This is a genomic window from Pseudoxanthomonas putridarboris, assembly GCF_038321125.1.
Lineage (GTDB): Bacteria > Pseudomonadota > Gammaproteobacteria > Xanthomonadales > Xanthomonadaceae > Pseudoxanthomonas_A > Pseudoxanthomonas_A putridarboris.
In genome coordinates this window covers 54502-109364 of the sequence record NZ_JBBWWT010000005.1, presented here as the reverse complement: position 1 = coordinate 109364, position 54863 = coordinate 54502, and the positions used below count along the sequence as shown (strand labels likewise).

The window sequence follows — 54863 nt, the reverse complement described above, 5'->3', positions numbered from 1 at the left end:
CTTCGTGCTTCATCGACCAGAACACGCCGCGGACGTTGGCGTTGAATATCGTGTCGTAGACCTCGTTCGACTGTTCGACGAACGGCGTGAACTGGCCTTCGGTGCCCGCATTGTTGAAAGCCACGTCGATCCGGCCATAGGTCGAGATCGTCGTCGCGACCAGGTCGATCACGTCCTGTTCGATGTTGATGTCGGCGACCGCGGCCGTCGCTTCATGGCCCTCGTCGCGGATCGCGGCGGCGAGCGCCTCGATCTCGGGGCGGCGGCGCGCGCTGACGACGACCTTGGCGCCGCGACGGGCGAATTCGAGGGCCGTGGCGCGGCCGATGCCGGAGCTGGCTCCGGTAACCAGCGCGACTTTCCCGGAAAGCGTTTGCGGCGAGGCTTGGATGCTCATTTTGTTCTCCAGATTCAATGGGTTGGGCCAGTCAGAAGAGCGCGCATGTGATGCCTGCTCGTTTCTTGACGGTCATTCTGGAGTGCCCGATTGATATGATAAAGTGGTCAATATTTCGTTCGATGATGAATTAGACTCACTAATGGAGACCGCAGAACTCGCCGAACTGACCGTGTTCGCGTCGGTGGCGAAGCACCTGAGCTTTCGCCAGGCGGCCACCGAGCGGGGTACCTCCGCCTCGGCGGTAAGTCATTCGATACGTAGCCTCGAAACCCGCGTGGGCGTGCGTCTTTTCCACCGCACCACGCGCAGCGTGTCCCTGACCGAGGCCGGGGAAGCGTTGTATGCCAGACTGCAGCCGGCGCTGACCGACATGCGGAACGCCCTGGACGGATTGAATTCGTTCCGTGCCACGCCGTTCGGCACCATCAGGCTCAATGTTCCAAACACGATCGCACCCTACGTCCTGGGCGAGGCGATGGAACTTCTGGCAAGCAATGCCGGGCTGAAACTGGAAATCGTCGCCACCGACTCGCTGGTCGATATCGTGGAGGAGGGTTTCGATGCCGGAATCCGCTTCGGCGAACGCCTGTCGCAGGACATGATCGCGGTACGCATCAAGCCGAAATTCCGATTCACCGTTGTCGGTTCACCGCGCTATTTCGAAAGGAATCGAGCTCCAATGACACCGCGCGATCTGCACGACCATGCATGCATTCGATATGCATTTCCCAGCGGAACGATTTTGAACTGGGAGTTCGTCAAGGACGGCGAAGAAGTAAAGGTCGAGGTTGCTGGCCCCCTGACGGCCGACAGCCAGGAATTGATGGCGGATGCGGCAGCGCGGGGGCTGGGCCTGGCATACATTTGGGAAGACCGCGCCGCGCCGTATCTTCGCGATGGCCGACTCCAGCGCTGCCTGGAAGACTGGTGCACCGTCGACGAAAACGTGTTTCTCTATTTCCCAAGCCGCAAGCATCAATCGGCGGGGCTCAGAGCGTTGATCGAGGCGATGAAAGCCTGAGGTCGCACCATCGTCAAAACATGCGGTGCAACTGCGCCAGCGTGTACTGGCTCTAGTCGACCGCCGCCGTTGGCCGCCCATCAACCGATAGACGGCCTGCCTTCAGATCCTGAATCCGGCTGTGACAGCGAGATTGTGCCCGCTGACCATTGCGGCTCCGTCCGAAAGAAGGAATTCGACCGCTCCAACCAGGTCCGAGGGGCGCGGCAGCTTGCCCATCGGCGATTGCTTGTAAAACGCCTGCCGCAACTCATCCGTCATGTGCGTGAAGATGCCTGCACCCTCCACTGCGCCGGGATCGAGGGAATTGACGGTAATCCCGCGAGGGCCGAGTTCGAGCGACAGAACCTGGACCATCAGGCGTACCGCCGCTTTGGTCGCGGCATAGACGCCCGAACCCGGTGGCGGGTAGCTGGCGATCGTCGAGGCGGTCGCAATGATGCGGCCCCCATCGACAACTGTCCGGGCCGCCTGCTGAAGCGTGAAGAACGTCCCCTTGAAATTGATATCGACGACTCTGTCCAGTTCGTCTTCCGTCATCTCGGAGAACGGCGCTTCGACGTTTTCCACGCCGGCGTTTGCGAGAACGCCGTAGATTGTTCCAAAGCGCTGCGTGGCAGCGGCGAACAGTTCCTCCGTGCTGTCACGGCTTCGGCTGTCACCCTTCAGGATCAGGCAATCACGCCCTTTCGCGGCGATCGCTGCACGCGTCGCTTCCGCTGCTGCTGCGTCCGAGGAATAGCTGATCGCCAGGTTGTATCCGAGACCAGCCAGATGCTCTGCGACGGCGCGTCCAACGCCTCGGGTTCCTCCGGTAATGATCACGGTTCTTGTATCTGTTGCCATGTCCGTACTCCTAGAGTGCAAGATGAAAATCTTCAGGTTTCAGTGGTTCGGCGATGGTCCGGACCTCGATGTCGATTCCGCCCTGCCCATGGCGCCGGTCAGCGCTTTTGGCCCTCGCCGCTCAATGCCCGCCATTGATGATGTCGAATGCTTGTTCGAACCGGCCTTCAGCTTCGGCATCGCGTTGGAAGCCGACCCGCTTCACCTTGATTTCATGCGGCGTGGGTTGGCGCTTGAACTCCGCCATCGTCTCCGCGATGAAATCCTCCAGTGGCATGGCATTCGGATCCTCTGCATGCCCCGGGAACAGGCCGGTCTGTACGGACGGCGGGATCAGTTCGAGAACTTCGACCGTGGTGTCCCTCAACAGTCGACGGAGCGACACCGTGTACAGGTGAATCGCAGCCTTGGTCGCGTTGTAGGTCGGGGTCACCGCGAGTGGGACGAAAGCAAGTCCCGACGAGACGTTGACGATGGCAGACTGGCTTTGACGACGCAGATGCGGAAGAAGCGCGGCGATGAGCCGGATGGGGCCGAGCAGGTTGGTGCTGACTGTCGCCTCGGCAATTGCAAGGTCGATCGGATCGTCGCCCTGCGGCTCGAATTTCATGATGCCCGCGTTGTTCAGCAGGACATTCAGGTCGGAATGCTCGGTGGTCACCTTGGCCGCGAAGTCGGCAATCGATTGCGGATCATCGATATCAAGGACGTACCCCGTGATGCCGGGATTCGCCGCGATGACTTCGTCGATCAGTGATTGGCGACGGCCGGCGATGATCACTTGGTTGCCGATTTTCTGGAACTCCTGAGCCAGACGAAGGCCGATGCCGGAGGCTCCGCCCGTAATCAGGATCTTGTTGCCGTTGGGTTTCATGGTCGTTCTCCTGAAAGCAGGTTGGAGATGATTGGATGTCTCTCAACTGCGGGCGGACAGCCGCCCGCAGTTGGCACGGCGCTTCAAGACGCGGCCCGTGGCTTCAGGAACGCCGATCCTCGGGAGGCGCTGGTGACGATCGCCACAGCGCCAGGGTTGAATGGGATATTCATTTGGAAGTCCCTGAGATCCGCCGGAATCGGTGTGACGGCAAGGTATCCACTCCATCTGATCGGATAATCTGGCAAATTCCGCGAACACTGTTCGAGTATCCGAACAATGGACCGTTACGTCGCACCACGTCATCGCGGCGCGAATCAAGCCAGTCATCCCATCCATCGTTGTCGGCTCATCGGGCTATTTCGCGAAGAATCGAGCACCTGTGACACCGCCCGATCTGCACGACCATGCATGCATTCGGTACGCATTCCCTAGCGGAACGGGCGGGGTTTCGAGCGTTGACCGAGGCGATGAAGACATGAAGCTGCATCATTGACAGACCAGATAGTGCAATTGCCCCGGCGTGTACTGGCTGTAGTCCTCCGCCAGCGCTGGCGGTCCGAAGAAAGTGCGAGTCGGGATCGTCAGGGCGGTGCGAAGAAGCATGCCCTGGCGTGACCCGGTCACCTCCATGGCCTCGCGGGTCGCTACCGCCGAGTCGGCGAAAGATTCGGATTTTCATGCACTAACGCTGGAAGAACAGACAGCCCGATTAGGCCGCATCGCCGAATACTACTCATCGCTGCCGGACCGGGACCGCCACTTGCCCGATCCCCATGGACGATCGATGGCAGCTCCCACCTCCACCCACAAGCCCTGTTCCGGGCTGTACCGCCTGTCGAGACGACCCATGAAGAACGCCCTGATTATCAACGCATTCCAACTCTATGAAGGATTCTCCAAGGGAGAACTCAACAAGACGATGGCCGGTGTGATCCAGGAAGAACTGGAGCGCAGGGGCTACGAAGTCCGAACGACGAATATCGAGCAGGGCTACGTCGTGGAGGAAGAGGTCGAAAAGCATGTGTGGGCAGACGTCATCGTCCTGCAGACCCCGATCCATTGGTTCGGCGCCCCCTGGATCTACAAGAAGTATGCCGACGAAGTATTCACCGCAGGCCTGCTTCGGAAAGTCCTGATTGAGAACGATGGTCGCGTCCTGGGCGACCCCAGCAAGCAGTACGGCACCGGCGGCAGGATGCAGGGCAAGAAGTACATGCTTTCCCTGACCTGGAATGCCCCGCGCGCCGCTTTCGACGATGAAGAACAGTATCTTTTCACCGGGAAATCCGTTGACGATGTAATGATCGCCAACACCGCCAACTACCGGTTCTGCGGCGCCGAGGTCCTCCCGTCCTTCTCGGCCTTCAATGTCATCAAGGAGCCGCACATAGTCGAGGACATCGCGCGGCTTCGCGACCACCTGGCGCAACTCTTCCCGATTCCCGTTGTGAACGGCAGCGAAGATTCTCCGGTGGTGCACGCACAGCCAGTGGCGGCCTGAGCAGGTGACCGCGATGCGCCGGATCGATGCGTCAAGGACTTACCGGATACTCGAGTCCGGCCCGATCGTCATGGTCTCCACGCACGATGGCGTGCGTCCCAATATCATGACCATGGGCTTTCACATGATGGTCCAGCACGCCCCGCCGCTTATCGGCTGCGTCATTGGTCCCTGGGACCATAGCTTCGCCGCGCTCCACAATACCGGTCAATGCGTCCTCGCGGTACCTGGCGCCGATCTGGCGCGCACCGTCGTCGACGTCGGCAACTGCAGCGGCACGGAAGTGGACAAGTTCGAGCGCTTCGGCTTGGCTATGTCCAGGCCAGCCAAGGTCAAGGCTCCGCTATTGGGCGACTGCCTCTACAACATCGAGTGCGTCGTGCACGACGACACGATGGTCGAGAAATACCAGCTCTTCATCCTCAAAGCCGTCGCCGCGTGGTCCAACGATGCGCGCAAGGAACGCCGTTTCCTGCACCACCACGGCGATGGCACCTTCACGGCCGATGGCGAGCGCTTCGATCTGCGGGACCGCATGACCCTGTGGAGGCAATTCCAGGTCGATCTGTGACCGCATCAGCCCTTGGAGTTCCCAACATGGCCCCGACCAGATACGCATTCATCATCAAGGCGCCCGGTTATCGCCGCAAAACGCATGCGGCGAAGATGAAGTCGCCTGCGTTCCATGCCGAATTCGTCGGTGTGGAGGACTTCGACGAGGCGCTGGCCGCTGCCGGAACGCTCGTCGATTCCGGCACCCAGGTCATCGAGCTATGCGGCGGCTTCTCCGCCCAGGAAGCGACCAAGCTCCGCCGTCGTTTCCCTGACTGCGACATCGGGCGAGTGACATATCCGTAACGGCAGACCGCACGACGGGCGGTCATTTCATCAACATCCTTCCGACTGGAGATACAACATGAAGTACAAGACGTTGGGCAACACCGGCTTGCTCGTTTCCCGCCTGTGCCTGGGCACCATGACCTTTGGCGAAGGCAGCGGCATCTACAAGCACATCGGCGCCTCCGGGCAAAAGGAAGCCGATGGCCTCGTCAAGGCCGCGCTGGAGGCTGGCGTCAATTTCTTCGACACCGCCGACGTCTACTCCGACGGCGTCAGCGAAGAAGTGCTCGGCCAGTCTTTCCAGAACCTCGGCATCGCGCGCAAGGATTTCGTGCTTGCGACCAAGGTCTACAGCCGCATGGGCCAGGGGCGCAACGATGTCGGCGCATCGCGCGGCCACATCATGGATGCGGTCGAGGCCAGCCTGAAGCGCCTTCAAACCGACCATATCGATCTGTACCAGATCCACGCCAATGATGCGATCACGCCGGTCGAAGAAACGTTGCGCGCGCTCGACGACCTGATCACCCAGGGCAAGGTGCGCTACATCGGCGTATCCAACTGGCAGGCCTGGAAGATCGCGCGCTCCCTGGGCATCTCCGAGCGCAAGGACCTGGCGCGGTTCGAAACCCTGCAGGCCTACTATTCGATCGCCGGCCGCGATCTCGAACGTGAACTGGGTCCGTTGCTGGAGGCGGAGAAGATGGGGCTGCTGGTCTGGAGTCCGCTGGCCGGCGGCCTGATGTCCGGCAAGTTCAATCGCCACAACCAGAAGCCCGAAGACTCGCGCCGTTCGGAGTTCAATTTCCCCATCGTCGACATGGAACGTGCCTGGGACATCATCGATGTCCTGGTTCCGATCGCCGAAGCGCATGGCTGCAGTCCGGCACGCGTCGCGCTCGCCTGGCTTCTGTCCAAGCCTGTCGTTACTTCGGTGATCATGGGCGCCAAGCGCATCGACCAGTTGGAAGACAACCTGGCCGCAGTGGATCTGCAACTGACCGACGAGGACATCGCCAAGCTCGATCAGGTCAGTGCGCTACCGCCCGAATACCCTGGCTGGATGCTTGCTACTCAGGGTGCGGACCGTCTCGGTCCCGTCGATCTGTGGTCCAAGGCTTCCGGGTCCTGACCCGGTCCGCTCTCGTCGCTGCTCCTCGCCCCCGTCGGCGCCGCTTGCGCAGGGCGATGGAGCAACGGCCGGGCCGGCTTCCAGCTTTCTCTGCGCCATCGCGGCTGGTCGCCAGGTCCGAGTCTCGCTCCACCCATCATCCGCCGCCGATCCGATAGCATCGTCATGCCGGAGCGTGGCTCCCTGCAATCGGGCCGCAATTTCCTCTACCGACATTCGGTACGGACGAACTTCCACCATCCACTCGTCGCACACGGTGATCACGAGCAACTCGCCGATTGGCTTGGAGCGACACATGTGTTCCCGGATCTTCTCGACGAGTCAGGTCCGGGACACGTGCAGCCATTGCGTCCCGTTTCCGCGCCCATGGTCTACGGCGGTTCCAAGAGTGCAGCGTCCGCACTGGTCATCCCGCAAAGGATCCGCATCTTTGCCGAAAAGGAACTTCGCCATCTCCAGATGGCCGCCCCGACAATTGCCCCATCACTGCGTACCACGGGCACCAATCATTTGGTTCGGCGCCGCAAACGCCAAGGCCTGAGATTCAGATTGGCGAATTGTTGACGCAGGCCCCCAATCCGAACTGGCTGGCTAGAAGGCCAATGCTTCAGTTGCCCAGTCGATGAAAGCCCTAAGACGAGGCGACGGCAATCGCGTGCGCGGGTAGACGACGTTTACCGGACTCGGTAGCGGCGGAAATCCCTCAAGCAGGAGCCTCAGTTGCCCGGTAGAGAAGTAGTGATCCAATCGGTAGCGAGGGGCCTGGATGATTCCGAAGCCCGCCATGGCCGCGCCCAGGTAGGAATCCGCGCCACCGACCCGTACACGTGTTGGCAAGGTGATGTTTCGAACACGTCCCTTCTGCTGAAACTCCAGCGGCAACAGGGCCCCAATGGCGGTCGACTTGAAGCCTACCATCAGGTGGCCACTTTCCAACTCATCCGGGACTCTCGGTATTCCATGGAGTTCACAGTATCCGGGCGACGCAGCTGTAGCTTCCGGAAGCATCGCCAAGCGACGCGCAATCAGATCGCTGTCACGGAGTTCGCCCACGCGCACGGCACAGTCGACCCCTTCTCGCACGATGTCGATATAACGATCTCCCTCGCTCACGTCCAGTTCGATGTCGGGGTACATCGACAGGAACTCCGGCAGACGCGGAAACAGCAGGTGGCGTGCCAAGGTGCCGTGCATCTCGATGCGTAGTGGTCCTTTGGGGTTCACATTGGTAAAAGCACTTTCGGCATCCTCCAGATCGGCGATCAGACGGAGACATCGACCGTAGAAGGCCTCGCCCTCCAGCGTCGGCGCGACCTGACGCGTAGTCCGCTGCAGCAGGCGCACACCCAATCTGGATTCCAGCGCCTTGACGGCATCGGTAACGGTCGCCCGCGGAAGGTTCAGGTCGTCGGCGGCCCGCGTAAAGCTGCGGCGCTCCACGATCCTCACAAAGACCCGCATGGCGTCAAAGCGATCCATTGTTCGGATATCCGAATAGTATTCACGGAATATGCCTGATTATCCGGACAAGGGGAATGACTACTTTGGCGTCACGCCAATTCCGGCGGATCACCGAGACATCCCCATGAACACCCAATCCAACCCCCGTTCGGTGGCGATCGTCACTGGTGCCTCCCGAGGCATCGGCGCCGCCATCGCTGAGCGTCTGGCCAAAGACGGACATGCCGTGGTCGTCAACTACGCTGGCAATCGTCAGGAGGCCGACCAGGTCGTCGAACGCATCGTCGCCTCAGGCGGCGAGGCCATCGCCCTGCAGGCCGACGTGTCCGATCCGGCAGCCGTGCAACTCCTGTTCGAGGCGGCTGAATCCCGTTTCGGCGGCGTGGACGTGCTGGTCAACAACGCCGGCATCATGAAGCTGGCACCGCTGGTCGACAGCGACGACGCGCTGTTCGACAGCCAGATCGCGATCAACCTGAAAGGCACGTTCAACACCTTGCGCGAAGGTGCTCGCCGGTTGCGCGACGGTGGCCGCATCGTGAACCTGTCGACCAGCGTGGTCGGCCTGAGACTGGAGAGCTACGGCGTGTACGCCGCGACCAAGTCGGCGGTTGAGACGCTGACCGCGATCCTGTCCAAGGAACTGCGTGGCCGCTCGATCACCGTCAACGCCGTGGCCCCGGGCCCGACGGCCACCGCCCTGTTCCTCAACGGCAAGTCGCCCGAGCTGATCGATCGCATGTCGAAGATGAATCCGCTGGAACGCCTCGGCACTCCGGCCGACATCGCCAACGCGGTGGCCTTCATCACCGGTCCCGACGGCGGCTGGATCAACGGCCAGGTGCTCCGTGCCAATGGCGGCATGGTCTGAGCCATCAAGAACGAAGCGCCCGCCCGGGGCGCTCCCACCGATTCGAAACTTTGGAGAATCATCATGAGCAAGATCATTCTGATCACCGGCGCTTCCAGCGGCTTCGGTCGCCTGACCGCCGAGGCGCTGGCCCGAGCTGGCCATACCGTCTACGCCTCGATGCGCAATACCACCGGCCGCAACTCCCCGGTTGTGGAGCAAATGGCCGCCTTCTCGAAGGACAACGGCGTGGATCTGCGTACCGTGGACATGGACGTCCAGTCGCAGGAATCCGTCGACGCTGCGGTGGCCAAAGTCATTGCTGATGCCGGTGGCCTCGACGCGGTGGTGCACAACGCTGGACACATGGTGTTCGGTCCGGCGGAAGCCTTCACTGCCGAGCAGTACGCACAGTTGTACGACGTAAACGTGCTGAGCACGCAGCGCGTCAATCGTGCGGTGCTTCCACACCTGCGCAAGCAGCGCGAAGGTCTGCTGGTTTGGGTGTCCAGCAGCAGCTCGGCCGGCGGCACACCGCCCTACTTGGCCCCGTACTTTGGTGCGAAGGCAGCAATGGATGCGATCGCCGTGCAGTACGCGCGCGAGGTGTCGCGTTGGGGCATTGAAACGTCGATCATCGTGCCTGGTGCATTCACCAGCGGCACCAACCACTTCGCACATGCCGGAACGCCGGCGGATGAAGCCCGCGCTGCAGAGTACGAGGCGGGCCCGTACGCGGGCTTTGGCGAGCAGGTGCAGAAAGCCTTCGCAGAGATCGTGCCGCCCGATGCCGATGTCGGCTTGGTCGCCGATGCCATCGTCAAAGTTGTGGATGCGCCGTTCGGCAAGCGTCCGTTCCGGGTGCATATCGACCCTGCGCAGGACGGTGCGGATGTCGGTTTCACCGTCCTGGACCGTCTGCGCGCCGAGATGCTTCACCGCGTGGGCCTGTCGGAGTTGCTCACGCCCCAAACCAAGGCGTGAGACGCGCGCTCGATCGCGACTAGCTATCCGGTCGCGATCTAGCTCTCTTTTGGCACGTGCCACTTCTCATACACGGAGAACCTCCCAATGACTTCCCATCATTCTTCCCCTCACGCCTATGCCATCACCACCGTCATCGCGGCCTTGACGGCTGCGGCAGCCGCAGCGGGAAGCCTCGCCCTCTCGTTGCCGGTGTGGGCCATGTTCGTCGGCTGGATCGCGTTCTACACGCGAGGGCTGAACACCCGCAGCGCCTTCGAGAATCTCGCCTGCGTCGGCCTCGGCTTGGCGATAGGGGCGCTGGCGGCGACCGCTATCCCACACGCGGCTTCGGTTGCAGGGCCGATGCTGGCGCTGCCTGCCATTGTCTTCGTCGTTGCACTCGTCGTGGTCGCCCTGCGTGGGTTGCCGATCCTGAACAATCTGCTGGGCTACTTCCTGGGCCTCGTGACGTGGTTCGCGGCCCACATGGATCCGTCAGCCGAAGGGGTCCTGCAACTCTTTGGCGCCAGCGCGATTGGCTCGACAGCGGGCTGGGTTTCGCACCGCCTGCCAGCTTACTTCACGATACGGGTCTGACCAGACTCCGTCTCCGAGAGAGAGCCGAAATGCCGGACGTCGATTCTTATCTGGGAACCTTCGGCGAGCGCCAATTGCTTCCTCACAGGCGCCAAGCGCATCGACCAGTTGGAAGACAACCTGGCCGCAGTGGATCTGCAACTGACCGACGAGGACATCGCCAAGCTCGATCAGGTCAATGCGCTACCGCCCGAGTATCCTGGCTGGATGCTTGCTACTCAGGGTGCGGACCGTCTCGGTCCCGTCGATCTGTGGTCCAAGGCTTCCGGGCCCTGACTCGATCCACTCTCGTCGCTGCTCCTCGACCTTGTCGCGCCCCCGTGCGCAGAGCGCTGGAGCAGCAGCCGGGCATGGTTTCGTTCAATCGCATCACTTGAAGCGTCAGCCTGAACGAAATCGGCTAGCGCTATCTCGAACGAGTGCTAGCCGCACTGGGACAGTTGGCCACCGCATCGCAATAGCTTGGGTCGCGAAGCTGGCCTACTCTGAAGTTCGATCGATGTCCACTTCGGGTCGAAGCAGCCCTCCCGATCCGACCCTGCAAGTAAAACGGCCCGAATAATCGGGCCGTTCTCTCTCTCGCATCAGAAGGATGCGGGTCACCCCATCGGCAATTTCAACCCCAATTCCTTCGCGCATTGCTGCGCGATCTCGTACCCCGCATCCGCATGCCGCATCACCCCGGTGCCGGGATCGTTCCACAGTACGCGGGCGATGCGCTTGTCTGCTTCGACGGTGCCGTCGCAGACGATCACCACGCCCGAGTGCTGCGAATAGCCCATGCCCACGCCGCCGCCGTGGTGCAGCGACACCCACGTCGCGCCGCCGGCCACGTTCAACATGGCGTTCAACAGCGGCCAGTCGCTGACCGCGTCGCTGCCGTCCTTCATCGCTTCGGTTTCGCGGTTGGGCGAGGCCACACTGCCGCTGTCCAGATGGTCGCGGCCGATCACCACCGGGGCTTTCAGTTCGCCGTTGCGCACCATTTCGTTGAAGGCCAGGCCCAGCTTGTGGCGCAGGCCCAGGCCCACCCAGCAGATGCGCGCCGGCAGGCCCTGGAAGCTGATGCGCTCGCGCGCCATGTCCAGCCAGCGGTGCAGGTGCGGATCGTCCGGGATCAGTTCCTTGACCTTGGCGTCGGTCCGGTAGATGTCCTCCGGGTCGCCGCTCAGCGCCACCCAGCGGAACGGCCCCACGCCGCGGCAGAACAGCGGGCGCACGTAGGCCGGCACAAAACCGGGGAAATCGAAGGCGTTCTTCAAGCCCTGGTCGAACGCCATCTGGCGGATGTTGTTGCCGTAGTCGAAGGTGGGCACGCCCATCTGTTGGAATGCCAGCATCGCCTCCACGTGCACGCGCATGGACTGCTTGGCGGCGTCGCGCACCTTTTCCGGATTCGTCTTCTGCTCGCTCAGCCACTGTTCCACCGTCCAGCCGATGGGCAGGTAGCCGTGCACCGGATCGTGCGCGCTGGTCTGGTCGGTGACGGCGTCGGGGCGCACGCCGCGCCGGACCAGCTCCGGCAGGATGTCCGCCGCGTTGCCCAGCAGCGCGATGGACTTCGCCTCGCCGGTTGCCGTGTATTTCGTGATGCGTGCGAGGGCGTCGTCCAGGTCGGTGGCCTGCTCGTCCACGTAGCGGGTGCGCAAGCGCATGTCGATGCTCTTCTGCTGGCACTCGATGTTGAGGCTGCTCGCGCCGGCCAGCGACGCGGCCAGCGGCTGCGCGCCGCCCATGCCACCCAGGCCGGCGGTGAGGATCCACTTGCCGGTGAGGTCGCCGCCGTAGTGCTGGCGGCCCATTTCCACGAACGTCTCGTACGTGCCCTGCACGATGCCCTGGCTGCCGATGTAGATCCAGCTGCCGGCGGTCATCTGGCCGTACATCATCAAGCCCTTCTTATCGAGTTCGTTGAAGTGCTCCCAGGTGGCCCAGTGCGGCACCAGGTTGGAGTTGGCGATCAGCACGCGCGGCGCATCGGGATGCGTGGGGAACACGCCCACCGGCTTGCCGGACTGCACCAACAGGGTTTCGTTGTCGTCCAGCTCGCGCAGCGATTTCAGGATGGCGTCGTAGCAATCCCAGTCGCGCGCGGCGCGGCCGATGCCGCCGTACACCACCAGCGAAGTAGGATCTTCGGCGACTTCCGCGTCCAGGTTGTTCTGCAGCATGCGGTACGGCGCTTCGCTGAGCCAGGACTTGCAGCTGAGCTGGATGCCGCGCGGGGCACGGATGACGCGGGAGGGATCGGTGCGATTGGACATGCGGTCTTCCTGGTGCAGGTATGCGGCCATTATCGTTGGGAGCGCCGTCCCGGCGCGAGCGGATGGGATTTCCCGGAGACGTCGCTCCATCCGGCAGCAAGGCGCATGGCAGAATCGCGGCATGGATATTCCTCGCTCTGCCCGTCTTTTCCCGTTACTGCTGGCGCTCCTGCTGTGCGCCGGTGGGGCCCTGGCCGAAACCTCGCCCGATCGCGTGCTGGTCTTCAGCAAGACCACCGGGTGGCGCCACGATTCCATTCCCACCGCGGTTGCTGCACTGCAAAAACTGGCCGCGCAGGAAGGCATGGTGGCCGACCACAGCGAGGACGCCGGCGACTTCACCCCCGGCAACCTGGCGCGCTACCGCGTGGTGGTGTTCGCCAGCACCACGGGCGATATCCTGGACGACGCCCAGAAAGCCGCGCTGGAACGGTTCATTCGCGACGGCGGCGGTTTCGTCGGCGTGCATTCGGCGGCCGACACCGAATACGACTGGCCTTGGTACGGGCAGCTGGTGGGCGCGTATTTCCACAGCCATCCACCGGGCCTGCAGACCACGCGGGTGGTGCCGGAACACGCCGGCGAACCGGGAGGCACGCCGTGGACGATCACCGACGAGTTGTACAACTACCGCCAGAACCCGCGCGAACGCGTGCAGGTGATCGCCACCGTGGACGAACGCGGATACGAAGGCGGCACGATGGGCGCCGACCATCCGATCGCGTGGTGCCATGCGTTTGACGGCGGGCGCAGTTGGTACACCGGCCTGGGACACGATACGAAGGTGTACGCGATGGAGCCGTTCATCGCGCAGCTGCGGCGCGGATTGCACTATGCGGCGGGACGGTCGCCGGAATGTTGAGGATGGGGCGCTGATGGCTTTTTCTTATCGCAGCAAGGTGAAGCGCACTGCCTCCGCTCGCCCCTCACCCGCCTTCGGCACCCTCTCCCCGTGAGCGAGGAGAGGGAGACATCCAATCATCGCGCACTCTAATTTCCCCCCACTGCGAGAAGGGGAAGAGGGCCCGCGGGTCAGCGGATCGAGGGATCCAGCGTGCGCAGGGCGTCGGCCAGGTTGGTGTGGCCGGTGCGGTCCAGATCTTCCTTGCTGTAGGAGCGGCCGGGCAGCGAGGTGCAGCGTTGCTTGCCGTCGCGCTGGGCGATGCGGGTGCCGGTCTTGCGCACGCAGTTCTCGTCGGCGAGCGACTTCTTCTCGGCCTTCGCGGCGTCTTCGATGCCTGCCTGGACCTGAGCATCGGCGACCTGCGGCTGCGGGGCGGGGGCGGGTTCGGCCGGCGTCTGCGCGTGGGCGGCGGTGGCCAGGCACGCGGCAAGGGCCAGCATGACGAGGGATTTCATGGGCAGCTCCTTGGTTAATGTGACATTGCTGTTATACGCCCGCCGGACCGTCATGGCCGCAGGCAGGCAGGCCCGCGTTTAGGTTCACGTCAGCCGTCGGGGCACTCCGCCTTGCGGCCCTCGTGGAAGCGCTGCACGGCGGCCGCATCCGCCGGTGCCGGGGCGATGCCGTCGTCGAAGACCACCCGCCACCGGCCGTCGTCGCCGCGCAACCAGACCGAGCCGAAACGGCCCAGGCGCGCCTCGCCGGTCCCGGGGTCCTCGTACAGCGCCGGACCGCTGGAATACACCGCCGCGCCATCGGCGCCCCGCGTCACCACCACCGGATACCAGCTGAGCTTGAGCGCGCTGCCGTCGATCAGGCCGGCCCACTCCTTCGTGATGGCTTCGCGGCCGCGGGTGGGCTTGCGGCCGACGCCGAAGGCGGCGTCGGGATGCAGATGCTCGGCGAAGGCGCCGGCGTCGTGGTCGGCGACGGACTGGGCGAAGCTGAGTTCGCGCTGCCAGACGGCGCATTCATCGGACACGGGCGTGGGCGGCAGGGTCGCCTGCGCGGCGGAAGCGGACAGGGCGAGACCCAGCACGGACGCAAGTGTGACAGCCTTTGTCATGCGGATTTCTCCGGAGTCTGCCAAGCTTGCGCCATTCGACTGCGATTCCGTTGCCCATGCACCTGCCATTTGTCAGGGCGGCGTGGCTGGCCGCCCTGCTATTCGTGGGCGCCTGCTCCAGCACGCCCCCACGCCCCGCCGCCGCGGTGGCGACCGCTCCACCGCCGGTCCTGCTGCTGGTCTCCATCGACGGCCTGCGCGCCGACATTCCCGGCACCGGGCGCATGCCCACGCTGGACGCGCTGTACGAACAGGGCGCGCGGGCGGCCTGGATCAACCCGTCCTTCCCCACGCTGACCTTCCCCAACCACTACACGCTGGTGACGGGGCTGCGGCCCGACCGGCACGGCATCGTGCACAACAACCTGGACGACGACGCGCTGGGGCGCTTCGAGTCCAAGAAGGCTTCCGGGCGCGATGGCCGCTTCTGGGGCGGCGAACCGATCTGGATCACTGCGCAGCGCGCGGGGCTGGCCACGGCGACGATGTTCTGGCCCGGCTCGGAAGCGGAGATCGCCGGCGGGCGCCCCAGGCACTGGCGGCCGTTCGACAGCGCACTGACGCCGGCCGAGCGCACCGCGCAGGTGCTGGCGTGGCTGGATCTGCCGGAAGCGCAGCGCCCGCGCTTCATCACCCTGTACCTGGAGCAGGTGGACGTGGCGTCGCACCTCCACGGCACATTCTCGCCGGAGGCGTTCGACGCGATGCGCACGGTGGACGATGCGCTGGCCATGCTGCTGCGCGGGCTGGACGAACGCGGCCTGCGCGACAGCGTGAACCTGGTGGCGCTGTCCGACCACGGCATGGCCGACGTGCCGCGCGGAAATGCGGCATTCCTGGACGACGCGATGCCGCCGGACGCGTATTCGTACACGTGGCTGGGACCCGTCGCCGGCATCGTGCCCAAGCCCGGGCGCGAAGCCGAGGTGCGGCGCGCGTTCATCGGCCGGCACCCGCATTACGAATGCTGGGACAGGCAAGCGCTGCCGCCGGCGTGGCACTACGGCCGCAACCCGCGCGTGCCTCCCATCGTCTGCCAGGCGGATACGGGCTGGCGCATCCAGTTGAAGCAGCATCCGTTCCCGCAAAATCCCGTGAAGGGCGAGCATGGCTTCCGCCCGGAAGACCCGCAGATGCGCGCGTTCTTCGTGGCGCGCGGCCCGGACTTCGTTCCCGGCGCGCGGTTGCCGGCGTTCGACAACGTGGATGTGTACCCGCTGCTGGCGCATCTGTTGCGCGTTTCCCCGGTGCCGAACGACGGCACGCTGGAACCGCTGGAACCGGCGCTGAAGTCGCGGACGGACACCGTGCATTGATGTCCGAAAACGGTGAGTTTGCGGCCGGACGCGGTGCTAGCCTGCACGCATGGCTTCCCCCGACACCACCGCCCTGCCCGACCCGCACGTCTGCGAACAGGCGCGCCTGAGCCGCGACGCGCGCTTCGACGGGCTGTTCTTCACCGCCGTCACCAGCACCGGCATCTACTGCCGTCCCGTGTGTCCCGCGCCGGCGCCCAAGCCGAAGAACATCGTCTATTACCGCCACGCGGCGGCGGCCGAGGCAGCGGGCTTCCGCCCCTGCCTGCGCTGCCGGCCGGAACTGGCGCCGGGCGACGGCACGTGGCGGCGCGGCGACGAGGTGGTGGCGCGCGCGCTGAAGCTGATCGACCAGGGCGCATTGGCCGATGCGCCACTGGCGTCGCTGGCGGAGAAAGTGGGACTGGGCGAACGGCAGTTGCGGCGCCTGTTCTCCGACCGCCTGGGCGCCACGCCGGTGGAAGTGCACGGCACCCGCCGCCTGCTGTTCGCCAAGCAACTGCTGACCGAAACCACGCTGCCGATCACCCAGGTGGCGCTGGCGGCCGGCTTCGGCAGCCTGACCCGCTTCAACGCCACGTTCCGCGACGAATATCGCATGGCGCCGCGCGACCTGCGCAAGCGCACGACCACCGCGACGGCGGAAGCGATGACGTTGCGGCTGGGCTATCGGCCGCCGTACGACTTCGCCGCGATGCTGGATTTCCTGCGCGGCCGCGCGTTGCCCGGCGTGGAAGCGGTGGATGCGGACAGCTATACGCGCGTGATCGGCACGGCCGATGCCCCGGGCTGGCTGCGCGTCAGCGCATGGGACGGCGCGGCGGACGGCCATGCGCTGAAACTGCAGCTGCATGGCGCCGAACCGGCCCGCCTGCTGGGCATCGTCAATCGCCTGCGGCGGATGTTCGACCTGGATGCGGATCCCCAGGCCATCGCCACGGCGCTGGCCGGCGATGCGCGGCTGCGTCCGCTGCTGAAGAAGCGTCCCGGCCTGCGGCTGCCCAGCGGCTGGGACGGTTTCGAGATCGCGGTGCGCGCGGTCATCGGCCAGCAGGTGAGCGTGGCGGCCGCGCGCACGCTGACCGCGCGGTTGGCGCAGCATCACGGCACGCCGCTGCCACTGCCCTTCGACGGCGGATTGACCCATCTGTTTCCCATGCCCGAGGCGCTGGTGGACACGGACCTGACGCGGATCGGCCTGACCCGAGCGCGCGCCGACACGATCCGCGGCATGTCGCGCGCGTTGCTGGAAGGGCGCGTGGACTTCCGCGCCGAACGCACGCTCGAGGATTTCACCGCGCGCTGGGTGGCATTGCCCGGCATCGGGCCGTGGACGGCGAACTACATGGCGCTGCGTGCACTGGGCCACCCCGATGCGTTCCCTGCCGACGACCTGGTGCTGCAGAAGGCCGTGCCCGCCAAGCCAGCCTCCGCGAAGGCCGGCGGTGAACGGATGACGGCACGTGCGTTGACCGCCCGCGCGGAGGCCTGGCGGCCGTGGCGCGCGTATGCGGTGATCCACCTCTGGCGCGACAGCATGGAGAAACCGTAGGAGCGCCTTTATGCCCTTCAGGGTACTGGGGCGCGATGCTTTTTGCCTTGGAGCGTCCTGCGCCTGATCGGAAAGCATCGCGCCCGAGGGCGCTCCTGCAAGAACCGGGATGACAAGATGATCCTCTACCGCTACATCGACAGCCCCGTGGGTCCGCTGCTGCTGGCCACCACCGACGTCGGCCTGCGCGCGATCGAGTTCCGGGAGAACCGCCATCCGGTCAAGCGCGGCGACGACTGGCATGAAGGCGACCATCCGCTGCTGCAACGGGCGCATGCGCAACTCGACGAATACTTCGCCGGCGCGCGCCACGGCTTCGACCTGCCGCTGTCGCCGCACGGCACCGAGTTCCAGCGCACGGTATGGACCATGCTGGCCGGCATTCCCTACGGCCGGACGATCAGCTACGCGCAGCTCGCCCGGCGCGTCGGCAAGCCCAGCGCGACGCGCGCGGTGGGTGCGGCGAACGGACGCAACCCCCTGCCCATCGTGCTGCCCTGCCATCGCGTGATCGGCACGGACGGTTCGCTGACCGGTTTCGGTGGTGGTCTGCCGACCAAGCAGTTCCTGCTGCAGCTGGAAGGCGCATTGCCTAAGGACGACGACCTCTTCGCGCCACCCTTGTAGGAGCGCCTTTATGCCCTTCAGGGTACCCGGGCGCGATGCGCTTTTTATGGTTTCTTCGGGAAAAGCATCGCGCCCAAGGGCGCTCCTACAGGTTCCGTCAGTGATGGCGGAAACGGATCACATGCCGCGGAAGCGCTGCTGGAAGGCGCCGCTGACCGGCAGCACGTCGTCGCGGCCCTTGACGGTGAGCAGGTAGCGGCCGAGTTCGTCCTTGCGCACGCGGTCGATGGCCTTCACCCGCACCAGCGCGCCGCGGTGCACCTGCCAGAACTCGTCCGGATCCAGCCCGCCCAGCAGTTCCTTCAGCGAGGTGCGGATGATGGCCTCGTCGGTGGCGGTCGCCACGCGCACGTACTTGTCCTGCGCCTGGAAGAACAGCACGTCGTCGATCGCGATCATGCGCACGCTGTCGCCGACGCTGGCGGTGATCCAGCGGATCAGGCGGTCGCCCTGCGGACGCAGGCGCGCCTCCAGGTCGTCGATCAGCGCGCGCAGCCCCGGTGTGCGCGCTTCGTCCAGGCGTTCGCGCACGCGGTCGATCGTCTGCCTCAGGCGCGCCTCCTGCACGGGCTTGAGAAGGTAATCGGCCGCGCCCGCCTCGAACGCACGTATGGCGTAGTCCTCGTAGGCGGTGGTGAACACCACCAGCCCGCCCTGCGCCACCACGTCGCGCGCCACGTCCAGGCCACTGACGCCGGGCATGCGGATGTCCAGGAAGGCCACCTGCGGGCGATGCCGGGCGACTGCGTCCAGCGCCGCCACGCCGTCCTCGCAGACCGCCACGATCTCAAGTTCGGGCCACGCGGCCTGCAGTTGCGCATGCAGCGCGATGCGCTGCGGCGCTTCGTCCTCGGCGATCAGTGCGGTGACCCGGCTCATGCCGGCGACCCTACCGGCACGCTGATCTCCGCGCAAACACCGGAACCCGTCGGCGATGGCGAAAGCCGGAACCCGGCACCCGTGCCGTAGCGCGCCGCCAGTTGCTCGCGCACGTTGGCCAGCCCGACGCCGGTGCTCAGGCCCGGCTGCAGGCCCACGCCATCGTCGGTCACGCGGATGCGCAGCATGTCGTCCTGCCGCGACGCTACCACGTCGATGCGGCCGGGGCCGGGCTTGGGTTCGATGCCGTGCTTGATGGCGTTCTCCACCAGCGTGATCAGCAGCGAAGGCGGGAACGGCAGCGAACGCAGCGCATGCGGTACTTCGACTGAGAACGCCAGCCGCCCGCCCATGCGCACCTTCATCAGCGCCAGATAACTGGCGCAGATGTCCAGTTGCTGGCCCAGCGTGGCGTGCAGGCCGCGGTCGTCGCGCAGCTTGGGAATGGTGGCGCGCAGGAAATCGACCAGTGCGTCCAGCGTGGCCTCGGCCTGCGCCGGATCCTGCCGCACCAGCGCGCGCACCGAGGCCAGCGTATTGAACAGGAAGTGCGGCTCGACCTGCGCCTGCAGCACGCCCAGGCGCAGGTCGGCTTCGTGCACGCGGCCTTCCAGTTCGTTCAGCGCCTGCACGTGCCGGTGGTCGTCCCAGCGGCGGCGTTCGCTGAAATAGGCGCGCAATGCCAGGCCACCCCCGAACAGGCCATAGATGATGACCAGTGCGGCCAGGTTGATCACCAGGCCGATGGCCTGCACCAGCGCTCCCGGCTTGGGCATGTCGGTGCGGATGCCTATTGCGGTCAGTCCGGGAGTCACCAGCGACTCGACGTACGAGGACGCGATGCGGTCGATGAAGAAGCTGAGCAACATGCCGACCAGCACCGCCACCACCACCGCCTTGCGCTCGCGCGCCACCGGCCAGTGCGAGTGACGGACACCGGTCGCCAATGCCGGTCCCAACGTCGCCATCAGGCTGAAGGCGACGAACTGGGTGATGCCCACTTTCACCGCCACGCCCGGGTCCTGCACGGTCAGGCCGACACCGGTGCCGATGAACGCCGCCGCCACCGCGATCACGCTGCAGAACAGCAGACTGCGGCCGACCAGCCAGCGCAGGCCGAACACCGGATAGCGCCGGTAGCGGCTCCACACCGCGTTGCCGCCGACCAGCACTTCGGCGGGCAGTTTCTCGCGCAGCGAATAATCCTTGTCCATGCCTTACTTTCTCTCGCCACGCAGTTGCTGGCCCGCCTGCAGCAACGTCAACGCCACCACCTTGCCACCGGCATCGCGCTCGAAACGGATCTCGGCGCCAACCGCGCTGGCCACGAAGACATCGGGCGCCGCGGCATCCACCGGAAGCGCAGGCTGGCCGGTCCCCTGGACGGTCAACGTGCCGGCTGCCGCCTTCACCGTCAACGAGAAGCCGGGCACCAGCGGATACTCGCCTTCGTATTCGCCCAGCTTGGCCGCGTCCAGCACGAGCGCCGGCTTGCGGGCCGCTCCATCCACGCGCTTGGCCGGGGTCGCGCCGCCCATCTGCATCCACGTGAACGCATAGCCGTCGGCCGTGCGCTGCGGGCGCAGCACCGCATCCAGTTCCAGCGGATAGAAATCGCCGGCGCTGTCGTAGCCCATGGCGTAGGCGCCCTGCCCGGCAGCCTGGATTTCCAGCGCGTCGCCCTGGCGACGCAGGGTCATCCTCATGCCACCGGCCAGTTCGTACTCGCCGGCCAGCGCATCCAGCATCGTGGGGTCGGGCACGGCGACGGTGCGCGGCTTGCCCAGCGGGAAACTGGCATCGACCAGGTGCAGGCCCAGCGAACCCAGGCTGCCGATCGAATTCCACGTGGTATCCGACAGGATGACCACGCCGCGCTGCTTCTCGATGTCGAACGAAACGAAGGACGAGAATCCGCCCGTGCCGCCTTCGTGCAGGTGCACGGTGCGGTCGCCGACCGGCAGCAGCATCCAGTTCATCGCCATGGCCGGCTTGTCGGACACCTTCTGCTGGGTCAGGCGCAGCGCCGGGGTGATGGCCGTCGCGGTGGCGCCGAGTTCGCCCTGCACGTAGCGCACCATGTCGTCGAGCGTGGCGCGCACGCCTCCGACACCGGCCAGATCGGTGGCGAAGTGCCATGCGGACGCGGGCCGCGCATTCGGCGTATGGCCGGTCGCGCTGCGTATCCCGGCCGGCGCGGCGTTGACATGCGCGCCGCGCATGCCGAGGGGTTCGAAGAGGCGCTGCCTCAGCAAGGTTTCCAGATCGGTGCCGGCACGGCGCGCCACGGCGTAGGACAGCACCATTGATGCGAAGTTGGAGTACTCGAACGTCGTGCCCGGCGCAGCCTTCAGCGTCACGTCGTCCAGCGAGGCCAGCAATGCGGCTTCATCGAGCTTCGCGTACGGGTCGTCCATGCTGGGCGCGCCCAGCTTCGACGGCAGCGCGGGCAGCCCCGAGGTGTGGGTGACCACATGGCGCAGCAGGATGGGCTGGCCCTGGTAGTCCGGCACCCTGGTCCCTTCCGGCAGCCAGGCTGCGAGCGGATCGTCCAGCGAGCCCTTGCCCTGCCGGATCAGGTCGGCCAGCAACGCCGCCGTCATCGTCTTGCTGACCGAACCGATCTCGAACGCGGCATCCGGACCGATCCGGGCCGCATCCTTGTCATCCGCGCACTGGAAGGTGCGCGCTACATGGTCCTTCTCGACGACCGCCACCGCCAGGCAGGCGCCCGTGCGGTCGCCGTGCAGGCGTTGGGCGACGGTGTCGCGCAGTTGCGCGTCGGTCGTGGCATGGGCATTGCCGCCGGCGGCGGCCAGGATCAGGGCGATGGCGCTGGAGAGTTTCATGGGGCGGGTCTCCTGTCGGGGTGGACGCCATGTTGCCGATGCGGCCGTCCCGCCGGGCGGCCTTGCGATGGATGACGCCACCCCGGCGACGAAACCCGCGATCCGGACGATGGCGGTCGCCCGAGCGGGCACCTCCTGCCGGCTCAGTCCCGCAGCAACTCCCGCAAGGTGTCCCGGTACCTGCCCGCAATGGCCTCGCCATCCACGTGCCGGCCATCGCCGACCACCTGCCGGCCTGCGACGTGCACGTCCTTCACCAGCGGGCGGTTGCCGGCGAAGATCCAGCGGTCGACGACATCGTCCGCCGTTGCACCCGCGAACGCGGGCGCGCCGCCGTCCAGAACGACGGCATCGCCGTGCGTATCGGCGAAGCCGGTCGCATCGGCGGCGCTGGCCAGCACGCCGCGCAGCAGGGTTTCGCCGACGCTGGGCGACGCCGGCGCCACCGCGATGTTGCGGTGGCGGGTGACCAGGCGCTGGCCGTACTCCAGCCAGCGCAGTTCCTCCACCGGCGACACCGACACGTGCGAATCCGAACCGATGCCCCAGTGGCCGCCGGCGCGCAGGTAATCCTGCAGCGGGAACAGGCCATCGCCCAGGTTGGCCTCGGTGGTCGGGCAGATCGCCACGGTGGCGCCGCTGGCGGCGATGCCACGCGTCTCCTCGGGCGTCAGGTGGGTGGCATGCACCAGCGTCCAGCGGCGATCGACCGGGAACTCGCGCAGCAGCCATTCCACCGGCCGCGCGTTGCGGATCGCCAGGCAGTCCTGCACTTCGCCCACCTGCTCGGCGATATGGAGATGCACCGGCGCATCGGCCGGCAGCGCGGCCAGCACCTCGCGCATCGCCGCTTCCGGCACCGCGCGCAGGCTGTGGAACGCGCAACCGATGCGCAGGCGGTCGTCGCGCGACGGCGCCAGTGCATCCAGCAATCGCAGGAAACCCTCGACGTCGTGGCCGAAGCGCTGCTGGCGCGCCGACAGCGGACGGCCATCGAAACCGCCGGCCATGTACAGCACTGGCAGCAGGGTCAGGCGGATGCCGGTGTCGCGCGCGGCGGCGATCAACGCCTTCGACATCGCGGCCGGATCGGCATGCGGCGTGCCGTCGGGCTGGTGGTGGACGTAGTGGAATTCGCAGACGGTCGTGTAGCCGGCCTCCAGCATTTCCGCGTACAGCTGCGCGGCGACGGCGTAAGTGCTTTCCGGCGTCATCCGCGCGGCGAAGCGGTACATGATTTCGCGCCAGGTCCAGAAGCTGTCTTCCGGATGGCTCTGCCGTTCGGCCAGCCCCGCCATCGCCCGCTGGAACGCATGCGAATGCAGGTTGGCGATGCCGGGCACGCGCCAGTCGGCGCCTTGCACATCGACCAGTGGCGCGGCTACGGCGGATTCGGGAACGGGCATGGTGCTTACGGCCGAAGGCATGGGTGCGCTAGGCTACCGCGTCGCTCCTTCCAAGACACGTCCATGACTGCCGTTGCGATCGCCTTGCTGGCCATGTTTGTCGCCCTGGTGGCTGTTTTCGCTGCCCTGCGGGCCCAGTCGCGCAAGCCGGGGCACGGGGGCGATGCCTTTTCGGCGACTGACCATGACAGTGGCCGCGCGCACGACCGCCACGATGCCGATGGCGGCAGCGACGGCGGTGGCGATGGAGGCGGCGGTGACTGAGGCAGCGGGCTCGACAGGCTGGGACGGCCTGCTGGTCAACGCACGACTGGTCACGCTGGCCGGTGACGCGGGCTATGGCGCGATCGAGGACGGCGCACTGGGCTGGCGCGATGGCGTGCTGGAATACGTCGGGCCAGCGCAGGCATTGCCCGCGGATGCGCGCGCGCAGGCAGCCGATGTCATCGACGCCGGCGGCGACTGGGTCACCCCGGGACTGATCGACTGCCATACGCACGCGGTGTTCGCCGGCGACCGCGCGGGCGAGTTCGAGCAGCGACTGCAAGGCGCCAGCTACGAAGAGATCGCCCGCAATGGCGGCGGCATCGTATCGACCGTGCGCGCCACCCGCGAGGCCGGCGAGGACGAACTGCTGGCGCAGTCGCTGCCACGCGCGCGCACATTGCGCGACGACGGCGTGACCACGCTGGAGATCAAGTCCGGCTACGGCCTGGACTTCGAGAACGAACGCAAGATGCTGCGCGTGGCGCGGCGCATCGGCGAGGCGCTGGGCATCGGCGTGCGCACCACCTTCCTGGGCGCGCATGCGTTGCCGCCGGAATACGCCGGACGCGCGGACGATTACATCGCGGCTGTCTGCGAGTGGCTGCCCGCCTTGCATCGCGAGGGACTGGTGGATGCGGTGGACGCGTTCTGCGAGCGCATCGGCTTCAGCCTTGTGCAGACGCGGCGGGTGTTCGAGGCGGCGCGCGCGCTGGGCCTGCCGGTGAAACTGCATGCCGACCAGTTGAGCGATGGCGAAGGCGCCGCGCTGGTGGCGGAATTCGGCGGCCTGTCGGCCGACCATGTGGAATACACCTCGCCCGCCGGCGTGGCGGCGATGGCGAAAGCCGGTACCGTGGCGGTGCTGTTGCCGGGCGCCTTCCACGTGCTGCGCGAAACGAAGCTGCCGCCGCTGGAGGAATTCCGCGGGCATGGCGTGCCGATGGCGGTCGCCACCGACTGCAATCCGGGCACCTCGCCGCTGCAATCGCTGCGGCTGGCGATGTCGCTGGCCTGCACGCATTTCCGCCTGACGCCGGAGGAAGCCCTGCGCGGCGCCACCGTGCATGCGGCGCGCGCGTTGGGCCTGCACGACCGTGGCCGGTTGCGGCCGGGACAGCGCGCGGACTTCGTGCGCTGGCGCATCGGCCAGCCGGCTCAGTTGGCGTACTGGCTGGGGGGGGATCTGGTGACCGCCGTGCATGTGGGTGGGCAGGCGGTGCGATAGAAGCGCCGGTGCCTGCCGTCCCTTGCGGCATCCAGGCAAAGCCTGGCGGGGACCAGGCCTTGCTCGTGCCCCGATGCATGGGCGCATCCAATCCGCCATGAACGAGCACGCCGTGAGCGAGGAACCCGCCTCAGCGCGCTCCCGGAGCCGGCTCCAGATACCGCGCCTGGAGTGCGAACCGGTCGGCGGCGGAGACACCCAGTTCGCGCTCGATGTAAGCGTCGATGGAGCCGTAGTCGGCGCGGATCTGGTCGAACGCCGAGAACAGGTACACCGGATCGGTGCCCATCAGCGCATCGACCGCGCCCGGCGGCAGCTTGGCGAAGAACGCGGCGTTTGGGTCCTCCGCCTTTTCGCCGGTCGGATCGGCGGTGCGTTGGCGCAGCTTCTGCAGGCTGGCTACGCGCTGCGACATCGCATAGTCGGCGGCTACGGCATCCGGGACCACGCCCAGCGTGGTCAGCACCAGCGCGGCGAGCAGGCCGGTGCGGTCCTTGCCGGCACTGCAGTTGAACAGCAGCCCCTCGCCCGCCTTCAAGGCGTCGAAGACCGCACGGTAGCGCGGCGCGAACTCCCTGGGCATGGTGCGGTAGAAGCTGGACATCATCCGGATTGCCGCTTCTTTCGGATCGCCGCCGGTGGCGAAGGCCTGCTTCAGCGCGCTGGAATCGAAGTCCAGATCGTAGTCCCACGACACGTAGTCGGCGCCGGGGGCGATACGCTCCTTCTGCGTCGGCGCGGCGCTGCGTTCCTGGCTGGCGCGCAGGTCGCAGATGGTCTTGATGCCGAGACCCTGCAGGTAGGCGTAGTCGCCATCGGTCAGCGTATCCATCGCACCGGAGCGGAACAACGCGCCCCAGCGCACCTGGCGGCCGTCGGAAGTCGGGTACCCCCCAAGATCGCGGAAGTTGATGCCGCCCTCCAGCGGCAGCACGCGTTCGCCGATCAGGGCTTGACGGCCCTCGCCATCGTCGACGCGGACGTAGGGGCGCACGCCCGGGGCGTGGTCGAGTTCGACACGACCGGCAGCGCCCGTCACCGACACCGCCGAGTTCGTCGTCGGCGCATCGTCGCGATCGGACACGGTGACCCGGTACTGCTCGCCGGATACGGCCGCACCCGTCCAGACGACGGCTATCCGGGTGGGATCGAGGCGTTCGATCTGCACGTCGCGTGGCAACTCGGCCAGCGCTGGCGACGCCGACGCGAACAGGGTCAACGCAAGCAGATTGCGTCGCAGGGCATGTGGGATCTTCATATGGGCGTTCTCCTTGTGTATTCAGAATCGCAGGCGCAAGCCGGCCATGTAGCGGCGGCCGAAACCTTCCACCTCCAGCGGACGCGACTTGTCGCCCTCGTAGCGCAGGCCCTGCTCGTTAGTCAGGTTGTTGGCGTCGAAGAACAGGTTCATTTTCTCGTTGATGGCGTAGCGCACCGACAGGTCCAGCTGCTCTGTCGCGTCCCAGTAGGTGTTGGCGCCGCCATCGAGACTGACGTCGTCGAGCCATTTGTCGCGCCACTGATAGGCCAGGCGAGCGGAAAGGCCATGCTTTTCGTAGTACAGAGAGGCGTTGAGCACCTGCTTCGACGTCCCCTTGAAGTCATGCTTGCTGCCGTCGGCGGCCTCGAATTCGCCATCGATGTAGGCCAGATTCAGTTGCACGCCGAAGCCGTCCATCCAGCCCGGCAGGAACTTGAACGGTTGCTGGTAGCTCAGTTCCACGCCGGTGAGCTTTCCGTCGCCGCCATTGAGCGTGGTGACGTAGTCGTAGCCCCTGCGCGAGATACCGGCGGCGTCGTAGCGGTCGTCGGCGACGGTGGAAGTGCTGCTGAACAACACATCGCTCACGTCGCGGTAGAACACGTTGATCGCGGCGATCGAGGCCTCGGCGAAATACCATTCCAGCGAGCCGTCGTAACCCCACGCACGTTCCGGCTCCAGTCCCGGATTGCCGCCGGCGATCACGCCATCGATATCGTTGACGCTGACGCTGGCGCGCAGATCGGCGAAGCCCGGGCGCGCCATGCCAGTGACCAGCGCATTGCGCAGCTTGAGGTTCTCGCCCAGGTCGATGTTCCAGTGCACCGACGGGAACACATCGGTACGGTCGTGCTCGATCGTCACCGGAACGCGGGTCCCGCCGGCATCGACCAGGTTGCCGCGGCTTTCCAGCGAGGCGCGTTCGACGCGCACGCCGGCCAGGAACTGGTGCGCTCCGCTCTGCACTTCCAACTGCGCGTAGGCGGCCTGGATGTCTTCGTCCAGTTCGAAGCTCGAGGTCGGGTCGATGGCGGCGGCCGGATCGTACAGGCCGGCGGCCTGCAACCGGGCCACGGTCTGGTCCAGCAGCTTGCGCGCGCCGGCGTTGTCCACGTAGTTCACCCCGAAGCCGCGCGGGAACCTGGAGATCCACTGCTTGCCCGTCACGAACGGATCGAGGTCCCACGGCAGGCCCAGCGCGGCGGCGTACGCCGACACGGGGACGACGGCGGTCGAACCAAAGGTGTTGCCCTTGGCCTCGCGCCGGTCGATCTGGGCCCCGAGACTCAGGCGCGCACCGTCGGCGATGGACAGATCACGCGAGGCATCGAACTTGAAGGTGACCGCATCGGCCTCGGTGGTGATATCGATCGGGATCAGCAGATCCATGCCGAAATCGGCCTGGTTGAGATCGCGAACCGCCGTGCCGCGCGCGAAGCCGGCATCGCCCATCACCGTGGTGTACAGGTCGAGGACAGGCAGGTTCGGATTGCGGCGATCATAGTCGAGCGAGACGAATTGCGTCGGGCTGGTCTGGATCTGGCGGATCAGCGGCAGGTTGGTGGTGCCCTCGGTCCGCGTGAAGTTCAGGCCCCAGCCCAGGGTCCAGGTATCCAGCGCATGGTCGCCGCTCAGCGTCGTGGTCCACACCGAGTTGGCGTAGTTGCCGTCCTGCAGCATCGCGTTCACCGGCACGCCGACCAGCGAACCGCTGTCGATGCCGGCCTGGCCACCCAGCGCACCGCCGAGATCGAAGATGTACTGGTTGCGGTATTCATGGTCCTTGAACTCGGTGTACAGCGAGTTCAGGCCCAGGCTGTGCCCTTCCGCCGGGCGCCACTCCAGTTTCAGCATGCCCGAGTTGGTTTCGCGTTCGAGTTGGTAACTGCGGAAATCGAACATGGTGGGGACACCATCTTCGTCGTAGTCGAACTCGCGGTTGTCGGTCAGCTGATCGCGGCTGTAGGTGGAACCGCCGATCAGGATGCCGAAGGTGTCGTTGCTCCACGACAGGCGCGCATCGCCCTGGCGCTGCTTGCCGTCGCCCAGTTCCATCGGACCGTAGCCAAGACCGACTTGGCCGTTGAAACCGCGCTTGCTCATGGGCGATACGGTTTCGATGTTGACGCGGCCGGCCAGCGCTTCGGAAGGCATCGACGGGGTCAGGGTCTTGTTGACCGTCACCACATCGATCAGACCGGCCGGTACCGAGTCGAAACGGAAGATCCTCTCGTCGGCGCCGACCACGTTGATGTCGTCGAAGGCCACCGCGGTCCAGCGCGAGGGCGCGCCACGCACCTGGATGTAGCGTTCCTGCCCCTGGTCGCGCTGCACGGCGACCGCGGGCAGGCGCGACAAGGCGGCGGCGGCGGTCTGGTCGGGGAAATCGCCAATGGTGTCGGAGGCGATGGCGTCGACCACGCCGATGGCTTCGCGCTTGAGTTCGATGGACTGCGACTGCGAGGACACGATCGGCGCGGAGACGACGACGGCGTCCAGTTCCTTGGGTCGATCGGCTTCCTGGGCAAGAACCAGCGACGGCACCAGGGCGACGGAGAACAACGCTGCGGCATGCGGCCGCAGGACCTGCGCGATGGCGCGGGAGAGAGGATGGCGCATGGGTTTTCCAAGGGTGCGTGGGGGGCAGGCGGCAGTCTGGGGCGCCCTTGTTACAAGTGAATGAACGTTCATTTACTTGTAACTAGTGTGATATTTTTGAGGTGCCGCCCGTCTGGGCGGTCTCCCTGCCCTTCTTGATGGAACGTTTACCCGGTGCCCACTCCCGCCACTGCAGAAACCGTGTCGTACTCCGCCGGAGAGCGGATCGAGTTGCAGCGCCAGCGCATCCTGAAGGCGGCCAAGCGCTGCTTCATCGCGCACGGCTTCCACGCTGCGGCGATCAGCGACATCGCCGCCGAGGCCGGGATCAGCCAGGGCCTGATCTACCGCTACTTCGAGAACAAGCGCGCGATCATCCTGGCCATCATCGAGATGCAACTGGTCGAAAACCGCGAGAACCTGGATCGCCTTCAGGCTTCGACCGATTTCGTCGCCGCCTTAGGGCAGGCGTATGGGTTGTGGGCCAAGGGGGATCCCGAGCTGTGGCATGCCGGACTGCACGGCGAAATCGCGGCCGAAAGCCTGCGCGACCCGATCGTGGCCGATGCGCTGCGGCGCTCCGAACAGCAGAACCGCCAGGCGCTCATGGCCTGGTTCCATCGCCGCGATGCCGAGATGGGGCGTCGGACGTCGGATGAGGACGCCCAGCTGCGCGCGGCGCTGATGAGCTGCATCGTCGAAGGATTGGCGATACGGGCCGTGCGCGAACCCGATCTTCCGCCGGAAATATTGCGCGCCATGCTCGAACGCATGATGCCGCTGGTGCTCGGCGACTGAGCACGCCGGCAGCGGGAAACTCGCGGCGGGGCGAAGCCCGGTTGGTGCATTGCTCCATGGGCGCGGACAGAAGCCCATAAAAAACCCCGGCAGGGGCCGGGGTCTTGCGTACGCTGCCGGCCGGGCCGGAACGTGGAAGGCTTACGCCTTGGCGACGGCCTTCTTGGCCACGGCCTTCTTGGCCGGCGCCTTCACGACCGACTTCTTGGCGGTGGCGGTAGCGGCCACGCCCGCCTTGGCGACGGCGTGCTTGCGCGCGTTGCCGTAGCTCGACACGTAGCGCTTGCCCTTGGCCGTCTTGCGATCACCCTTGCCCATCGTAGTTCTCCTGATTCATTGAAAAGTCCGCCCAGGGATATGGGCCGTTGCGAAGGCGTTCGCCTGCCTCTGCGCCCTGCGCGAAGGCGCAAAGCCTATCACAGCGGGGGCCGCAAAGCCCTGTCGGGACGCTGTTTCCGGGGATTGCCGCACCCTCGGGGCAAGGATTCCCGGGTCAGTGGGCGCAACTGGCGTCGTGGACGTGCCAGTGGTTCAGGCGCAGGTTCAGCAGGTGCGCCAGCCCCACCAGCATGCCGCCCACGGTCATCACGATGGCGTGCGGCACCACCGACTCGTGCAGGGGGGCATACAGCACGCCGGCCCACAGGGCCAGCAGGCCGAACAGCAGCATGCCCAGGGCGCGGAAGGCGCGGTGGCGACGATAGCCCCAGACCAGGCTGAACAGGCCCAGCACGGTGACGAACACCACGAACGCCTGCTCGAAGCCATCGCCCAGCCAGACGGACAGGCCCAGCGAGGGAACGGCCGCCAGCAACAGCGGTATCACGGCGCAGTGCACCGCGCAGATCAATGACCCGGCGGCGGCGAAACGGTCCAGCAGGGCGCGGAAGGTGGACTTCATGAGAGAGGAAGTATGACTTCTGGGAGGGTTATATTGTCACCATTGGTATATTATAACATCAATCCCCTCCCCTCAATGAGTGAACCCGCACCCCATGGAATCGATGCGCCGCTCCCTGCCTTCCCCCCACCTGCTGGCCAGTGCCCTGGCCCTTGCGCTGCTGTCGCCGACCGCCTTCGCCAACGACGCCGGCGCCACCGACCTGGACGCCGTGGTCGTCACCGCCTCGCCGCTGAAAGGCAATGCCGAATCCGTCGCCACCCCGGTCGAAGTGCTGTACGGCGAGGCGCTGGACAGGACCAAGGCCGGCACGCTGGGCGAGACCATCGCCAAGCTGCCCGGCGTGCAGACCACGTATTTCGGCACCGGCGTGGGCCGGCCGATCATCCGCGGCCAGGAAGGCCCGCGCGTGCAGGTGCTGTCCGGCGGCATCGGTTCGATGGACGCCTCCACCGTCAGCGCCGACCACGCGGTCAGCATCGAGCCGTTCCTGGCCGACCAGATCGAAGTGCTGAAGGGGCCGGCCACCCTGCTGTTCGGCAGCGGCGCCATCGGCGGCGCGGTGAACGTGGTCGACGGCCGTTTGGCCGACACGATTCCCGACGAACCGCTGAGCGGCCGCGCGGAGGTGCGCGGCAACACGGTCAACGACGAGCGCAGCGGCATGTTCCGGCTGGACGGCGTGAACGGCAACTGGGTGCTGCACGTGGATGGCCTGGTGCGCAACACCCACGACTACGACATCCCGGGTGTGGCGGCCCTGCACGACGACCACGAGGAAGACGGGGACCATGATGACCACGAGGAAGAGGAACAGCCCAACGGCATCCTTCCCAACAGTTCGGTGAGGACGCGCGCCGGCGCCATCGGCGCGACGTGGCTGGGCGAAGGCGGCTACTTCGGCCTGGCCGCCAGCACGTACCGCACCAACTACGGCATCCCCTCCGGCGCGCACGTGCACGGCGACGACGACCACGACCATGACGACGACGACGATGACCACGACGAGGAGGGCCACGAGGAAGAAGGCCCGGTGCGCATCGACATGGTGCAGAACCGCCTGGACCTGAAGGCCGGCATCTACGACCCGGTGTCCTTCCTGCAGAGCATCAACCTGCGCGCGGCGTGGAACGACTACGAGCACGTCGAACTGGAAGACGGCCTGCCGGCCACGCGCTTCACCAACAAGGGCTACGACGCGCGCCTGGAAGCGGTGCAGAAGGACCGGAACGGCTGGCGTGGCGCGTTCGGCCTGCAGTTCGGCAGCACCGATTTCGGTGCGGTCGGCGAAGAGGCCTTCGTGCCCTCCACCACCACCGACAACCTGGGCGTGTTCGTCGTGCAGGAGAAGGATTTCGGCCCGTGGAAGCTGGAGCTGGGCGGCCGCTACGACCATGTGGAACTCAGGCCGGAAGGGCGCGCGTCGCGCGATTTCGACGCGATCAACCTGTCCGCCGCGGCGATCTGGCGCCTGAGCGATGGCTTCGATCTGCGCTTCGGGCTGGATCGCTCCGAGCGCGCGCCGACCAACGAGGAGCTGTTCGCCGGCGGCACGCACGTGGCCACGCAGTCCATCGAGATCGGCGATGAGGCGCTGGACACCGAGAAAGGCGCGCGCGCGGAAATCGGCGCGCATTGGCATACCGACCGCGTGGACCTGAAGCTGGCGCTGTACCGGACGGAGTTCAGCGACTTCATCTACCTGGCCGACACCGATGTGGAGGAGGAAGGCTTCCCGGTGCGGCTGTGGACGCAGAGCGACGCCACGTTCACCGGCGCCGAAGCGGAAGCCAAGATCCGGCTGGCCGACAGCGCCAGCGGCGCGTGGGACCTGCGCCTGTTCGGCGACTATGTGCGGGCCAAACTGGATGGCAGCGGCACGCGTACCGTCGCCTTCGAAGTGCCGCACGGCGACCACGCCCACGGTTACGAAGCAGAGATCGCGCAAGGCGGTTACCTGCCGCGCATCGCGCCGATGCGCTTCGGCGCCGACCTGGGCTGGTCGTTGGGCGGCTGGCGCGCGTCGGTGGGCGCGGTGCGTTACAGCAAGCAGGACGACGTGGCGCAGAACGAGGAACCCAGCGATGGCTACACGCTGGTGGATGCGCACCTGGCCTACCGCTGGGACCGCACGGCCTCGAGCTGGGAAGTGTTCCTGGACGGCAGCAATCTGACCGACGAGGAAGCCCGCCCGCACACCTCGCTGCTGCGCGACTACGCGCCGTTGCCGGGCCGCGGCGTGGCCTTCGGCATCCGCGCGTACTTCTGACGGTCGTAGCGAGCGCTCCGCTCACGGGCGCAAGCTCCCTGCGGGCAGGCGTGCGCATGGCGCACGCCATCTTCCCGCTCGACTCGGCTCGTCATCCCGGCGCAGGCCGGGACCCAGCGACTTCCATTCCGGTCGCAGTGATCCGTAGCCAAGCAACAGCAGAGACACTGGGTCCCGGCCTGCGCCGGGATGACGGGGGCCGGGTTTATGCGATCGCGGTGTGCTTCTTGACACGGAATAGGTGTATATACACATACTAGTCACCCGCCTCTCGAGCCGTCCGCATGGACAACCCCACCCCCAGCGTCTGCACCTGCTTCCGGCTGCGCCGCGCCAGCCGGCGCGTCACCCAGTTGTACGACCATGAACTGGCGGCGGTCGGCCTGAGCCTGAACCAGTATTCGATCCTGCGTCGCACGGAGCGGGAAGCCCGCACGCTGGGCAGCCTGGCCGACGAGCTGGGCATGGACCGCACCACCCTGTCCCGCAACCTTTCGCCGTTGATCGATGCCGACCTGCTGGAATCGGTACGCGGCCACGATGCGCGCCAGCGCCTGATCGCCTTGACCGATGAAGGCCGCCAGCGGCTGGCGAGCGCGCGCCCGTTGTGGCGGCGCGCGCAGAAGACGATCGACCGCATGCTGGGCGCGAGCGGCATCGCGCGCCTGCACGCCGATCTCGATCATCTCGACGACCTGCTACGCCAGCATCTGGGAGACGCCGCATGAGCGCCACGGATACGAACGCCGCTTCGCCGCCGCGCATGCACTGGGGCCTGCTGCTGGCCGCCGCCGGCATGCTGATGATCACGATGGGCGCACGGCAGACGACCGGCCTGTTCGTCGCGCCGATCCACCAGAGCACGGGCATCGGTATCGCCGCCATCAGTTTCGCGCTGGCCATCGGGCAGTTCACCTGGGGCGCGGTGCAACCCATCTTCGGCGCCATCGCCGACAAGCGCGGTTCCACCGGCGTGCTGGTGTTCGGCGGCCTGCTGCTGGCGCTGGGGCTGGGGCTTACCCCGCTGATGCCGTCGCAGTGGGGGTTGATGTTCACGCTGGGCCTGCTGACGGCGGCCGGCGCGGGCGCGGGCAGCTTCTCGATCCTGATCGGCGCCACCGCGCAACAACTTGCGCCGGAAAAGCGTTCGTTCGCGGCCGGCTTCATCAATGCGGGCGGCTCGCTGGGACAGTTCGTGTTCGCGCCCATCGTGCAACTGGTGATCAGCGTGGCCGGCTGGGCATCGGCGATGTACACGCTGGCCGTGGCGTCGCTGCTGGCGATACCGCTGGCCTGGCCGCTGCGGCGTAAAACAGCGCTCACCCACGCTGCCGGCGCACCCGCCTCGGCGATCGGCGACATCACTCTGCGCCAGCAGATTTCCATCGCCCTGCGCGACCGCAGCTACTGGATGCTGCACATCGGCTTCTTCACCTGCGGCGTGCACATCGCGTTCCTGGTCACGCACTTGCCCGGCGAGATCGCGCTGTGCGGCTTGCCGGCCAGCGTGTCCGCGGTTTCCATCGCGCTGATCGGCCTGTTCAACGTGGCCGGCAGCCTGGCGGCCGGTGCGTTGGGACAGCGCTACCGGATGAAGTGGATCCTGGCGGTGATGTACGCCAGTCGCGCGGTCATGATCGCCCTGTACCTGATGGCGCCGCCCACGCCGTTGACCTTCTACGTCTTCGCCGCCGCGCTGGGTTTCACCTGGCTGGCCACGGTGCCGCCGACGGCAGGACTGGTGGGCAAACTGTTCGGACCGCGTTACCTGGGCACGCTGTTCGGCCTGACGCTGCTGTCGCACCAGTTGGGCGGCTTCTTCGGCGCCTGGCTGGGTGGCATCGCGCTTGAGAAGTCCGGCGACTACAGCTGGATGTGGTACGGCGACATGGCGCTGGCGGTCATCGCCGCGGTGGCGCATGTGCCGATCCGCGAGAAATCCCCGAAGGTGGCGCTGGCGCCGGCCTGACATACCTGTAGGAGCGGCTTCAGCCGCGACCGTGGATTCAAGAAATCATCAAGCCACGGATTGACGCGGATGAACGCGGATAAAGCGATTCGCCTTATATCCGAGAAAATCCGCGTCAATCCGTGGCCAATGGAGGCTGTTTTCCCGCGGTCGCGGCTGAAGCCGCTCCTACAGGGCGGTTACGCCGCGGCGCAGCGGCCGCAGAGGCCGTGCACTTCCAGCGTCTGCGCTTGCGGCTGGAAGCCCAGCGCCTTGGCGCGCTGTTCCAGTTGGGTGACGACTTCGCGGTCCTCCAGTTCCACCGCGCTGTGGCAGCGGTCGCAGATCAGGAACGGCACCGAGTGCTGCGCGCTGTTGGGGTGATGGCAAGCGACGAAAGCGTTGACCGATTCCAGTTTGTGGACGAAGCCGTTCGCCATCAGGAAATCGAGCGCGCGGTAGACCGTCGGCGGCGCATCGGCGCCCACCCCCTTCTTCGCCCGCACCCACTCCAGCAGGTCGTACGCCTTCACCGGCTTGCCGGCCTCGGCGATCAGTTCCAGCACGCGTGCGCGGATGGGCGTCAGGCGCAGGCCGCGTTCCTGGCAGGCACGCTCCACCGCCACCACGAACGCCTGGGCGTCGTGGACGTGGTGCTTGGGATCGGTGCAGGCGTGGGAAGTCGACATGGGCACTCCGGGATCAGGCGGCCTTGCCTGTCTTGATAAGCGCTGCATCGATCCGTTTCAAGGCCTCGTCGCGGCCGGCTAGGTACACCGTCTGCGAGATGTCCGGGCTGACCTGGGTCCCGGTGATGGCCACGCGCAACGGCTGGGCCACCTTGCCCATGCCGATTTCCAGCGCGGCGGCGGCATCGTGCAGCGCGGCGGATACGGATTCCACCGTCCACGCGGACGCCTGCGCCAGCAGCTCGCGCGCCTTCGCCAGCGGCGCCTGCGCGGCGGCGGTCAGGTGCTTGGCGACGGCGGCCTCGTCGTAGGTTTCCAGCGGCTGGAACCAGACCACCGCGCGCTCGGCCATGTCCTTCAGCGTCTGCACGCGGTCGCGCAGGGCGATCACCACGTCGGCGGGCTTCGGGCCTTTCGACAGGTCCACGCCGTGTGCCTGCAACTGCTCTTCCAGCGCCGGTGCGATGCTGGCCGGGTCGTCGGTCTTCAGGTAGTGCTGGTTCACCCAGCCCAGCTTGTCCATGTCCAGGCGCGCGGCCTTGGAATTCACGTCCTCCACCGAAAACAGGTCGATCAGTTCCTGCCGGCTGAAGATTTCCTGGTCGCCGTGGGACCAGCCCAGGCGCGCCAGGTAGTTGATCAGCGCATGCGGCAGATAGCCGGCCTGTCTGTACTGCATCACGTCGGCGGCACCGGTGCGCTTGGACAGCTTGGCGCCTTCCGGGTCCAGGATCATCGGCATGTGCGCGAACTTCGGCACCGGCGCGCCCAGCGCTTCGTAGATGTTGATCTGGCGCGGCGTGTTGTTGATGTGGTCGTCGCCACGGATCACGTCGGTGATGCCCATGTCCCAGTCGTCCACCACCACCGCGAAGTTGTAGGTGGGATAGCCGTCCGGGCGGAAGATCACCATGTCATCCAGTTCGCCGTTGCTGATCTCGATGCGGCCCTTGATGCGGTCCTCGAACACCACGCTGCCGCCAATGGGATTCTTGAAGCGGATGACGCGGTTGGGATCGTCGCGGTACGGCAGGTTCAGCTCGCGCGCGCGGCCGTCGTAGCGCGGCTTCTCCTGCCTGGCCATCGCCGCCTCGCGCATCGCGTCGAGCTCTTCCTTGGTCTCGTAGGCGTAGTACGCCTTGCCGGCGGCGACCAGTTGTTCGGCCACTTCGCGATAACGGTGCACACGGTCGGTCTGGTAGATCGGGCCTTCGTCGTAGTCCAGCCCCAGCCAGTCCATCGCCTGCAGGATGGCGTCGATGGCCGCCTGCGTGCTGCGCTCACGGTCGGTGTCCTCGATGCGCAGGATGAAATCGCCGCCGCGGTGGCGCGCCTCCAGCCAGCAGTACAGCGCCGTGCGGGCGCCGCCGATGTGCAGGTAGCCGGTGGGACTGGGGGCGAAGCGGGTGCGGCAGGTCATGGGAAACTCGGGGAACGGAATCCCGTAATTCTAACCCGGCCCCGCCGTCGGTCCTGGCCCGCCCCGGCCGCCTGCCAGCGCCGCCCAGCGACCGGGCGGCATGCCGAACGCCTTGCGGAAATGGCGGTTCAGGTGGCTCTGGTCGGCGAACCCCGTCGCCGCCGCCACATCGGCCAGCCGTCCGCCCTCCGCGATCAGGCGGCGTGCCCGTTCGAGCCTGCGCATCAGCAGGAAGCGATGCGGGCTGGTCGCGAAGAGCGCGCGGAAATGGCGGCTCAGTTCGAAGCGGTCCAGTCCCGTGACGCGCTCCAGTTCGGCGGAACGCACCGTGCGGTCCATGTGCGCCAGCAGGTAGTCGCGGGCGCGATGTCCGGCCCGCACCGCGACCGTACCCGGCGCGTGCAGGCGCAGTCCGGCGTGTCGCGCCATCTGATGCGCCAGCCGCGCCAGTGCGTCGTTCAGGCGCAGTTCGTCGGGACGGTCGTCCATCAAGGCCACCGCATCGGCCACGACGCGGCGGAACGCCGGCGCCGGGAGCACCGGTTCGCTCACGAACGGCAGGCCGCGCGCCTGGTCGCCCAGCGCTTCGCGCAGCACGGCCGCGTCGAGGTAGAGCATGCGGTAGTGCAGCCCGTCGTCGCTGCCGGCGCCGCCGTCGTGCTCCTCGTCCGGGTGCAGCACGATGACGTTGCCCGGCAGGCTCGCGCGGCGGACGCCGCGATAGCGGAACGCCTGCACGCCGCCCAGGGTCATGCCGACGGCGTAGGTGTCGTGCCGGTGCGGCGAGAACGCATTGCCGAAGAAACGCGCGTCGATGCACTCGACGCCCGGCGCCAGCGGACGGGCGGTGATGCGGCCGGCGCGCGCCGGCCCGCACGAACGTTCAAGACCGGGGTCCGTCCGAAGCTCCACCCTCGAGGCCTCTCCACTGCCGGCGCATGGCCGATGTCCGACTCGAAGATAGCACTGATCCTGCGCGACGACCTGGCCCCCTGGCAGGCGCTGAACGTCACCGCGTTCCTGTCCGGCGGGCTGGCGGGCCAGTTCCCCGACCTGCTGGGCGAGCCCTACGTGGACGCCACCGGCGTGCGCTACAACCGCCTGCCGGTCCAGCCCGTCATCGTCCTGTCGGCGGACGCCGACACGCTGGTCGCGATCCACCGGCGCGTGCTGGAGAAAGGGATCGTCTGCTCGCTCTACGTCGACGACATGTTCGCCACCGGCAACGACCGCGACAACCGCGCGGTGTTCGCACGCCATTCCGTCGACGATGCCCGCGTCGTCGGCATCGGCCTGCGGGCCGGCAGGAAACAGGTCGACAAGATCACGCGTGGCGCGTCCCTGCATCGCTGAACGCGCGCGCCTCGCCGCCGGCGCGGCTCCCTTACAATGGGCCGATGGCGACCCTCTTCATCTCCGACCTGCATCTGGACGCCAGCCGGCCGGCGATCACCGAACTGTTCGGCGCGTTCATGCAGCGCGAAGCGCAGCAGGCCGATGCGCTCTACATCCTGGGCGATCTGTTCGAAGCCTGGGTGGGCGATGACGACCCGTCCGACACCGGCGCCTATGTCGCGGACCGCATCCGCGAAGTGGTGGATGCCGGCGTGCCCGTCTTCTTCATCCGCGGCAATCGCGACTTCCTGCTGGGGCGGGATTTCGCTCGCAGGTGCGGCATGCGCATCCTGCCGGACCCGGCGGTGGTGGTGCTGTACGGCAAGCCGGCGATGCTGATGCACGGCGACCTGCTGTGCGCCGGCGACACCGCCTACCAGGCGTTCCGCGCGCAGACCCGCAATCCGGCATGGCAGCAGCAGTTCCTGTCGCAGCCGCTGGCGGCCCGGCTGGCCTTCGCCGCGCAGGCGCGCGCGGCCAGCCAGGCGCACCAGGGCGGCATGAAGCAGAACGACCAGGCGAAGTTCGAGACGCTCACCGACGTGACGCCGGCCACGGTCGAAAGCACCTTCGCGCAGTTCGGCATCGACACGATGATCCACGGCCATACCCACCGCCCCGCCATCCACGATCTGACCGTGAACGGCCGCGCCTGCCGGCGCATCGTGCTGGGGGACTGGTATGAGCAGGGATCGGTGCTGCGCGTGGATGCGGACGGCGTGAAGCTGGAAAGCCTGTGACGGTGCTGTAGGAGCGGCTTCAGCCGCGACCGCGGATTCCACAGCATCCGACACGGATCGGATTCGATTCATGCATGGTTACCGAATGCCTGGATATTCCGGTCGCGGCCGAAGCCGCTCCTACAGGGGCGTCAGCTCTCTGCCTGCAACGCCGCCAGTTCATCTTCGTCGAAGCCGGCCAGCAGGCGGGCTTCGATGTTGAAGGGGCCATGCAGGTAGCCGCCGGCGTATTCCTTCAGCAGTTCGCGGAAGCGCGCGCGCGGATCCACGCCGGCGCGTTCGCAATACCAGCGGAACCAGCGCGAACCGGCCGCCACGTGGGCAACCTCCTCGCGCAGGATCAGTTCCAGGATGCCGACGGTAGCGTGGTCGCCCAGTTCGCGCAGCTTGACGATCATCCCGGGCGTGACATCGAGGCCGCGGGCTTCCAGCACGCGCGGCACCAGCGCCATGCGGGCGAGGCCATCGTGCGCGGTCTTTTCGGTCATTTCCCACAGGCCGTTGTGCGCGTCGAAGTCGCCGTAGTCGTGGCCCAGCTCGCGCAGGCGGTCGCGCAGCAACACGAAGTGGCGCGACTCGTCGTTGGCCACGCTGACCCAGTCGGCATGGAACGCCGGCGGCAGGCCGCGGAAGCGGTACGCCGCGTCCCAGGCCAGGTCGATGGCGTTCAGCTCGATATGGGCGATGGCGTGGATGAACGCCGCCCTGCCCTGCACGCTGCCCAGCCCGCGGCGCGGCAGTTCGCGCGGATGCACCAGCGTCGGTTTTCCCGGGCGGCCGGGCATGCGGATCGGCTCCGGTGCCGGCGCGTCGGCGGGAACCGTCAATTCGCCACGTGCGAAGGCCGCCGCGTACCGTTGCGTCAGCGCCACCTTGTCGTCGACCGAGGCCGCATCCAGGCAAGCGCGCGCGGCCTCGAACAACGTGGTCATGGCCGATCGCGCGGGCCTCAGCCCGAAACGCGGCGCTTGCGCTTGGCTTCGTCCGAACGCATCTGCTCGATGCGCTCGAAATACCCCGTCTCGATGCCGGTGACGTACTTGCCGTCGAAGCAGGACGAGTCGAAGCGGGTCAGGCCCGGATTGCCTTCGCGCACCGCCGCTTCCAGGTCTTCCAGGTCCTGGTAGATCAGCCAGTCGCAGCCCAGCAGCTTCTCGATCTCCTCGATGCTGCGCTCGTTGGCCACCAGTTCGTCGGCGGCCGGCATGTCGATGCCGTAGATGTTGGGATGGCGCACCGGCGGCGCGGCGCTGGCCAGGTAGACCTTGCGCGCGCCGGCGTCGCGCGCCATCTGCACGATCTGCTTGGAGGTGGTGCCGCGCACGATGGAGTCGTCCACCAGCAGCACCACGCGGTTGCGGAATTCCAGGTTGATCGGGTTCAGCTTGCGGCGCACCGACTTAACGCGCTCGCCCTGCCCCGGCATGATGAAGGTACGGCCGACGTAGCGGTTCTTGATGAACCCTTCGCGGTACTTCACGCCCAGCACGTTGGAGATCTCCAGCGCGGCGTCGCGCGAGGTGTCCGGGATCGGGATGATGGTGTCGATGTCGTGGTCCGGGCGCAGCCGCAGGATCTTCTCGCCCAGCTTCACGCCCATGCGCATGCGCGCCTTGTGCACCGACACGTTGTCGATCATCGAGTCCGGGCGCGCGAAGTACACGTACTCGAAGATGCACGGCGCGTGCTGCTGCGGCTCGGCGACGATCTCGCTGAACAGCTCGCCGCGCGCGGTGATGACGATGGCCTCGCCCGGCTGCACGTCGCGCATGCGCGCGAAGCCCAGGATGTCCAGCGCGGCGGACTCGGAGGCCACGATGTACTCGGTGCCTTCGTTGTGCTCGCGCTTGCCCAGCACCAGCGGGCGGATGCCGTGCGGGTCGCGGAACGCCACCAGGCCCAGGCCCAGCACCACGCTGACCACCGCGTAGCCGCCGCGCACGCGGCGATGCACGCCGGCGACCGCGCGGATCGCCGTTTCCGGGCTCAGCGTGCGCTGCAGGTCCAGCTCGTGCGCGAACACGTTGAGCAGCACTTCGCTGTCCGAATCGGTGTTGATGTTGCGGCGGTCCTGCGCGAACACGTCCTGGCGCAGCGCCTCGGTGTTGATCAGGTTGCCGTTGTGCGCCAGCGCGATGCCGTAGGGCGAATTGACGTAGAACGGCTGCGCCTCGTCCATGCCTTCGGAGCCGGCGGTCGGGTAGCGGCAGTGAGCGATGCCCACGCGGCCTTCCAGCACGCTCATCGCCTTGGGGTTGAAGACGTCGCGCACCAGCCCGTTGTCCTTGTGCACGCGCAGGCGCGTGCCGTCGGCGGTGGCGATGCCGGCCGCGTCCTGGCCGCGGTGTTGGAGGACGGTCAGCCCGTCATAGAGCTGGCCGGCAACATTCTGGTTGCCGACGATACCGACGATGCCGCACATGGTTGACCTACTCCGGTTTCGACTGGGGCGAAGCTGGCGGGGAGACGGAATCCTGCGGGGCGCCGCTGTCTTCCAGCGGGCGGGGCAAGGATGGCAGGCGCACATTATCGCCCGCCGGGACGCCATTGCCAAAGTCCAGTTCCTGCACGGTCCATTCCGGCAGCCACATGCTGAGCCACTGGGCGCCGGGCAAAAGCACCGGAATCACCGGCGATTGCCGCCATTCCGGCTCGCGCGGCAGCTGCGTGAATCCCATCAGCAGCACCAGGACGCAGGCCACGACCGCCCCGCGCACCAACCCCAGCGCCAGTCCCAGCACGCGATCCAGGCCCGACAGGCCCACCGTCTTGACCAGTTGCCTGACCACCCAGCCGACGAGGCCGACGAACAGCATCACCGCGATGAAACTCAGGGCGTACCCGCCCAGCAGTTCGCTGGCGGTCGGCAGGCCATCGCTGGACATCCAGCGCGCGGTTTCCGCGCCGAAGTGGAACGCGGCCCAGCCGGCCAGCAGCCAGGCCGCGATGGAAACGATCACGCCGACGAAGCCACGCATCAGCCCGAACAAGGCCGACACACCGATGATGGCCAGCAGCGCCAGGTCCAGCAGGCTCACGCGCCCGTCCGCCCGACAGGTAGGAACGCGCCGCCCGGACCGCTCAAGGATGCGGACGGACCATGCCGTCGATGCCGAACTTGGCCGCCACCTGCGCCTTCAGCCGGTCGGCATCGGCGCGGCTGGCCACCGGCCCCACGCGCACGCGGTTCAGCGTGCCCTTGTCGGTGCGCACCTGTTCGACGAAGGCGCTGAATCCGCCGCCGCGCACACGGTCGCGCAGCGCGTTGGCATCGGCCGCGTTGGAGAACGCGCCCAGTTGCACGGCAAACCCCACGCTGGAAGCCGCCGGCTTCGGTGTTTCGGCGGGTTTGGGGGCGGTGGCGACCGGTGCCGGCCTGGTTTCGACGGGCCTGGTTTCGGCAGGCTTGGGCGCCGCGGCCACCGGGGTGGCGGGCTTGGGCGCTGGCTTGGCGGTTTCCGCGGGCGGCGGGGTGGCGACCGTGGGTGCGGGTGCCGCCGCGACAGGCGCGGAAGCCGCGGGTGCCGCCGCATCCAGCGTGACCACCTGCGCATTGACGTCGCTGCGGACCTGCACCGCCTGCAGGCGCGCGGCTTCAGCCGCGGCGCGATCCGCGTAGGGACCCACGCGCACGCGGAAAGCGGACTTGCCGTTGATGGTGGCCGGTTCGATGAAGCCGGGCAGTTGGGCCTGCCTCAGCCGCGCCATCACCGCATCGGCATCGGACTGGGTGGCATACGCGCCGAAGCTGACCGCATAGTCGCCGCCCGCCGTGGCCGCGGGCTGCATCGCATTACGGGTGGCCGCCGTCGTATCGGGCGTCGTCGGCGCGGCGCCCTGGCCCTCCAGGCCGACCGCGCCGCCTGCGGGGACGCTGCCGGGGGTGACCAGTGGCAGCTCGCGGGTTTCGTACTGGCCGTCGGGGGCCGGCGGCACGGCCAGCGGCACATCGGAAACGCCGCTGTCGGGCGCGGGTCCCTTGATCAGCATCGGCAGGAAGATGACGGCCAGCGCGACCAGCACGATGGCGCCAATCAAGCGCTGTTTCAGAGCAGTATCCATCCAGATCCACGGCACGATGCGGCGGGAATGCCGTTGCGATTATACGGCGCGCGCCCGCACCGGCAGCTCATGGACCTGAATGCAATGCGACCAACGCCTCGGCGACGGTATGGAACGAGCCGAACACCAGCACGCGGTCGCCCGGGCGTGATGCGGACAGTGCGGCCGTGAGAGCTTCCCGCACGGTGGCGTGTGACATGCCGTCGGCCGCCGCTGTTTCCGTCAGGCGCTGTGCCAGCTGGTTCGCGCTCTGCGCGCGGGCCCCGGCTTCCGCTTCCAGACCGGCCAGATGCCACTGCAACGATTGAGCCGCGAACGCGTTGACCACGCCCACCACGTCCTTGTCGGCCAGCGCGGCGAACACCGCGCGCGTCGTGCCGCCGGTGGACTGTGACTCCAGCCAGGCCGCCAACTCGCGCGCCGCCTGCGGGTTGTGGCCCACATCGACCACGACATCCACGCCATCGTGCACCAGGCGTTGCAGGCGTCCGGGCAGCGATGCGTGCGCGATGCCCCGCGCGAAGGCGGCCACGGGAATCTCGCCTTCCGGCAGCGCGCGCAACGCCGCGATGGCGGTGGCGGCATTGGCCCGCTGCGCGGGAGCCGACAGCGCGGGCTGCGGCAGTTCCAGTTCGGTGCCGACCTCGCGCCACCGCCAGCGCTGCGCATCGATGGATTCGTGGAAGAAATCGCTGCCCAGGCGAAGCGCGTTCGCGCCGATGGCATAGGCATGGCGCAACACGCTGGACGGCGAATCCACCTCGCCGAGCACCAGCGGCTTCCACGGCCGCGCGATGCCCGCCTTCTCGAAGCCGATGGCTTCGCGGTCCTCGCCCAGCCAGTCAGTGTGGTCGATGTCGACCGTGGTGATGACGGTGACGTCCGCATCCACCAGGTTCACCGCGTCCAAGCGCCCGCCCAGGCCGACTTCCAGCACCGCCAGGTCGAGATTGGCGTGTTCGAACAGCCACAGCGCGGCCAGCGTGCCGAATTCGAAATAGGTCAGCGGGATGCCCGAGCCTTCCCCTTCAAGGGGAGGGTCGGGTGGGGATGGTGTTGCATCGCGATCTGGAACACGCTGGCTCCGTTCACCCCTCTCCCCAACCCCTCTCCCGGCGGGAGAGGGGCTCGATCTTGCGGCTTCCACGGCCTCGAAGGCTTCGACCAGCGCCGCGTCGTCCGCCTCCGCGCCATCGATCCGCACGCGCTCGTTGTAGCGCAGCAGGTGCGGCGACGTGTACGTACCCACTTTCCACCCGGCTGCGCGCGCGATGGCCTCGATGAAGGCCACGGTGGAACCCTTGCCGTTGGTGCCGCCGACGGTGATCACCTGCGTGGCGGGCTTGCCCAGTCCCATGCGCACGGCGACGTCGCGCACGCGCTCCAGGCCCATGTCGATGGACTTGGGGTGTTGCTGTTCGATGTAGGAAAGCCACCGATGCAAGCCGGCGCCAGGCGAGATGTTCATCAGGGGTTCTTCAGCGGAGGCAACGCGGGCCGGCGCGGCAAGCGTGGCTGGTCCTGCGCCCCCGAGCGGATCTGTTCGCGCAGGGCATCGCAGGCGGACGGCTCGCCCTCGCACAGTATGCTGCCGACGTACCAACTCATCGTGTCGTTGCCGACCAGTCGACGGCGCACGACGGCCGATGGCATTCCCGGCGCTTGTGCGACGTTCCAGTAACTCAATCCTTCCTCGTCGCGCAGGATGTATTCGCTGATCACGCCCGGCACGGCATCGCGCTCACGGAAGGCGAAACGTTCCAGCATCGACTGCGCGGCCGCGACCGAGGCAACGCCGATCGGATACGCGTCGGGTACGAAGCCCGGCAACATTCCATCCGCATCGACGGCCGGTGGCTCCGCCACGTCACTGCGGCGCTCCATGAAGTGAGCGTCACGGGGCCTGCCGGTCACGCGATCCACGGCATATTCCGGCGGAATCTTGAAGTCGACCGGCACGCGTGCGCGCGATGCGATGGGCTTTCCCTGCTTCCGGGCGGGCGTGAAGCTCCACGCGCGGGAGCCCTCGAGCGCCGCTTGGTTGAGCTGCGCGCTTGGCGAGGGCTTCTCGATCTGCTGGTCCACCACTCGCCCCTCGGCATCGATGGTGACGATCAGCACCACCATGCCGCCGACACCCTGCCAAGCCATGTCCTTGGGATAAGGCGGTGCCGTCATGTCGATGGGAGACGCGAACTCGTCGGGCGCTTCGAAGCCTCGATCGTCCACACTGCCACCACCCGGTGGCAGGCTGGCCTGCAACGCAGGCTGCGACAGCAGCAGCCATACGCCCAGAGCCCACGCCAGGATCGAGCGGCCGACACCACGCTTCATCATGCCTCCGTCACGATGGCACCCGTGCGACTCACAACGCCCGATGCTTCGCCTCGCCGAAGAACGGCGTGTGGTGGGCGCAGTCGTTCAGGCGCACCACTTCCAGGCGGTCCACGTCCGGGCCTTCCAGCAGGTTGAGCGTGGTCGGCGCCTGGCGGAAGGTCCACAGCTTGGCGATGGGCAGGCCCAGGATGCGGCACAGCAGGACGCGGTTGACCGCATCGTGCGCCACCACCAGCAGCGTGTCGGCGTCGCCCAGCCCTTCGCTGGCGCGCACCAGTCCGCGCCACGACCGGTCCAGCACCTGCCGCAGCGATTCGCCGCCCGGCATCAGCACAGTGTCGGGTTCCTCCCGCCAGGCCAGCAGGCGGGCGGGGTCCTTGTCCTGGATCTCGCTGGCCAGCAGGCCCTCCCACTCGCCGTGGGCGATTTCCTGCAGATCGGCATCGGTGGTCAACAGGCTGGCGCGCGTATCGCCCAATGCGAAACGCGCGGTGTCGAGCGCGCGCGACAGCGGCGATGCGACGGCGCGGTCGATCCGCACGTCCTTCAGCCGCTGGCCCAGTGCCGTGGCCTGTGCCTCGCCCACGGGGGACAGTGGGATGTCGATCTGGCCCTGATAGCGGCCTTCGGCGTTCCACGGCGTTTCGCCATGGCGGGCAAGCAGGATGCGCATGCGTCGGTTCCGGTAATGTGAGACGTGTCCATGTCGGATTCCGGCAGCCGGAAACGAGGACGGGAACGGATGATACCGCGCCGCGACAAGCCCCAAGCGCCCGGATATCCAACGCATCGCCATGCGCCATGATCTCGACGCGGATCCGGAAACCGGAGCCCGGGAACCGGAATCCCGGGCCCGGCACCGTTCCGCGGATTATTTCGCGATGTTCATTTCCTCCAGCAACTGCGGCGCCGGATAGACCTCCTGCATGATCCAGCGCACGTAGCGGCCGTCCACGGCGATCATGCGGGTCATGGTGGGATCGAACACCCAGTTGGAGCTGACCGACTCCCAGTTGCCGTCGAAGGCCAGGCCGACCAGCTTGCCGTGCGCGTCCAGCACCGGTGAGCCGGAGTTGCCGCCGGTGATGTCCAGGTTGGACAGATAGTTCACCGGCACCGAGCCGAGGCGCTTGTCCTCCAGCCCGCCGTAGCGCTTGGCGGCGACGGCGTCGAGCAGCGCCTTCGGCGAATCGAACGGGTCCTGCCCGGTTTCCTTGGCGACCACGCCCTCCAGCGTGGTGAAGGGGGTGTATTCCACGCCGTCCCTGGGCGCGTAACCCATGACGTTGCCGAAGGTGATGCGCAGCGACAGGTTGGCGTCCGGATAGACGAACTCGCCCTGGCTCTTCTTGTAGTCCGCCAGCGCCTGCAGGTAGACCGGGCGCGCGGCCAGGTTCTCGCCGGCGCGCGTCTTGCGCTCCTGCTCCAGCGTCAGCAGCGTGGGCATCACGGCGACGGCGTACCGGATGGCCGGGTCGTCGCTGGACTCGAACGCCTTGCGGTCGGCGGCGAACCACTTCAGCCGCTCCTCGGTGCCGCCCAGCCGGGTGCCGGCCAGGCGGTCCAGCGCGCGCTTCACCGCGGCGGCATCGTTGCCGCCCAGCCACTGGTCGACGGCCGCCACGCGCTGCGCGGCCGGCAGCTTCAGGTATTCGTTCAACCAGTATTCCTGCAACTGGCGGTCCATCGCGGGAACGTAGCGGCGTTCGAGTTGCTTCAGGCCGCCCTCGATGGCCGGCAGGTCGCGTTCCTGGTAGCCGGATTCGCGCTCGGCGTCGGGCTTCTCGCGCTCGATGGACAGGCGGTAGAGCTGCGTGGCCACGCCGAGCACGGCGGTGTTGTTGAACTGGGCCAGCGTGATGTCGCGTTCGCGGGTGGCCTTGCCCTGTTCCAGCAGGGCGATCAACCGGGCGTGCGCGGCCAGCGCCGTCTCCCCCTTCTCGCCCTGCCCCTCGAGCCAGGTCAGCACGGCCGCTTCCTGCGCGTGTTTCTGGCCGGCGGCGTCGATGCGCCTGAAGCCTTCCAGCTGGCCGTCGTAGTTCTTGCTGGTATTGTTCCAGCCGGCCATGGTGCTGGCGTACTTGACCTGGATGTCCGGGTCCTTCTTGCCCGCCTCGCCCACCAGGGCGATCAGGTTCTTGTAGTGCCGCGCGATGGTCGGGTACGTCCACGCGGCCGTGTTGTCGAACTCGGCGGCCAGCGCATAGCGGTTGGTGGAGCCGGGATAGCCGGCCACCATCACGAAGTCGTCCGCGCCGAGCGGCTGGTCGGCGAACTTCAGCCAGTGCTTCGGCCGGTACAGCACGTTGTCTGCGGAGAACGCCGCCGGCTTGCCGTCCTTGCCCACGTAGGCGCGGTAGAACGCGAAGTCGCCGGTGTGCCGCGGCCACATCCAGTTGTCGATGTCGCCGCCGTACTTGCCCACGCTGCCCGGAGGCGCGTAGGCCAGGCGCACGTCCCTGATTTCCAGGTTCTTGAACAGGCGATAGGTGTTGCCGCCAGAGAAGCTGTACAGGCGGCAGCGGAACCCGGCTTCGGATTCGCAGTCGGCGATGAGCTTTTTCTCGAACGCTTCCAGCGCCCGGGTGCGGGCCAGCGCGTCGTCGCCGGCGGACGCGATGGCGGCGCGCGCCTCCTGCGTGACATCGGTGATTTCGTCCAGCACGAACACGCGCGCGTTGGGGCCGGCGCTGACTTCATCGGCCAGCGTGGGCGCGTTGAAGCCGTTCCTGATCAGGTTGTTCTCCGGCGTGGAGTTCAGCTGGATCGCGCCGTAGGCGCAATGGTGGTTGGTGATCACCAGGCCATTGGGCGATACGAAACTGGCGGTGCAACCGCCCAGTGCCACCACCGCGCCCATCGGATCGCCGGTCAGGTCGGACAGCTGCTGCGGCGACAGCTTCAGTCCGGCCTTCTCCAACAGGCCGGCGATCTCCGGCAGTTGCTGAGGCACCCACATGCCTTCGCCGGCGTGGGCGGGACTGGCAGCGGCCGAAGCCAGCGCGGCGAACGGAATCGCCATGGAAGCGGCAAGCAGGTTGAGACGCATCGATATCCCCAAGGCAGGCAAGTCGCTGGATTGTAACGAAGTCGTCACGCCTGCCCGACTGTGACTTTCGTCCTGGAAGCCGGTCGCGGCGTCAATTGGCACCGCAACATGGCGCCCAAGGGGGCGGGCGTATAATCCGCGCCCTCTTTACGCTGAAGCGGCACTCCGATGGCACAGACGATGAAGGCGCTGGTGAAGCGCGAGGCGGGCAAGGGCATCTGGATGGAAGAGGTGCCCGTGCCCCGGCCCGGTCCCAACGAGGTGCTGATCAGGCTGGAAAAGACCGCGATCTGCGGCACCGACCTGCACATCTACCTGTGGGACGAATGGAGCCAGCGCACGATCCGGCCCGGCCTGACCATCGGCCACGAGTTCGTCGGCCGCATCGCCGAACTCGGCTCGGCGGTGACCGGCTACAGCGTCGGCCAGCGCGTCTCGGCCGAGGGCCACATCGTCTGCGGCCATTGCCGCAACTGCCGCGGCGGCCGCCAGCACCTGTGCCCCAACACGGTGGGCATCGGCGTGAACCGCGACGGCGCCTTCGCCGAATACATGGTGATGCCGGCCAGCAACCTGTGGCCGATCCCCGACCAGATCCCCTCGGAGCTGGCGGCCTTCTTCGACCCCTACGGCAACGCCGCGCACTGCGCGCTGGAGTTCGACGTGGTGGGCGAGGACGTGCTGATCACCGGCGCCGGCCCCATCGGCATCATCGCCGCCGGCATCTGCAAGCACATCGGCGCGCGCAACGTGGTGGTCACCGACGTCAACGATTTCCGCCTGAAGCTGGCCGCCGACATGGGCGCCACCCGCGTGGTCAACGTGGCCAACCAGTCGCTGAAGGACGTGATGGCCGACCTGCACATGGAAGGCTTCGACGTGGGCTTGGAGATGAGCGGCAACCCGCGCGCCTTCAACGACATGCTGGACTGCATGTACCACGGCGGCAAGATCGCCCTGCTGGGCATCCTGCCGAAGGGCGCCGGCGTGGACTGGGACCGCATCATCTTCAAGGGCCTCACCGTGCAGGGCATCTACGGCCGCCGCATGTACGAGACCTGGTACAAGATGACGCAACTGGTGCTGAGCGGCTTCCCGCTGGGCAAGGTGCTGACCCACCAGTTGCCGATCGACGATTTCCAGAAGGGCTTCGACCTGATGGAAGCCGGCAAGGCGGGCAAGGTGGTGCTGAGCTGGGTGTGAGCCCGCCGACGACATCCTCCAGGCAAAGAGAAAGGGCGCCCTGCGGCGCCCTTTCCTTGTGGTCAACGCCGCGTGGCTTATTGACCGACGCTGAGCGTGAACACCACGCGATCATCGGCCAGCTTGCCGAAGTTCGTCTCGCCCTTGCTGTCGGTGCCCACCCAGCCCAGCGACGCACTGACCAGGCCCCACGACTTGCCGAAGGTGATGCCGTAGTCGGTGTAGTCCTCGGCGACCTCGTCCTTGAAGATGCTGCGGCCGACGTTCAGGCCGAAGGTGTAGTCGTTGCCGAAGCCCCACTCCGCGCCCAGGCCGTAGTACCAGCCATCGGTGTCGCTGTTCCACATGTCGTTGGAATAGACCACCGTCAGGGAATAGGTGTCCGCGAAGGTGGTGCTGGTGATCAGCTCGTTGTAGTTCAGGTCGCTTGCACCGGGATAGGTGTAGCGATTGACCATGATGTCGAAATTGACGTTGTCGCTGAAATCGACGTTGTAGCCGACGAAATAGTCCACTTCGAAATCCGGCTTGTTGCCGCCGAAATCCACGCCCGAGGCCCAGCCGCCCACGTAGATGCCCACCGGGGTCGTATAGGTGATGCCGGCTTGTCCGGTCGGATTCTCGTCGCTCTGCGAAGCGCCACGGAATACGTAGTCGGAAACGGCGGTCAGTTCCCAGCTGATCGGGGATCCTTCTTCCTCGGCTTCCTGAGCGAAGGCCGCCATGGGCAGGGCCAGCAGCAAGGCGGTGGCGAGGGCGGTGCAGAACTTGACGGGCTTCATCCGGGTTCTCCTGTTGCGTGGGCGGTCGATGGGATTGCCTGCGTACAACGCCGCGATGCCGGTAGTGAAACCGTCATCACGACTTCACGGTTTTTTAACCGGCTTGATATTGCGACGCAACAATCCCTGCCGTCAAGTACCTCCCGGAAGACGATCGAAAGCCCTGTCCCGCGACACGAAAAAGCCCCTTTCATGCACCTTCAGCGTGCCGGCGAAGCACCATCCAGGGGAAACCAGCCGTACCGCTTCGGCGTCAACCGGATCGGCTGGCCGGGCGTGTTCTGCGGACCTTCCAGTTCGGCGGGCAGTTCCACTTCCAGTTCCGTTCCCCCTTGCTGCAAGCGCGTGCGCAGCCGCAGGCGCGGGCCATTGCGCTGGGCCGCCACGATGGTCGCGGGCCAGCCCGGGCCATCGCCGGCGACGCTGATGTCCTCGGGACGCACGTAGACCTCCACCGTCCCCTGCCCGGCCGGCTCGCGTGTCGGACCCAATGCCAGGCCGGCCACTTCCAACCGGTCGCCCTGCCATTGCCCGGGCAGGCGGTTCACCTCGCCGACGAACGAATAGACGAAGGGCGATGCGGGCGCGTCGTAGGCTTCGGCCGGGCTGCCGAGTTGTTCGATCCGGCCGCGGTTGAGGATCGCCACGCGGTCGGCCAGTTCGAGCGCCTCTTCCTGGTCGTGGGTGACGAAGATCGTGGTCAGGCCGGTGCGATCATGCAGCTCGCGCAGCCAGCGGCGCAGGTCGCGGCGCACCTGCGCGTCCAGCGCGCCGAAGGGCTCGTCCAGCAGCAACACGCGCGGCTCGATGGCCAGTGCGCGCGCCAGCGCCACGCGCTGCCGCTGCCCGCCGGAAAGCTGCGACGGGTAACGCGACGCCAGCCCCTCCAGTTGCACCAGCGAAAGCAGTTCCGCCACGCGCTCGCGGATGCGCGCGTCGGGCAGCTTGCCCGCGCCGCGCCGCACGCGCAGGCCAAAGGCGATGTTCTCCTGCACCGTCAGGTGGCGGAACAGCGCGTAATGCTGGAACACGAAGCCCGCCCGCCGTGCCTGCACGCTCAGGCGCGAAGCGTCCTCGCCGTCGAACCACACGGTGCCCGCGTCGGCGTGCTCCAGTCCGGCGATCACCCGCAGCAAGGTGGTCTTGCCGGAACCCGACGGCCCCAGCAGCGCCAGCAACTCGCCCTGCCGCACGTCCAGGCTGACGTCGTCCAGCGCGGCGAATTCGCCGAAACGCTTGCTCAGGTGTTCGATCTTGATGCCCATGGTGTAGACCCTTCGGTTTTCAGCGGGTGTCTTGTTTGCTTTGGATCAGCGCGGATGACACGGATAAGGCGAATAGGGTGCGGCCTGGTGCGCTATTCATATCCTCATTCTTATGCTCCATCCGCGTTTTTCGCTCTGATCCGTGGCAAGAATGCGCTTGCTGCTAGTGACGATGATTGGCGGCCAGCGATTCGCCGTGGCGCCATTCCAGATACGACTTCAGCACCAGCGTGACCAGCGCGGTCAGCGCCAGCAGCGAGGCCGCGGCGAAGGCGGCGCTGTAGGCGTATTCGTTGTAGAGGATCTCCACGTGCAGCGGCAGCGTGTTGGTGCGGCCGCGGATATGCCCGGACACCACCGACACCGCGCCGAACTCGCCCAGCGAACGCGCGCTGCACAGCAGCACGCCGTACAGCAACGCCCAACGGATGTTGGGCAGGGTGACGCGCCAGAACGTCTGCCAGCCGTTCGCGCCCAGGCTGAGCGCGGCCAGTTCCTCGTCGACGCCCTGCTGCTCCATCAGCGGCATCAGCTCGCGCGCGATGAACGGGAACGTCACGAAGATCGTCGCCAGCACGATGCCCGGCAGCGCGAAGATGATCTTCGGCAACTGGACATGCACCTCGCCCAGCAGCGGCAGCGTGCCGCGCCAGCCTTCGTCGATCAACGGCCACATCCACCCCTGCGCGCCGAAGATCAGCACGAAGATCAGGCCGGCCACCACCGGCGATACCGCGAACGGCAGATCGATCAGCGTGACCAGCCAGCGTTTCCCGGGGAAGGAATGCTTGCTGACCGCCCACGCCGCCGCGATGCCGAACAGGAGATTCAACGGCACCACGATGGCGGTCACCACCAGCGTCAGCTTGACCGCCGCCAGCGCGTCCTGCTCGGAGATGGCGGTAAGGAAGGCCAGCCAGCCGCCGCGCAGCGCCTCCACGAAGACCAGCAGCAGCGGCAGCAGCAGGAACGACAGCAGGAAGCCCAACGCCCCCAGCACCAGCAGCACCTGCACCCACGCGGGCTCGGTGACGGCGGATCGGGCACGGATCTGCGCGGGCACTCGGGATTGCACGGCGTACGACTCCGGCGGCACGGCGATGACGGCGGTGGTGGCTTCGCTCATGTTAGCCCCCCGCCCGCTTCTCTGCGCGTTGCAGCCGCGATTGCAGCGTATTGATCGCCAGCAGCAATACGAACGAGAGCAACAGCATGGCCGCCGCGATGGCGGTGGCGCCCTCGTAATCGAATTCCTCCAGCTTGATCGTGATCAGCAGCGGCGCGATCTCGGACACGCCGGGCAGGTTGCCGGCGATGAAGATCACCGAACCATATTCGCCCACGCCGCGCGCGAAGGCCAGCGCGAATCCCGCCACCACCGCCGGCCACAGCGCCGGCAGCACCACCCGCGTGACGGTCTGCCAGCGGCTGGCGCCGAGCGTGGCGGCGGCCTCTTCCAGTTCGTGCTCCACTTCGGCCAGCACGGGCTGCACCACGCGCACCACGAACGGCAGGCCGATGAAGATCAATGCCACGGTGATGCCCAGCGGGGTGTAGGCCACCTTGATGCCGGCGCCTTCCAGCCACTGCCCGATCCAGCCGGTCGGCCCGTACAGCGCCGTCAATGCGATGCCGGCCACCGCGGTGGGCAGGGCGAACGGCAGGTCGATCATCGCATCGAAGATACGCTTGCCGGGGAAGCGGTAGCGCACGAACACCCACGCCACCAGCGTGCCCATCACCGCGTTGAACGCCGCCGCCGCCAGCGCGGTGCCGAAGCTGATCCGCAGCGCCGCCAGCACGCGCGGCTCGGTCCAGATCTGCCACAGCCCGGAGAACCCCAACCCGCTGGCCTTGACGAACACGCCCACCAGCGGGATCAGCACGATCAATCCCAGCCAGGCCAGCGTGTAGCCCAGGCTGAGGCCGAAACCGGGAATCACTCGGCGGCGGCGCGGCGCGGATCGTGCGGGAATGGGCAATGCGGTGCTGCTCATGACTTCATCGCGCCGAATATATCCGGTCGAACACGCCGCCATTGGCGAAGTGCCGGGCCTGGGCCGCCTGCCAACTGCCGAAGGCCTCCTCCACCCGGAACGTGTTGACCTTCGGGAAGCGCTCCGCATGCCGCGCGAGCGCGGCCGGGTCGGAAGGCCGCATGTGATTCTGGGCGAAGATCGTCTGCGCCTGCTCGCTGTAATGGAAGCGCAGGTACGCATTCGCCAGCGCGGCGCTGCCGTGCTTGGTGACGACCTTGTCCACCACCGCCACCGGATTGTCCGCGCGCACCGTCAGCGACGGCACCACCACTTCGTAATCGCCGGCGCCGAATTCCGCGCGCAGCAGGCCGATCTCGTTCTCGAAGGTCAGCAGCACATCGCCGATGCCGCGCTGGACGAACGTGGTGGTCGCACCGCGCCCGCCAGTGTCCAATACCGGCACGTTGGCGAACAGCTTGCGGACGTAGTCCTCCCCGGCCTGCTCGTTGCCGTCCGCCGCGCGCTTGGCCCATTCCCAGCCCGCCAGGTAACTGTAGCGGCCGTTGCCCGAGGTCTTGGGATTGGGAAGGATGACCGCCACGCCCGGCTTGGCCAGGTCGCCCCAGTCGCGGATGCCCTTGGGATTGCCCTTGCGCACCAGGAACAGGATCGTCGACCACGACGGCGAACTCTGGTTGGGCAGGCGCCCCGCCCAGTCCACCGGCAGCAACCCGGCCTTGGCGATCTGGTCGATGTCCAGCGGATTGTTCATGGTGACCACGTCCGCTTCCAGCCCATCGATCACCGACCGGGCCTGCTTGCTGGAACCGCCATGCGACTGGTCGATCGCCACGGTCTTGCCCGTCTGCGCCTTCTGTTGCGCCACGAAGGCCGGATTGAGGTCCTTGTAGACGTCGCGGGCCACGTCGTAGGACGCATTCAACAGCGCGCCCTCCCTGGCCAGCACGTGGCCGGACGCCAGCAGCAGGACGGCCAGCGACACGGTCGCGACGGAACGCCAGCGGCATCGCCATGCACCCCGCGATGGGATGGCCGTCATCGTCATTTAGCCTGGATCTGGTCGAACACGCCGCCATCGGAGAAGTGCGTGGCCTGCGCCTGCGCCCACGAGCCGAAGGCACCGTCGATCGTCACCAGTTCCAGCGTGGGGAAACGGGCGATGTCGCCGGGATCGGCATGCTGCGGGTAGCGCGGGCGGTAGTAGTGCTTGGCCGCCAGTCGCTGGCCCGCCGGCGAGTACAGGTACTGCAGGTAGGCCTGCGCGGCTTCGCGCGTGCCGTGCTTGTCCACGTTGCGGTCC

The 54863-nt window shown here is 66.9% G+C and carries 55 protein-coding genes (2 of these 55 only partly in view); 23 read left to right on the top strand and 32 right to left on the bottom strand.

Going from position 1 to position 54863, the window contains the following annotated elements:
- Positions 1-397, bottom strand: partial view of an SDR family NAD(P)-dependent oxidoreductase gene (locus AAD027_RS12190; protein WP_341726292.1) — the 5' portion only. 377 nt of this gene lie to the left of the window's left edge; 397 of the gene's 774 nt are visible here — the first part of the coding sequence; its start codon is at positions 395-397; the stop codon falls past the left edge of the window.
- Between the two features lie 142 nt (positions 398-539).
- Between AAD027_RS12190 and AAD027_RS12185 the strand changes: the two genes are divergently transcribed.
- On the top strand, positions 540-1421 hold the full coding sequence (locus AAD027_RS12185) for a LysR family transcriptional regulator (RefSeq protein WP_341726291.1): 882 nt from the start codon (positions 540-542) through the stop codon (positions 1419-1421).
- Between the two features lie 102 nt (positions 1422-1523).
- On the opposite strand, the gene AAD027_RS12180 is transcribed toward AAD027_RS12185, so the two are convergent.
- Together AAD027_RS12180 and AAD027_RS12175 are read right to left on the bottom strand one after the other, a co-directional pair.
- On the bottom strand, positions 1524-2267 hold the full coding sequence (locus AAD027_RS12180) for an SDR family NAD(P)-dependent oxidoreductase (RefSeq protein WP_341726290.1): 744 nt from the start codon (positions 2265-2267) through the stop codon (positions 1524-1526).
- Positions 2268-2388: 121 nt separating this feature from the next.
- Complete coding sequence (locus AAD027_RS12175) at positions 2389-3141, bottom strand: SDR family oxidoreductase (RefSeq protein WP_341726289.1); 753 nt, start codon at positions 3139-3141, stop codon at positions 2389-2391.
- Between the two features lie 604 nt (positions 3142-3745).
- Here AAD027_RS12175 and AAD027_RS12170 point away from each other — a divergent pair.
- The 5 genes from AAD027_RS12170 to AAD027_RS12150 all read left to right on the top strand — a co-directional run bounded on the left by AAD027_RS12170 (position 3746) and on the right by AAD027_RS12150 (position 7181).
- The gene (locus tag AAD027_RS12170; RefSeq protein WP_341726288.1) at positions 3746-4645 is read left to right on the top strand and encodes an NAD(P)H-dependent oxidoreductase; all 900 of its coding nucleotides are present in this window, start codon (positions 3746-3748) and stop codon (positions 4643-4645) included.
- Between the two features lie 13 nt (positions 4646-4658).
- The gene (locus AAD027_RS12165; protein WP_341726287.1) at positions 4659-5216 is read left to right on the top strand and encodes a flavin reductase family protein; all 558 of its coding nucleotides are present in this window, start codon (positions 4659-4661) and stop codon (positions 5214-5216) included.
- A 26-nt stretch (positions 5217-5242) separates the two neighbouring features.
- A complete protein-coding gene (locus AAD027_RS12160) occupies positions 5243-5503 on the top strand; it encodes a DUF6506 family protein (protein ID WP_341726286.1) in 261 nt (86 codons plus the stop codon).
- A gap of 58 nt (positions 5504-5561) precedes the next feature.
- A complete protein-coding gene (locus AAD027_RS12155; protein WP_341726285.1) occupies positions 5562-6617 on the top strand; it encodes an aldo/keto reductase in 1056 nt (351 codons plus the stop codon).
- 165 nt (positions 6618-6782) lie between these two features.
- Positions 6783-7181 carry a hypothetical protein gene (locus AAD027_RS12150; protein WP_341726284.1) on the top strand — a complete coding sequence of 133 codons (399 nt, stop codon included), beginning with the start codon at positions 6783-6785 and terminating at the stop codon, positions 7179-7181.
- Positions 7182-7208: 27 nt separating this feature from the next.
- Here the strand turns inward: AAD027_RS12150 and AAD027_RS12145 are convergent, their stop codons facing one another.
- Entirely contained in the window at positions 7209-8096 is an 888-nt protein-coding gene (locus AAD027_RS12145) for a LysR family transcriptional regulator (RefSeq protein WP_341726283.1), read from the bottom strand.
- Between the two features lie 106 nt (positions 8097-8202).
- Between AAD027_RS12145 and AAD027_RS12140 the strand changes: the two genes are divergently transcribed.
- The 4 genes from AAD027_RS12140 to AAD027_RS12125 all read left to right on the top strand — a co-directional run bounded on the left by AAD027_RS12140 (position 8203) and on the right by AAD027_RS12125 (position 10767).
- Complete coding sequence (locus AAD027_RS12140) at positions 8203-8949, top strand: SDR family oxidoreductase (protein WP_341726477.1); 747 nt, start codon at positions 8203-8205, stop codon at positions 8947-8949.
- 63 nt (positions 8950-9012) lie between these two features.
- Positions 9013-9912: an SDR family oxidoreductase gene (locus AAD027_RS12135; RefSeq protein ID WP_341726282.1), complete on the top strand. Its 900-nt coding sequence runs from the start codon at positions 9013-9015 to the stop codon at positions 9910-9912.
- 87 nt (positions 9913-9999) lie between these two features.
- On the top strand, positions 10000-10491 hold the full coding sequence (locus tag AAD027_RS12130) for a DUF1097 domain-containing protein (RefSeq protein WP_341726281.1): 492 nt from the start codon (positions 10000-10002) through the stop codon (positions 10489-10491).
- Between the two features lie 108 nt (positions 10492-10599).
- Positions 10600-10767 carry a hypothetical protein gene (locus tag AAD027_RS12125; RefSeq protein ID WP_341726280.1) on the top strand — a complete coding sequence of 56 codons (168 nt, stop codon included), beginning with the start codon at positions 10600-10602 and terminating at the stop codon, positions 10765-10767.
- A 323-nt stretch (positions 10768-11090) separates the two neighbouring features.
- On the opposite strand, the gene hutU is transcribed toward AAD027_RS12125, so the two are convergent.
- A complete protein-coding gene (gene hutU, locus AAD027_RS12120; protein WP_341726279.1) occupies positions 11091-12755 on the bottom strand; it encodes a urocanate hydratase in 1665 nt (554 codons plus the stop codon).
- Positions 12756-12876: 121 nt separating this feature from the next.
- On the opposite strand from hutU, the gene AAD027_RS12115 reads away from it, so the two are divergent.
- Entirely contained in the window at positions 12877-13617 is a 741-nt protein-coding gene (locus AAD027_RS12115) for a ThuA domain-containing protein (RefSeq protein WP_341726278.1), read from the top strand.
- A gap of 170 nt (positions 13618-13787) precedes the next feature.
- Here AAD027_RS12115 and AAD027_RS12110 read toward each other — a convergent pair whose 3' ends face one another.
- A complete protein-coding gene (locus AAD027_RS12110; RefSeq protein WP_341726277.1) occupies positions 13788-14114 on the bottom strand; it encodes a hypothetical protein in 327 nt (108 codons plus the stop codon).
- 89 nt (positions 14115-14203) lie between these two features.
- Positions 14204-14725, bottom strand: a complete 522-nt coding sequence (locus tag AAD027_RS12105; RefSeq protein ID WP_341726276.1) for a YybH family protein — start codon at positions 14723-14725, stop codon at positions 14204-14206.
- 56 nt (positions 14726-14781) lie between these two features.
- Here AAD027_RS12105 and AAD027_RS12100 point away from each other — a divergent pair, with 56 nt between their 5' ends.
- From AAD027_RS12100 to AAD027_RS12090, 3 genes are all read left to right on the top strand, one after another.
- A complete protein-coding gene (locus tag AAD027_RS12100) occupies positions 14782-16041 on the top strand; it encodes an alkaline phosphatase family protein (RefSeq protein ID WP_341726275.1) in 1260 nt (419 codons plus the stop codon).
- A gap of 49 nt (positions 16042-16090) precedes the next feature.
- The gene (locus AAD027_RS12095; protein WP_341726274.1) at positions 16091-17593 is read left to right on the top strand and encodes a DNA-3-methyladenine glycosylase 2 family protein; all 1503 of its coding nucleotides are present in this window, start codon (positions 16091-16093) and stop codon (positions 17591-17593) included.
- Between the two features lie 117 nt (positions 17594-17710).
- Positions 17711-18220 (top strand): methylated-DNA--[protein]-cysteine S-methyltransferase, encoded by a 510-nt coding sequence (locus AAD027_RS12090; protein WP_341726273.1) that lies wholly within the window; start codon positions 17711-17713, stop codon positions 18218-18220.
- Between the two features lie 117 nt (positions 18221-18337).
- On the opposite strand, the gene AAD027_RS12085 is transcribed toward AAD027_RS12090, so the two are convergent.
- The 4 genes from AAD027_RS12085 to AAD027_RS12070 all read right to left on the bottom strand — a co-directional run bounded on the left by AAD027_RS12085 (position 18338) and on the right by AAD027_RS12070 (position 23354).
- Positions 18338-19099 carry a LytR/AlgR family response regulator transcription factor gene (locus tag AAD027_RS12085; RefSeq protein WP_341726272.1) on the bottom strand — a complete coding sequence of 254 codons (762 nt, stop codon included), beginning with the start codon at positions 19097-19099 and terminating at the stop codon, positions 18338-18340.
- Positions 19096-20313, bottom strand: coding sequence for a sensor histidine kinase (locus AAD027_RS12080; RefSeq protein ID WP_341726271.1), 1218 nt, complete (start codon positions 20311-20313; stop codon positions 19096-19098). The genes AAD027_RS12085 and AAD027_RS12080 overlap by 4 nt, the downstream gene beginning before the upstream one ends.
- 3 nt (positions 20314-20316) lie before the next feature.
- Complete coding sequence (locus AAD027_RS12075; protein ID WP_341726270.1) at positions 20317-21948, bottom strand: serine hydrolase; 1632 nt, start codon at positions 21946-21948, stop codon at positions 20317-20319.
- Between the two features lie 143 nt (positions 21949-22091).
- Positions 22092-23354 (bottom strand): formimidoylglutamate deiminase, encoded by a 1263-nt coding sequence (locus AAD027_RS12070; protein WP_341726476.1) that lies wholly within the window; start codon positions 23352-23354, stop codon positions 22092-22094.
- A 63-nt stretch (positions 23355-23417) separates the two neighbouring features.
- Between AAD027_RS12070 and AAD027_RS12065 the strand changes: the two genes are divergently transcribed.
- Together AAD027_RS12065 and hutI are read left to right on the top strand one after the other, a co-directional pair.
- Positions 23418-23618 carry a hypothetical protein gene (locus AAD027_RS12065; RefSeq protein WP_341726269.1) on the top strand — a complete coding sequence of 67 codons (201 nt, stop codon included), beginning with the start codon at positions 23418-23420 and terminating at the stop codon, positions 23616-23618.
- Complete coding sequence (hutI, locus tag AAD027_RS12060) at positions 23611-24846, top strand: imidazolonepropionase (protein WP_341726268.1); 1236 nt, start codon at positions 23611-23613, stop codon at positions 24844-24846. Before AAD027_RS12065 ends, hutI begins: the two co-directional genes overlap by 8 nt.
- Positions 24847-24976: 130 nt before the next feature.
- On the opposite strand, the gene AAD027_RS12055 is transcribed toward hutI, so the two are convergent.
- Together AAD027_RS12055 and AAD027_RS12050 are read right to left on the bottom strand one after the other, a co-directional pair.
- Positions 24977-26104, bottom strand: coding sequence for a tyrosine-protein phosphatase (locus AAD027_RS12055; protein WP_341726267.1), 1128 nt, complete (start codon positions 26102-26104; stop codon positions 24977-24979).
- Between the two features lie 21 nt (positions 26105-26125).
- Entirely contained in the window at positions 26126-28726 is a 2601-nt protein-coding gene (locus AAD027_RS12050) for a TonB-dependent receptor (RefSeq protein WP_341726266.1), read from the bottom strand.
- Positions 28727-28906: 180 nt separating this feature from the next.
- Between AAD027_RS12050 and AAD027_RS12045 the strand changes: the two genes are divergently transcribed.
- Positions 28907-29503 (top strand): TetR/AcrR family transcriptional regulator, encoded by a 597-nt coding sequence (locus AAD027_RS12045; RefSeq protein WP_341726265.1) that lies wholly within the window; start codon positions 28907-28909, stop codon positions 29501-29503.
- Between the two features lie 141 nt (positions 29504-29644).
- Here AAD027_RS12045 and AAD027_RS12040 read toward each other — a convergent pair whose 3' ends face one another.
- Positions 29645-29821: a 30S ribosomal protein THX gene (locus tag AAD027_RS12040; RefSeq protein ID WP_341726264.1), complete on the bottom strand. Its 177-nt coding sequence runs from the start codon at positions 29819-29821 to the stop codon at positions 29645-29647.
- Between the two features lie 175 nt (positions 29822-29996).
- A complete protein-coding gene (locus tag AAD027_RS12035) occupies positions 29997-30404 on the bottom strand; it encodes a MerC domain-containing protein (protein WP_341726263.1) in 408 nt (135 codons plus the stop codon).
- A gap of 103 nt (positions 30405-30507) precedes the next feature.
- On the opposite strand from AAD027_RS12035, the gene AAD027_RS12030 reads away from it, so the two are divergent.
- From AAD027_RS12030 to AAD027_RS12020, 3 genes are all read left to right on the top strand, one after another.
- Complete coding sequence (locus tag AAD027_RS12030) at positions 30508-32673, top strand: TonB-dependent receptor (protein WP_341726262.1); 2166 nt, start codon at positions 30508-30510, stop codon at positions 32671-32673.
- A gap of 284 nt (positions 32674-32957) precedes the next feature.
- Positions 32958-33401: a MarR family winged helix-turn-helix transcriptional regulator gene (locus AAD027_RS12025; protein WP_341726261.1), complete on the top strand. Its 444-nt coding sequence runs from the start codon at positions 32958-32960 to the stop codon at positions 33399-33401.
- Complete coding sequence (locus AAD027_RS12020) at positions 33398-34642, top strand: MFS transporter (protein WP_341726260.1); 1245 nt, start codon at positions 33398-33400, stop codon at positions 34640-34642. Before AAD027_RS12025 ends, AAD027_RS12020 begins: the two co-directional genes overlap by 4 nt.
- Positions 34643-34821: 179 nt before the next feature.
- Here AAD027_RS12020 and AAD027_RS12015 read toward each other — a convergent pair whose 3' ends face one another.
- From AAD027_RS12015 to AAD027_RS12005, 3 genes are read right to left on the bottom strand one after another with little or no spacing between them, the layout of a single operon-like run.
- Positions 34822-35310, bottom strand: coding sequence for a transcriptional repressor (locus AAD027_RS12015; protein WP_341726259.1), 489 nt, complete (start codon positions 35308-35310; stop codon positions 34822-34824).
- Between the two features lie 13 nt (positions 35311-35323).
- Positions 35324-36730 (bottom strand): glutamate--tRNA ligase, encoded by a 1407-nt coding sequence (gene gltX / locus AAD027_RS12010; protein WP_341726258.1) that lies wholly within the window; start codon positions 36728-36730, stop codon positions 35324-35326.
- 30 nt (positions 36731-36760) lie between these two features.
- The gene (locus AAD027_RS12005) at positions 36761-37642 is read right to left on the bottom strand and encodes an AraC family transcriptional regulator (protein WP_341726257.1); all 882 of its coding nucleotides are present in this window, start codon (positions 37640-37642) and stop codon (positions 36761-36763) included.
- A 33-nt stretch (positions 37643-37675) separates the two neighbouring features.
- Between AAD027_RS12005 and AAD027_RS12000 the strand changes: the two genes are divergently transcribed.
- The gene (locus AAD027_RS12000) at positions 37676-38083 is read left to right on the top strand and encodes a DUF2000 family protein (protein WP_341726256.1); all 408 of its coding nucleotides are present in this window, start codon (positions 37676-37678) and stop codon (positions 38081-38083) included.
- A gap of 44 nt (positions 38084-38127) precedes the next feature.
- Positions 38128-38865 (top strand): UDP-2,3-diacylglucosamine diphosphatase, encoded by a 738-nt coding sequence (gene lpxH, locus AAD027_RS11995; RefSeq protein ID WP_341726255.1) that lies wholly within the window; start codon positions 38128-38130, stop codon positions 38863-38865.
- Between the two features lie 131 nt (positions 38866-38996).
- Here lpxH and AAD027_RS11990 read toward each other — a convergent pair whose 3' ends face one another.
- The 8 genes from AAD027_RS11990 to AAD027_RS11955 form a co-directional block, all read right to left on the bottom strand.
- The gene (locus tag AAD027_RS11990) at positions 38997-39797 is read right to left on the bottom strand and encodes a ferritin-like domain-containing protein (RefSeq protein WP_341726254.1); all 801 of its coding nucleotides are present in this window, start codon (positions 39795-39797) and stop codon (positions 38997-38999) included.
- A 17-nt stretch (positions 39798-39814) separates the two neighbouring features.
- The gene (purF, locus tag AAD027_RS11985) at positions 39815-41287 is read right to left on the bottom strand and encodes an amidophosphoribosyltransferase (protein ID WP_341726253.1); all 1473 of its coding nucleotides are present in this window, start codon (positions 41285-41287) and stop codon (positions 39815-39817) included.
- Between the two features lie 7 nt (positions 41288-41294).
- On the bottom strand, positions 41295-41903 hold the full coding sequence (locus tag AAD027_RS11980) for a CvpA family protein (protein WP_341726252.1): 609 nt from the start codon (positions 41901-41903) through the stop codon (positions 41295-41297).
- Positions 41904-41946: 43 nt separating this feature from the next.
- The gene (locus AAD027_RS11975; protein WP_341726251.1) at positions 41947-42927 is read right to left on the bottom strand and encodes an SPOR domain-containing protein; all 981 of its coding nucleotides are present in this window, start codon (positions 42925-42927) and stop codon (positions 41947-41949) included.
- 67 nt (positions 42928-42994) lie between these two features.
- Positions 42995-44395 (bottom strand): bifunctional folylpolyglutamate synthase/dihydrofolate synthase, encoded by a 1401-nt coding sequence (locus AAD027_RS11970; RefSeq protein WP_341726250.1) that lies wholly within the window; start codon positions 44393-44395, stop codon positions 42995-42997.
- Positions 44395-45261, bottom strand: a complete 867-nt coding sequence (locus tag AAD027_RS11965; protein WP_341726249.1) for an energy transducer TonB — start codon at positions 45259-45261, stop codon at positions 44395-44397. The genes AAD027_RS11970 and AAD027_RS11965 overlap by 1 nt, the downstream gene beginning before the upstream one ends.
- A 31-nt stretch (positions 45262-45292) precedes the next feature.
- Positions 45293-45937 carry a histidine phosphatase family protein gene (locus AAD027_RS11960; RefSeq protein ID WP_341726248.1) on the bottom strand — a complete coding sequence of 215 codons (645 nt, stop codon included), beginning with the start codon at positions 45935-45937 and terminating at the stop codon, positions 45293-45295.
- 198 nt (positions 45938-46135) lie between these two features.
- Positions 46136-48313, bottom strand: a complete 2178-nt coding sequence (locus AAD027_RS11955; protein ID WP_341726247.1) for a S46 family peptidase — start codon at positions 48311-48313, stop codon at positions 46136-46138.
- 168 nt (positions 48314-48481) lie between these two features.
- Between AAD027_RS11955 and tdh the strand changes: the two genes are divergently transcribed.
- Positions 48482-49516, top strand: a complete 1035-nt coding sequence (tdh, locus tag AAD027_RS11950; RefSeq protein WP_341726246.1) for an L-threonine 3-dehydrogenase — start codon at positions 48482-48484, stop codon at positions 49514-49516.
- A gap of 77 nt (positions 49517-49593) precedes the next feature.
- Here tdh and AAD027_RS11945 read toward each other — a convergent pair whose 3' ends face one another.
- The 6 genes from AAD027_RS11945 to AAD027_RS11920 all read right to left on the bottom strand — a co-directional run.
- Positions 49594-50298 (bottom strand): TorF family putative porin, encoded by a 705-nt coding sequence (locus AAD027_RS11945; protein ID WP_341726245.1) that lies wholly within the window; start codon positions 50296-50298, stop codon positions 49594-49596.
- A 200-nt stretch (positions 50299-50498) separates the two neighbouring features.
- The gene (locus AAD027_RS11940; protein ID WP_341726244.1) at positions 50499-51563 is read right to left on the bottom strand and encodes a sulfate/molybdate ABC transporter ATP-binding protein; all 1065 of its coding nucleotides are present in this window, start codon (positions 51561-51563) and stop codon (positions 50499-50501) included.
- A gap of 163 nt (positions 51564-51726) precedes the next feature.
- Positions 51727-52689, bottom strand: a complete 963-nt coding sequence (gene cysW / locus AAD027_RS11935; RefSeq protein ID WP_341726243.1) for a sulfate ABC transporter permease subunit CysW — start codon at positions 52687-52689, stop codon at positions 51727-51729.
- A gap of 1 nt (position 52690) precedes the next feature.
- The gene (cysT, locus tag AAD027_RS11930) at positions 52691-53560 is read right to left on the bottom strand and encodes a sulfate ABC transporter permease subunit CysT (RefSeq protein WP_341726242.1); all 870 of its coding nucleotides are present in this window, start codon (positions 53558-53560) and stop codon (positions 52691-52693) included.
- Positions 53561-53564: 4 nt separating this feature from the next.
- Positions 53565-54602, bottom strand: a complete 1038-nt coding sequence (locus AAD027_RS11925) for a sulfate ABC transporter substrate-binding protein (protein WP_425605450.1) — start codon at positions 54600-54602, stop codon at positions 53565-53567.
- 2 nt (positions 54603-54604) lie between these two features.
- A protein-coding gene (locus AAD027_RS11920; RefSeq protein ID WP_341726240.1) for a sulfate ABC transporter substrate-binding protein crosses the window boundary here: on the bottom strand, positions 54605-54863 show its 3' portion. It continues 758 nt past the right edge of the window; 259 of the gene's 1017 nt are visible here — the last part of the coding sequence; the start codon falls outside the window, past its right edge; the stop codon is at positions 54605-54607.

Bases quoted from the DNA above. Each gene is read 5' to 3' on its own strand.
- AAD027_RS12185 (WP_341726291.1), top strand. From the start codon at position 540: ATGGAGACCGCAGAACTCGCCGAACTGACCGTGTTCGCGTCGGTGGCG.
- AAD027_RS12180 (WP_341726290.1), bottom strand. From the start codon at position 2,267: ATGGCAACAGATACAAGAACCGTGATCATTACCGGAGGAACCCGAGGC.
- AAD027_RS12175 (WP_341726289.1), bottom strand. From the start codon at position 3,141: ATGAAACCCAACGGCAACAAGATCCTGATTACGGGCGGAGCCTCCGGC.
- AAD027_RS12170 (WP_341726288.1), top strand. From the start codon at position 3,746: ATGCCCTGGCGTGACCCGGTCACCTCCATGGCCTCGCGGGTCGCTACC.
- AAD027_RS12165 (WP_341726287.1), top strand. From the start codon at position 4,659: ATGCGCCGGATCGATGCGTCAAGGACTTACCGGATACTCGAGTCCGGC.
- AAD027_RS12160 (WP_341726286.1), top strand. From the start codon at position 5,243: ATGGCCCCGACCAGATACGCATTCATCATCAAGGCGCCCGGTTATCGC.
- AAD027_RS12155 (WP_341726285.1), top strand. From the start codon at position 5,562: ATGAAGTACAAGACGTTGGGCAACACCGGCTTGCTCGTTTCCCGCCTG.
- AAD027_RS12150 (WP_341726284.1), top strand. From the start codon at position 6,783: ATGCCGGAGCGTGGCTCCCTGCAATCGGGCCGCAATTTCCTCTACCGA.
- AAD027_RS12145 (WP_341726283.1), bottom strand. From the start codon at position 8,096: ATGGATCGCTTTGACGCCATGCGGGTCTTTGTGAGGATCGTGGAGCGC.
- AAD027_RS12140 (WP_341726477.1), top strand. From the start codon at position 8,203: ATGAACACCCAATCCAACCCCCGTTCGGTGGCGATCGTCACTGGTGCC.
- AAD027_RS12135 (WP_341726282.1), top strand. From the start codon at position 9,013: ATGAGCAAGATCATTCTGATCACCGGCGCTTCCAGCGGCTTCGGTCGC.
- AAD027_RS12130 (WP_341726281.1), top strand. From the start codon at position 10,000: ATGACTTCCCATCATTCTTCCCCTCACGCCTATGCCATCACCACCGTC.
- hutU (WP_341726279.1), bottom strand. From the start codon at position 12,755: ATGTCCAATCGCACCGATCCCTCCCGCGTCATCCGTGCCCCGCGCGGC.
- AAD027_RS12115 (WP_341726278.1), top strand. From the start codon at position 12,877: ATGGATATTCCTCGCTCTGCCCGTCTTTTCCCGTTACTGCTGGCGCTC.
- AAD027_RS12110 (WP_341726277.1), bottom strand. From the start codon at position 14,114: ATGAAATCCCTCGTCATGCTGGCCCTTGCCGCGTGCCTGGCCACCGCC.
- AAD027_RS12105 (WP_341726276.1), bottom strand. From the start codon at position 14,725: ATGACAAAGGCTGTCACACTTGCGTCCGTGCTGGGTCTCGCCCTGTCC.
- AAD027_RS12100 (WP_341726275.1), top strand. From the start codon at position 14,782: ATGCACCTGCCATTTGTCAGGGCGGCGTGGCTGGCCGCCCTGCTATTC.
- AAD027_RS12095 (WP_341726274.1), top strand. From the start codon at position 16,091: ATGGCTTCCCCCGACACCACCGCCCTGCCCGACCCGCACGTCTGCGAA.
- AAD027_RS12090 (WP_341726273.1), top strand. From the start codon at position 17,711: ATGATCCTCTACCGCTACATCGACAGCCCCGTGGGTCCGCTGCTGCTG.
- AAD027_RS12085 (WP_341726272.1), bottom strand. From the start codon at position 19,099: ATGAGCCGGGTCACCGCACTGATCGCCGAGGACGAAGCGCCGCAGCGC.
- AAD027_RS12080 (WP_341726271.1), bottom strand. From the start codon at position 20,313: ATGGACAAGGATTATTCGCTGCGCGAGAAACTGCCCGCCGAAGTGCTG.
- AAD027_RS12075 (WP_341726270.1), bottom strand. From the start codon at position 21,948: ATGAAACTCTCCAGCGCCATCGCCCTGATCCTGGCCGCCGCCGGCGGC.
- AAD027_RS12070 (WP_341726476.1), bottom strand. From the start codon at position 23,354: ATGCCCGTTCCCGAATCCGCCGTAGCCGCGCCACTGGTCGATGTGCAA.
- AAD027_RS12065 (WP_341726269.1), top strand. From the start codon at position 23,418: ATGACTGCCGTTGCGATCGCCTTGCTGGCCATGTTTGTCGCCCTGGTG.
- AAD027_RS12055 (WP_341726267.1), bottom strand. From the start codon at position 26,104: ATGAAGATCCCACATGCCCTGCGACGCAATCTGCTTGCGTTGACCCTG.
- AAD027_RS12050 (WP_341726266.1), bottom strand. From the start codon at position 28,726: ATGCGCCATCCTCTCTCCCGCGCCATCGCGCAGGTCCTGCGGCCGCAT.
- AAD027_RS12040 (WP_341726264.1), bottom strand. From the start codon at position 29,821: ATGGGCAAGGGTGATCGCAAGACGGCCAAGGGCAAGCGCTACGTGTCG.
- AAD027_RS12035 (WP_341726263.1), bottom strand. From the start codon at position 30,404: ATGAAGTCCACCTTCCGCGCCCTGCTGGACCGTTTCGCCGCCGCCGGG.
- AAD027_RS12030 (WP_341726262.1), top strand. From the start codon at position 30,508: ATGCGCCGCTCCCTGCCTTCCCCCCACCTGCTGGCCAGTGCCCTGGCC.
- AAD027_RS12025 (WP_341726261.1), top strand. From the start codon at position 32,958: ATGGACAACCCCACCCCCAGCGTCTGCACCTGCTTCCGGCTGCGCCGC.
- AAD027_RS12020 (WP_341726260.1), top strand. From the start codon at position 33,398: ATGAGCGCCACGGATACGAACGCCGCTTCGCCGCCGCGCATGCACTGG.
- AAD027_RS12015 (WP_341726259.1), bottom strand. From the start codon at position 35,310: ATGTCGACTTCCCACGCCTGCACCGATCCCAAGCACCACGTCCACGAC.
- gltX (WP_341726258.1), bottom strand. From the start codon at position 36,730: ATGACCTGCCGCACCCGCTTCGCCCCCAGTCCCACCGGCTACCTGCAC.
- AAD027_RS12000 (WP_341726256.1), top strand. From the start codon at position 37,676: ATGTCCGACTCGAAGATAGCACTGATCCTGCGCGACGACCTGGCCCCC.
- lpxH (WP_341726255.1), top strand. From the start codon at position 38,128: ATGGCGACCCTCTTCATCTCCGACCTGCATCTGGACGCCAGCCGGCCG.
- AAD027_RS11990 (WP_341726254.1), bottom strand. From the start codon at position 39,797: ATGACCACGTTGTTCGAGGCCGCGCGCGCTTGCCTGGATGCGGCCTCG.
- purF (WP_341726253.1), bottom strand. From the start codon at position 41,287: ATGTGCGGCATCGTCGGTATCGTCGGCAACCAGAATGTTGCCGGCCAG.
- AAD027_RS11975 (WP_341726251.1), bottom strand. From the start codon at position 42,927: ATGGATACTGCTCTGAAACAGCGCTTGATTGGCGCCATCGTGCTGGTC.
- AAD027_RS11970 (WP_341726250.1), bottom strand. From the start codon at position 44,395: ATGAACATCTCGCCTGGCGCCGGCTTGCATCGGTGGCTTTCCTACATC.
- AAD027_RS11965 (WP_341726249.1), bottom strand. From the start codon at position 45,261: ATGAAGCGTGGTGTCGGCCGCTCGATCCTGGCGTGGGCTCTGGGCGTA.
- AAD027_RS11960 (WP_341726248.1), bottom strand. From the start codon at position 45,937: ATGCGCATCCTGCTTGCCCGCCATGGCGAAACGCCGTGGAACGCCGAA.
- AAD027_RS11955 (WP_341726247.1), bottom strand. From the start codon at position 48,313: ATGCGTCTCAACCTGCTTGCCGCTTCCATGGCGATTCCGTTCGCCGCG.
- tdh (WP_341726246.1), top strand. From the start codon at position 48,482: ATGGCACAGACGATGAAGGCGCTGGTGAAGCGCGAGGCGGGCAAGGGC.
- AAD027_RS11945 (WP_341726245.1), bottom strand. From the start codon at position 50,298: ATGAAGCCCGTCAAGTTCTGCACCGCCCTCGCCACCGCCTTGCTGCTG.
- AAD027_RS11940 (WP_341726244.1), bottom strand. From the start codon at position 51,563: ATGGGCATCAAGATCGAACACCTGAGCAAGCGTTTCGGCGAATTCGCC.
- cysW (WP_341726243.1), bottom strand. From the start codon at position 52,689: ATGAGCGAAGCCACCACCGCCGTCATCGCCGTGCCGCCGGAGTCGTAC.
- cysT (WP_341726242.1), bottom strand. From the start codon at position 53,560: ATGAGCAGCACCGCATTGCCCATTCCCGCACGATCCGCGCCGCGCCGC.
- AAD027_RS11925 (WP_425605450.1), bottom strand. From the start codon at position 54,602: ATGACGGCCATCCCATCGCGGGGTGCATGGCGATGCCGCTGGCGTTCC.